Source organism: Streptomyces sp. NPDC001108 (genome assembly GCF_053598535.1).
Map to the genome: position 1 here is coordinate 57,672 of NZ_JBSFKL010000009.1, position 57,671 is coordinate 115,342.

Annotated in this window: 49 protein-coding genes and 1 tRNA gene (2 of these 50 cut by a window edge); 34 read left to right on the plus strand and 16 right to left on the minus strand. The window is 72.0% G+C overall.

Translation table 11 applies throughout. The annotated features are described in order from the left end of the window. Nucleotides 1-628: the 5' portion of a helix-turn-helix domain-containing protein gene (locus ACWC97_RS20815; protein WP_352273670.1), read on the minus strand. It extends 593 nt beyond the left edge of the window; the window shows 628 of its 1,221 coding nt (coding positions 1-628); the start codon lies at nt 626-628; its stop codon lies off the left edge, out of view. A gap of 858 nt (nt 629-1,486) precedes the next feature. Between ACWC97_RS20815 and ACWC97_RS20820 the strand changes: the two genes are divergently transcribed. Beyond that, a complete protein-coding gene (locus ACWC97_RS20820) occupies nt 1,487-1,948 on the plus strand; it encodes a replication/maintenance protein RepL (protein ID WP_450650799.1) in 462 nt (153 codons plus the stop codon). 30 nt (nt 1,949-1,978) lie between these two features. Beyond that, entirely contained in the window at nt 1,979-2,458 is a 480-nt protein-coding gene (locus ACWC97_RS20825; protein ID WP_450650801.1) for a TrmO family methyltransferase domain-containing protein, read from the plus strand. 88 nt (nt 2,459-2,546) lie between these two features. Here ACWC97_RS20825 and ACWC97_RS20830 read toward each other — a convergent pair whose 3' ends face one another. The 3 genes from ACWC97_RS20830 to ACWC97_RS20840 all read right to left on the minus strand — a co-directional run bounded on the left by ACWC97_RS20830 (nt 2,547) and on the right by ACWC97_RS20840 (nt 6,635). Beyond that, nucleotides 2,547-3,881, minus strand: a complete 1,335-nt coding sequence (locus ACWC97_RS20830; protein WP_385209728.1) for an NAD-dependent succinate-semialdehyde dehydrogenase — start codon at nt 3,879-3,881, stop codon at nt 2,547-2,549. 85 nt (nt 3,882-3,966) lie between these two features. Then, a complete protein-coding gene (locus ACWC97_RS20835; protein ID WP_352273674.1) occupies nt 3,967-5,067 on the minus strand; it encodes an alcohol dehydrogenase catalytic domain-containing protein in 1,101 nt (366 codons plus the stop codon). After that, nucleotides 5,067-6,635, minus strand: coding sequence for an APC family permease (locus ACWC97_RS20840; protein WP_352273675.1), 1,569 nt, complete (start codon nt 6,633-6,635; stop codon nt 5,067-5,069). Before ACWC97_RS20840 ends, ACWC97_RS20835 begins: the two co-directional genes overlap by 1 nt. A gap of 179 nt (nt 6,636-6,814) precedes the next feature. Here ACWC97_RS20840 and ACWC97_RS20845 point away from each other — a divergent pair, with 179 nt between their 5' ends. Then, on the plus strand, nt 6,815-7,498 hold the full coding sequence (locus ACWC97_RS20845) for a TetR/AcrR family transcriptional regulator (RefSeq protein ID WP_450650804.1): 684 nt from the start codon (nt 6,815-6,817) through the stop codon (nt 7,496-7,498). 159 nt (nt 7,499-7,657) lie between these two features. Continuing rightward, nucleotides 7,658-8,872, plus strand: coding sequence for a beta-ketoacyl-[acyl-carrier-protein] synthase family protein (locus ACWC97_RS20850; protein ID WP_450650806.1), 1,215 nt, complete (start codon nt 7,658-7,660; stop codon nt 8,870-8,872). A 22-nt stretch (nt 8,873-8,894) separates the two neighbouring features. Here ACWC97_RS20850 and ACWC97_RS20855 read toward each other — a convergent pair whose 3' ends face one another. After that, nucleotides 8,895-10,175, minus strand: coding sequence for an MFS transporter (locus ACWC97_RS20855; RefSeq protein ID WP_450650808.1), 1,281 nt, complete (start codon nt 10,173-10,175; stop codon nt 8,895-8,897). A gap of 105 nt (nt 10,176-10,280) precedes the next feature. Between ACWC97_RS20855 and ACWC97_RS20860 the strand changes: the two genes are divergently transcribed. The 8 genes from ACWC97_RS20860 (at nt 10,281) to ACWC97_RS20895 (ending at nt 19,504) form a co-directional block, all read left to right on the plus strand. Then, nucleotides 10,281-11,291, plus strand: coding sequence for a LysR family transcriptional regulator (locus tag ACWC97_RS20860; protein ID WP_352273679.1), 1,011 nt, complete (start codon nt 10,281-10,283; stop codon nt 11,289-11,291). Between the two features lie 180 nt (nt 11,292-11,471). After that, nucleotides 11,472-12,593, plus strand: coding sequence for a uroporphyrinogen-III synthase (locus tag ACWC97_RS20865; RefSeq protein ID WP_450650810.1), 1,122 nt, complete (start codon nt 11,472-11,474; stop codon nt 12,591-12,593). 79 nt (nt 12,594-12,672) lie between these two features. After that, nucleotides 12,673-13,044: a DUF4259 domain-containing protein gene (locus ACWC97_RS20870; protein WP_352273681.1), complete on the plus strand. Its 372-nt coding sequence runs from the start codon at nt 12,673-12,675 to the stop codon at nt 13,042-13,044. Between the two features lie 58 nt (nt 13,045-13,102). Beyond that, nucleotides 13,103-13,669, plus strand: a complete 567-nt coding sequence (locus ACWC97_RS20875; RefSeq protein WP_352273682.1) for a GNAT family N-acetyltransferase — start codon at nt 13,103-13,105, stop codon at nt 13,667-13,669. A gap of 111 nt (nt 13,670-13,780) precedes the next feature. Next, a complete protein-coding gene (locus ACWC97_RS20880) occupies nt 13,781-14,389 on the plus strand; it encodes a CGNR zinc finger domain-containing protein (protein WP_352273908.1) in 609 nt (202 codons plus the stop codon). Nucleotides 14,390-14,555: 166 nt separating this feature from the next. Then, nucleotides 14,556-16,943 carry a HelD family protein gene (locus tag ACWC97_RS20885; protein WP_450650812.1) on the plus strand — a complete coding sequence of 796 codons (2,388 nt, stop codon included), beginning with the start codon at nt 14,556-14,558 and terminating at the stop codon, nt 16,941-16,943. 498 nt (nt 16,944-17,441) lie between these two features. After that, entirely contained in the window at nt 17,442-18,878 is a 1,437-nt protein-coding gene (locus ACWC97_RS20890; RefSeq protein ID WP_352273684.1) for an NAD-dependent malic enzyme, read from the plus strand. 344 nt (nt 18,879-19,222) lie between these two features. Then, nucleotides 19,223-19,504: an HU family DNA-binding protein gene (locus ACWC97_RS20895; RefSeq protein ID WP_003968811.1), complete on the plus strand. Its 282-nt coding sequence runs from the start codon at nt 19,223-19,225 to the stop codon at nt 19,502-19,504. Nucleotides 19,505-19,727: 223 nt separating this feature from the next. Here ACWC97_RS20895 and murA read toward each other — a convergent pair whose 3' ends face one another. Continuing rightward, nucleotides 19,728-21,068 carry a UDP-N-acetylglucosamine 1-carboxyvinyltransferase gene (gene murA, locus ACWC97_RS20900; protein ID WP_352273685.1) on the minus strand — a complete coding sequence of 447 codons (1,341 nt, stop codon included), beginning with the start codon at nt 21,066-21,068 and terminating at the stop codon, nt 19,728-19,730. 276 nt (nt 21,069-21,344) lie between these two features. On the opposite strand from murA, the gene ACWC97_RS20905 reads away from it, so the two are divergent. The 15 genes from ACWC97_RS20905 to mycP all read left to right on the plus strand — a co-directional run bounded on the left by ACWC97_RS20905 (nt 21,345) and on the right by mycP (nt 39,631). Then, complete coding sequence (locus tag ACWC97_RS20905) at nt 21,345-21,905, plus strand: YqgE/AlgH family protein (RefSeq protein ID WP_352273686.1); 561 nt, start codon at nt 21,345-21,347, stop codon at nt 21,903-21,905. A gap of 30 nt (nt 21,906-21,935) precedes the next feature. Next, a complete protein-coding gene (locus tag ACWC97_RS20910; RefSeq protein WP_352273687.1) occupies nt 21,936-22,226 on the plus strand; it encodes a DUF3039 domain-containing protein in 291 nt (96 codons plus the stop codon). A gap of 251 nt (nt 22,227-22,477) precedes the next feature. Then, the gene (locus ACWC97_RS20915; protein WP_450650815.1) at nt 22,478-23,782 is read left to right on the plus strand and encodes an extracellular solute-binding protein; all 1,305 of its coding nucleotides are present in this window, start codon (nt 22,478-22,480) and stop codon (nt 23,780-23,782) included. 2 nt (nt 23,783-23,784) lie between these two features. Further along, nucleotides 23,785-24,732, plus strand: a complete 948-nt coding sequence (locus tag ACWC97_RS20920) for a carbohydrate ABC transporter permease (protein ID WP_352273689.1) — start codon at nt 23,785-23,787, stop codon at nt 24,730-24,732. Further along, nucleotides 24,729-25,577 (plus strand): carbohydrate ABC transporter permease, encoded by an 849-nt coding sequence (locus ACWC97_RS20925; protein WP_352273690.1) that lies wholly within the window; start codon nt 24,729-24,731, stop codon nt 25,575-25,577. Before ACWC97_RS20920 ends, ACWC97_RS20925 begins: the two co-directional genes overlap by 4 nt. A 3-nt stretch (nt 25,578-25,580) precedes the next feature. Then, entirely contained in the window at nt 25,581-27,245 is a 1,665-nt protein-coding gene (locus ACWC97_RS20930; RefSeq protein ID WP_450650816.1) for a beta-N-acetylhexosaminidase, read from the plus strand. Between the two features lie 345 nt (nt 27,246-27,590). After that, on the plus strand, nt 27,591-28,487 hold the full coding sequence (locus tag ACWC97_RS20935; protein ID WP_352273692.1) for an FAD binding domain-containing protein: 897 nt from the start codon (nt 27,591-27,593) through the stop codon (nt 28,485-28,487). Next, complete coding sequence (locus ACWC97_RS20940; RefSeq protein WP_450650818.1) at nt 28,484-30,352, plus strand: 2Fe-2S iron-sulfur cluster-binding protein; 1,869 nt, start codon at nt 28,484-28,486, stop codon at nt 30,350-30,352. Before ACWC97_RS20935 ends, ACWC97_RS20940 begins: the two co-directional genes overlap by 4 nt. Next, a complete protein-coding gene (locus tag ACWC97_RS20945) occupies nt 30,349-32,682 on the plus strand; it encodes a xanthine dehydrogenase family protein molybdopterin-binding subunit (RefSeq protein ID WP_450650820.1) in 2,334 nt (777 codons plus the stop codon). The genes ACWC97_RS20940 and ACWC97_RS20945 overlap by 4 nt, the downstream gene beginning before the upstream one ends. A gap of 260 nt (nt 32,683-32,942) precedes the next feature. Further along, entirely contained in the window at nt 32,943-33,401 is a 459-nt protein-coding gene (locus ACWC97_RS20950; RefSeq protein ID WP_450650822.1) for a hypothetical protein, read from the plus strand. A gap of 7 nt (nt 33,402-33,408) precedes the next feature. Beyond that, nucleotides 33,409-35,238, plus strand: coding sequence for an alpha/beta hydrolase (locus tag ACWC97_RS20955; protein WP_450650824.1), 1,830 nt, complete (start codon nt 33,409-33,411; stop codon nt 35,236-35,238). Between the two features lie 107 nt (nt 35,239-35,345). Beyond that, nucleotides 35,346-36,191: a hypothetical protein gene (locus ACWC97_RS20960; protein WP_450650826.1), complete on the plus strand. Its 846-nt coding sequence runs from the start codon at nt 35,346-35,348 to the stop codon at nt 36,189-36,191. A 260-nt stretch (nt 36,192-36,451) separates the two neighbouring features. Further along, the gene (locus ACWC97_RS20965) at nt 36,452-36,934 is read left to right on the plus strand and encodes a hypothetical protein (protein WP_450650828.1); all 483 of its coding nucleotides are present in this window, start codon (nt 36,452-36,454) and stop codon (nt 36,932-36,934) included. A gap of 39 nt (nt 36,935-36,973) precedes the next feature. Beyond that, on the plus strand, nt 36,974-38,341 hold the full coding sequence (locus ACWC97_RS20970) for a hypothetical protein (RefSeq protein ID WP_450650829.1): 1,368 nt from the start codon (nt 36,974-36,976) through the stop codon (nt 38,339-38,341). A 27-nt stretch (nt 38,342-38,368) separates the two neighbouring features. Beyond that, the gene (gene mycP / locus ACWC97_RS20975; protein WP_450650831.1) at nt 38,369-39,631 is read left to right on the plus strand and encodes a type VII secretion-associated serine protease mycosin; all 1,263 of its coding nucleotides are present in this window, start codon (nt 38,369-38,371) and stop codon (nt 39,629-39,631) included. A gap of 132 nt (nt 39,632-39,763) precedes the next feature. On the opposite strand, the gene ACWC97_RS20980 is transcribed toward mycP, so the two are convergent. Further along, a tRNA-Cys gene (locus tag ACWC97_RS20980) sits at nt 39,764-39,838 on the minus strand. A 186-nt stretch (nt 39,839-40,024) separates the two neighbouring features. Here ACWC97_RS20980 and ACWC97_RS20985 point away from each other — a divergent pair. After that, nucleotides 40,025-41,506, plus strand: coding sequence for an MFS transporter (locus tag ACWC97_RS20985; protein WP_450650833.1), 1,482 nt, complete (start codon nt 40,025-40,027; stop codon nt 41,504-41,506). Nucleotides 41,507-41,723: 217 nt separating this feature from the next. Next, nucleotides 41,724-43,505 carry a DEAD/DEAH box helicase gene (locus ACWC97_RS20990; protein WP_352273699.1) on the plus strand — a complete coding sequence of 594 codons (1,782 nt, stop codon included), beginning with the start codon at nt 41,724-41,726 and terminating at the stop codon, nt 43,503-43,505. A 94-nt stretch (nt 43,506-43,599) separates the two neighbouring features. On the opposite strand, the gene ACWC97_RS20995 is transcribed toward ACWC97_RS20990, so the two are convergent. Then, nucleotides 43,600-44,130: a hypothetical protein gene (locus tag ACWC97_RS20995; protein WP_352273700.1), complete on the minus strand. Its 531-nt coding sequence runs from the start codon at nt 44,128-44,130 to the stop codon at nt 43,600-43,602. 378 nt (nt 44,131-44,508) lie between these two features. On the opposite strand from ACWC97_RS20995, the gene ACWC97_RS21000 reads away from it, so the two are divergent. The 4 genes from ACWC97_RS21000 to ACWC97_RS21015 all read left to right on the plus strand — a co-directional run bounded on the left by ACWC97_RS21000 (nt 44,509) and on the right by ACWC97_RS21015 (nt 50,192). Further along, nucleotides 44,509-46,152 carry a WxL domain-containing protein gene (locus ACWC97_RS21000; RefSeq protein ID WP_352273701.1) on the plus strand — a complete coding sequence of 548 codons (1,644 nt, stop codon included), beginning with the start codon at nt 44,509-44,511 and terminating at the stop codon, nt 46,150-46,152. A gap of 112 nt (nt 46,153-46,264) precedes the next feature. Continuing rightward, nucleotides 46,265-48,289: a hypothetical protein gene (locus ACWC97_RS21005; protein ID WP_450650835.1), complete on the plus strand. Its 2,025-nt coding sequence runs from the start codon at nt 46,265-46,267 to the stop codon at nt 48,287-48,289. 344 nt (nt 48,290-48,633) lie between these two features. Then, nucleotides 48,634-49,275, plus strand: coding sequence for an IclR family transcriptional regulator (locus ACWC97_RS21010; RefSeq protein ID WP_352273703.1), 642 nt, complete (start codon nt 48,634-48,636; stop codon nt 49,273-49,275). A gap of 128 nt (nt 49,276-49,403) precedes the next feature. Beyond that, nucleotides 49,404-50,192: a S16 family serine protease gene (locus tag ACWC97_RS21015; RefSeq protein ID WP_385209788.1), complete on the plus strand. Its 789-nt coding sequence runs from the start codon at nt 49,404-49,406 to the stop codon at nt 50,190-50,192. Here ACWC97_RS21015 and ACWC97_RS21020 read toward each other — a convergent pair. From ACWC97_RS21020 to ACWC97_RS21055, 8 genes are all read right to left on the minus strand, one after another. Continuing rightward, nucleotides 50,148-51,485, minus strand: coding sequence for an MFS transporter (locus tag ACWC97_RS21020; RefSeq protein WP_450650838.1), 1,338 nt, complete (start codon nt 51,483-51,485; stop codon nt 50,148-50,150). The genes ACWC97_RS21015 and ACWC97_RS21020 overlap by 45 nt on opposite strands. Next, nucleotides 51,482-51,679, minus strand: coding sequence for a hypothetical protein (locus ACWC97_RS21025; protein WP_450650839.1), 198 nt, complete (start codon nt 51,677-51,679; stop codon nt 51,482-51,484). The genes ACWC97_RS21020 and ACWC97_RS21025 overlap by 4 nt, the downstream gene beginning before the upstream one ends. Before the next feature lie 39 nt (nt 51,680-51,718). Then, on the minus strand, nt 51,719-52,327 hold the full coding sequence (locus tag ACWC97_RS21030; protein WP_450650841.1) for a helix-turn-helix domain-containing protein: 609 nt from the start codon (nt 52,325-52,327) through the stop codon (nt 51,719-51,721). 115 nt (nt 52,328-52,442) lie between these two features. Next, a complete protein-coding gene (locus ACWC97_RS21035; RefSeq protein WP_450650843.1) occupies nt 52,443-53,438 on the minus strand; it encodes a glycine betaine ABC transporter substrate-binding protein in 996 nt (331 codons plus the stop codon). Then, nucleotides 53,435-54,340 carry an ABC transporter permease gene (locus ACWC97_RS21040; protein WP_450650845.1) on the minus strand — a complete coding sequence of 302 codons (906 nt, stop codon included), beginning with the start codon at nt 54,338-54,340 and terminating at the stop codon, nt 53,435-53,437. Before ACWC97_RS21040 ends, ACWC97_RS21035 begins: the two co-directional genes overlap by 4 nt. Then, entirely contained in the window at nt 54,337-55,536 is a 1,200-nt protein-coding gene (locus ACWC97_RS21045) for an ABC transporter ATP-binding protein (protein WP_352273909.1), read from the minus strand. Before ACWC97_RS21045 ends, ACWC97_RS21040 begins: the two co-directional genes overlap by 4 nt. A gap of 118 nt (nt 55,537-55,654) precedes the next feature. Beyond that, the gene (locus ACWC97_RS21050) at nt 55,655-56,302 is read right to left on the minus strand and encodes an ABC transporter permease (RefSeq protein ID WP_352273710.1); all 648 of its coding nucleotides are present in this window, start codon (nt 56,300-56,302) and stop codon (nt 55,655-55,657) included. Nucleotides 56,303-56,317: 15 nt separating this feature from the next. Then, the gene (locus ACWC97_RS21055; RefSeq protein WP_352273711.1) at nt 56,318-56,791 is read right to left on the minus strand and encodes an Lrp/AsnC family transcriptional regulator; all 474 of its coding nucleotides are present in this window, start codon (nt 56,789-56,791) and stop codon (nt 56,318-56,320) included. A gap of 135 nt (nt 56,792-56,926) precedes the next feature. Between ACWC97_RS21055 and hppD the strand changes: the two genes are divergently transcribed. Further along, nucleotides 56,927-57,671, plus strand: the 5' portion of a protein-coding gene (hppD, locus tag ACWC97_RS21060) for a 4-hydroxyphenylpyruvate dioxygenase (protein WP_352273712.1). Its footprint extends 401 nt past the window's final position; 745 of the gene's 1,146 nt are visible here — the first part of the coding sequence; it begins with the start codon at nt 56,927-56,929; its stop codon lies beyond the right edge, outside the window.

Genomic DNA, 57,671 nt, shown 5'->3' on the forward strand with positions numbered 1-57,671 from the left:
TCGAGTAGGCGCGCATGTAGCCGTACAGGCTCATCAGGTACGGGTCGCCCGCACGCTGGGCGGAGTAGTCCATGCGCGACAGCAGCAGCGCCACCAGGTCCGACAGGCCGAGCCCGTAGGCGACGTCGTAGGCGGACCGGTACACGTGCGCGAGCAGCCGGTGCGCCTCCTCGGCCGGTCGGCCCCGCGCGGTCTGGGAGGCCTGGACCAGTTCGTCGATGAGCGGGGGCGCCATGGCGACGATCCGCCCGAAGTTCGCCTTCCTGCGGGCAAGGAGCACCGCGTGAACGTCGGCGCCGATGTCCGGCAGGGATCGTACGGGGAGTTCGTCGAGCGGGAAGTCGTAGTTGTCGAGTGCGGCACGCAGGTCGGTCAGGGGGCCGTCGAGCCGGTCGTGCGCGTGGTCGGCCGCGTAGGGCTGGCCGGTGAAGGTGGTGACGGGCACACCCATGGCCCGTGCGACGGCCGCGATGAACGAGCCGCTGGCGGGGCGGCGGCCCTGTTCGACCTTGACCAGGAGCGAGTAGGAGACGGTTGCTTTGGTGGCGAGTTGCTTCTGCGTCAGGCGGTGCAGGCGCCGGTACGCGGCGATCCGTGCCCCTGTCCCGACGCCGGTGGGCGTGGACATACTGTGCTCCGTCCTCGTAGTCGCGTACTGGGACGGTACCCGTCGGCATGCGGCGGGGGATGCGGCTTCGCGCGCCGTCGACGGGGTGGACCGTGCGGTTCGGGCTCTCTCCCGGCCCTTGGTTCCCGTGGCCCGCCTCTGCGCGCTCGTTCCGGCCAAACCGCCCTGTACCCCAACGTTGTTGACCTGCCACGCGGTCGAACCCGGCTTCCGTGTCCTCGGCCCCGAGGGGCCTGCGGGCCGGGTCCGGGTGCGACGCTCCCGTTTCACCGGGGGATGCCCGGGGGTGGCTGACGTGGCTCCTGTCGCGCCGTCGTCGGCCGTGCGGAATCGGGGGTTGCCTTTCCCGGGTTGCTGTCGAAGAGGGGTGGGCGGGGAAGGTGTCGCCTTCGTGGGGCAGGGGTGACCGCAGGAGCGTGATCCGGTCCTTGGGGCGTGTTGCCGGGCTACTGTTTGTCTAAAGAAGAGGGCGCCTCCTTGACCTGCACCTATGCCGTCGATGTGTCAGGGAAACCCGAACACTACTAATGAGTAATGTCAGGAATCACATAACACTTCTCTCCTGAGGGGCGGGGGTGTGCGGAAGTTCCGGGTGGCTGGTCTGTCGCGAGATGCTTACGTTCGTGTATCACTGACGTAAGCGAGGGAAACGTCATGAAATCGATGACGTAACTTGTAGGCTGTGTGCATGGTCAGTGCGCGCCGGGACGCAGTACACCGACGTCGGGTACGAGTGCCGCAGAGCTTCGCGAAGCTCGCGGAAGAGGCCGGGAAGGCCATCCGTCCCGGCGAAGACGTGGACGTCACGATCAGGAAGAGGGGTCGTACAGAATGCTTGCGACTGATCCCATGGAAGACGTGTTCGAGAATCAGACCGAGCCCATGCATGTCGTGGTCTCGCTTGGCTTCATCGCCCGATTCCCCAGGTACAACCTGCCCAGCCTCTCCAAGGACCTTTTCTGGACGATCGTCGGGCTGCTGGCCGAGAAGGACGAGCAGGGGCAGTACGTCCACATCAACCGTCACGGTGAGATCGCGGTCACCCAGGACCAGTTGGCGCGGATGCTGGGTGTCAAGAGACCCACGGTCAACGTGGCCATAGGGCATTTGATGGCGCGGAACTTCCTGTGGAAGACCCGGCGGGGCAAGTACCAGCTTCACCCGCTCCTGCTGTACTTCGGCAGCGCCACCCGGCAGGACGAGGCGATCGGGTACGCCAAGGCTCACTTCGAGGACAAGAAGCTTCCCGTGGTGCCCGAGCCCGGGGCCGTGATCGCGCATGAGATCACTGCGGACGGTGTCGCCGACATCCGTGCCTGACCGCTACCGCCTGACAGCGAAAGGAACCTGATGGCAGAGAAGTTCGAGGTCGAGGCTCTGGGGTACGTCGTCGGGGGGCGGGGCGAGCCGACCGACGACTACTGGGGCGGTACGCGCGCGATCATCCGGTTGGACGGTTCCTTGCCGGTGGAGGCGACGAAGGGGCTGGAGGAGTTCTCCCACCTCGACGTGGTCTTCCGCTTCCATCTGACCGATCCGGCCGATCTTCCGCTCCGGGCCCGGCGGCCCCGGGACAATCCCGACTGGCCCGAGGTCGGGTTCGTGGGGCATCGCAACATGCGTCGCCTCAACTGGCTGGGCGTCTCGCGCTGTCGGCTGGTCGGGGTGGACGGGCTGGACCTTCATGTCGAGGATCTCGACGCGGTGGACGGCACCCCGGTGATCGAGGTGAAGCCGTGGTTCGAGGAGATGGGGCCCCGGGGCGAGGTCCGGCAGCCCCGGTGGGTCAGCGACATGCTGGGCGACTACTACGCCCCGGCCCGGGACTGACCCCCGGGTTCCTCGCGTACGACGTACGAAAGCCTCCGCCCCGCGAGACCGTTCGCGGGGCGGAGGCGTGTCGGGCCCGGTTGTCGCGTTACGCGACCGTGCGGATGAGCTTCTTGTTGACGAACTCCTCGATGCCGGGGCGGCCCAGCTCGCGGCCGAAGCCGGAGCGCTTGATGCCGCCGAAGGGCAGTTCGGCGCCCTCGGCGCCGACGCCGTTGACGAAGACCATGCCGGCCTCGATGCCGTCGGCGACGCGGGCGGCCTGCTCGGGGTCGGTGGTGAAGACGTACGAGCCGAGGCCGTACGGGGTGTCGTTGGCGATCCGCAGGGCGTCCTGCTCGTCGGCCGCCCGGAAGACCATGGCGACCGGGCCGAAGAGTTCCTGGCGGGCCGTGGCGTGCTCGGTGGTGAGGCCGGTGAGGACTCCGGCGGGGAAGTGGGCGCCCTTGCGCTCGCCCTCGGTGTGGAGGGTGGCGCCCTCCGCGACGGCGGCGGCCACCTGGCGCTCCAGGGTGTCGGCCGCGGCGACCGAGGAGAGCGGGGCGCCGGACTGGCGGGCGAGGAGCGCGGCGGTGAACTTCTCCACGAACGTGTCGTAGAGGTCGGACACGACGACGAACCGCTTGGCGGCGTTGCACGCCTGGCCGGTGTTGTCGAGGCGGGCGGCGACGGCGGAGTCCACGACGGCGTCGAGGTCGTCGGTGGAGAGCAGGATGAACGGGTCGGACCCGCCGAGTTCGAGGACGACCTTCTTCAGGTGCCGCCCGGCGATCTCGGCGACGGCGGCACCGGCGCGCTCCGAGCCGGTCAGGGAGACGCCGTGGACGCGCGGGTCGGCGATCACCTCGGCGATCTGCTCGTTGGTGGCGTACACGTTGACGTACGCGCCGACGGGGAAGCCGGCCTCGGCGACGAGCCGCTCCAGCAGCGCCGCGGTGGCCGGGCACTGCGGGGCGTGCTTGAGGACGATGGTGTTGCCCAGGGCGAGGTTCGGGGCGGCGAACCGGGCGACCTGGTAGGCGGGGAAGTTCCACGGCATGATGCCGAGCAGGACGCCCACCGGGCCGCGGCGCACGACGGCGCGGCCGGGGCCGGAGGTGACGGGAAGCTCCTCGTCGGCGAGGAAGCCCTCGGCGTGGTCGGCGTAGTAGTGGTAGATGTCGACGCAGAAGTCGATCTCGCCCTCCGCCTCTTCGAGCGGCTTGCCCATCTCGCGCACGATGCCCGCCGCCAGCTCGGCGCGGTGCTCGGCGTGCAGGTCCCCGAGCCGGCGCAGGAGCGCGGCCCGCTCGGCGACGGTGGTGGAGCGCCCCCAGGCGGTGGCGGCGTGGGCGGCGTCGACGGCCGCGGTCACCTCGGCGTCCGTGGCGGTCGGGTAGGTGTGGGCGGTCGTGCCGGTGGAGGGGTCGGTGACGGCGTACATCGGGTCTCCAGGAAGTGCGGGGGAGTGGTGCCGGTGCCGTGGCCGGTCCCGCGTCCGGGGGGCGCGGGGCCGGTACGGCGAAGTCCTACGGTTCGAGTATGGTCCGGGCGCCGACGGCGGACTTCAGGTCCTCGAACGCGGCGGCCGCCTCGTCGAGTGGACGGACGTTGCCGATCAGCTCGTCCAGCGGCAGCCTGCCGGCCAGGTACAGGCGGGCCAGCTTGGGGATGTCGATCGCGCCGACGCTGGAGCCGTAGTTGCAGCCGAGGATACGCTTGCCCTGGTCGGCGAGGTCGAAGAGGTTGAACGCGCCCGTCGCCTCGACGGGGGCCATGCCGACGAGGACGGCCGCCCCGCCGGAGGTGAGCATCGCCGGAAGGGTCTCGATGACCTTGGGGCTGCCGATGGCCTCGAAGGCGTAGTCGGCGCCGCCCAGCTCCTCCTGGCACCAGGCGGCCACGTCGGTGGTGGCGGCGTCGAGGGTGTGCGTCGCCCCGAAGCGTTCGGCCGCGGCCAGGCGCTCGGGCGAGAGGTCGACGGCGACGATCGGGTCGGCCCCGACCAGCCGCAGCCCCATCACCACGGACAGGCCCACCCCGCCGGCGCCGATGACGACCGCGGACTCGCCGGGGCGGACGCCCGCGGTGTTCATGGCGGCGCCGATGCCGGTGGAGATGGAGCAGCCCAGGAGGGCGCCGATGCCGAACGGCAGCTCGTCGGGGACCTTGACGGCGGCCGACTCGGGTACGACGACCCGGCTGGTGAACGCGCCGAGGCCGAGGTAGGGCCAGACCTCCTCGCCGTCGGCGTCGGTGATGGGGGTCGTGCCGTCGGGCAGGGTGTTCGCCACGGCCTGGGTGCCGGTGCAGAGCCAGGCCATCCCGGCCAGGCACTTGCGGCAGCGGCGGCAGGGCGCGAACCAGGAGAGGACGACGTGGTCGCCCGGCTTCACCGAGCTGACGCCGCCGCCGACGTTCGTGACCACACCGGCGGCCTCGTGGCCCAGGACGAGGGGGCGGTCGCTGGGCCAGTCGCCCGTCAGGATGTGCAGGTCGGAGTGGCAGACCCCGGCGGCGCGGACGTCGATCTCCACCTCGCCCGGTCCGGCGGGCCGGTGGGAGACCTGGCGGGTGTGCAGGCCCGCGACGGGGTCGTAGGCGATGGCGGGGGAGAGGTTCGCGGACATCAGAGAGCCTTGATTTCTTCGGACGGCGAGGTGTTCGACGACGGGGTGCTCGACGACGGGGTGTTTCCGGAGGCGCGGGTGTTTCGGGAGGTGGGGGTGTTCCCGGACGGGTGGGTGGGGGACACGAGGCGGGTGTGGGGCTTGGCGACGGCGATGTAGACCAGGCCGACGACCAGCAGCGCGGAGAAGACCACGATCACGGCCCAGACCTGGACCCAGCTGCCCGACGGCGGCGCGAGCTCGGCGCGGGGCCAGGCGATGTTGACCGCCTCGAAGAGCAGCCACACCACGGCCAGGACGTTCACCACCAGGCCGGCCCGGCCCAGGCGGAACTCGCCGTCGGCCGGGTTCCAGCGGCCACGCAGCCGTGCGTAGAGCGCGACGAGGGCGACGGTCAGGAAGATGAGGTAGAAGCCGCCGGAGCCGAAGGAGATCAGCGTGGCCGCCGCGTTTCCGTTGAGCCCGAGCAGCAGGCCGAGACCGGCCAGGACGGCCGTGACGGTGAGCGAGACCCAGGGGATCTGGCGCTCCCCGACCTTGGCGAGCTGGGTGGAGCAGGGCAGCTGCCGGTCGCGGGCGAAGGCGAAGACGGCCCGCCCGATGTACGTCTGGATCGAGATGGCGCAGGCGAAGAACGCGACCAGGACCACGACGACGAACGGCTTCTCGCTCCAGCCGCCCAGGCTCTGCGTCACCGCGTCGAAGACCGGGTCCACGGTCTTGCCGGAGACGGCGTCCTCGGGGCGGCGCAGCGAGAACGTCACCGCGACCGAGGTCAGCAGCACCGTGAACGCCACGAACACGTAGCTGCGCAGCAGCGCCCGGGGCACGCTGCGTCGCGGCTGCTCGGTCTCCTCGGCGACCTGCGTGGTCGCGTCGAATCCCAGGAAGGCCCAGCCGGCCACGGCCAGACACGTCACGAACCCGGCCACGGCGGACCCGCCCGAGGCGGATTCCGCCCCCAGGGTGTCGAAGAGGATGCCGAAGCCGTTGTTGCGGGCGAAGACCAGCAGGAACACGCTGATGGCGATGGAGGCGACGCCCTCCGCGACGATGCCCGCGTTGAGGAAGTGCTTGACCGGGTTGACGCCGAGCAGGTTGATGCCCAGGGCCACGACGATGAAGACCACGCCGAGCAGGACGTGGGTCGCGGGGGAGAGCTCCGCGTCGCTGAAGAGCATGTGCAGCCAGCTGGAACCGAGGTACGCCACGGTCGTCAGCGACGCGATGGCCGAGGCGAGGTAGATCCAGCCCACCAGCCAGCCCAGCCGGGGCCCGCCCAGCCGGCGGACCCATTGGTAGACGCCGCCGGTGATCGGGAACTGCGAGGAGAGCTCGGCGTAGACCGTGGCGACCAGCAGCTGTCCGAGGAAGGCGACGACGACCGCCCAGATCCAGGTGGGTCCGGCGAAGACGAACCCGAGCTGGACGACGGCGTAGATGCCGACCACCGGGGAGATCGTCGCGAAGCCGAGAGCGAATACGGCCCAGGGGGAGAGGGTGCGCTTCAGCTCTTGCTGGTAGCCGTACTCAGCCAGGTCGCCGGCATCGGCGCGGTTGTGGTCCACGTTGTACTCCTGGCATTGCTAGGGCCCGCGTCCGGCGGCGCCCACAGGTGGAGGCCGGTCGCCGACCTGCCGTTCCCACCGGTTACGAGGCCGGTGCCACGGTGGTCGTTCGAGGGGCGACCGTGTATTGGCTGTAGAGCCAATTGTTATTTGGCTGCACAGCCAATAGCATCTTCGCCATGGCGTCAAGGGGTACCGGGAAACAAGTGCGCAAATCGGCGGCGGAGCGGCGCCGCGAGATCGTGGCCGCGGCCGCGCTGGTCGGGCTGGAGGAGGGCCTGGAGTGCGTCACCCGGCAGCGGATCGCCGACGGCCTCGGGGTCCAGTCCGGACTCATCCACCACTACTTCCCGGTGGTCGAGGAGCTGGTGGCGGAGGCGTTCGCCCGGGCCACCACGGCGGAACTGGACGGCCTGCTGCCCGAGGCGGCGACCGGGGCCGAAGCCTCGGACGGAGCGGACGGAGCGGACGGAGTGGACGGGGGGGAGGGGGCAGGGCCCCTGGACGCCTTCCGGCGCTTCTTCACCCTGATATCGGGCGCCGAGTTCGACAACGTCAGCAAGCTCTGGCTCAACGCGCGGCACCTGTCCCGCTACCGTCCCGCGCTCCACGGCCAGGTCGTCAGCCAGGAGCTGCGCTGGTGCCACCGCATCGAGCAGATCATCGCGCGCGGGGTGCGGGAGGGGGAGTTCCGCTGCGAGGACCCGTGGGCGTCGGCCGTGCGCATCCTCGCCGTCGTCGACGGCGCCAGCGCGTACATCAACACCAGCGCGGACCGGCGTACGGAGCCCCTCGCCGACCTCGCGCGCAGGCTGGCGGAGGCCGAGCTGGGCCTGGCGGCCGGTGGTCTGCGGCTGCCCTGACGCGCCTCTCTCCATGGCGTCCAGGTTTGTGGAAGTCTCATAAAGTCCCGCCTCCGAATCCGTGGCTCGCGCTCCTGATTCCCCTTCTCCCTCGCTGAAATGATCGTTGTGGAGCGATTCGGGTGCTGTTGGGCATCCACATAATCCGAGGAGGCCCGTATGACCCGCGACGGACGTGTGCTGGTGACCGGCATCGGTGCGATGACACCGTTGGGGGACGACGCGGCGGCGCTGTGGGCGGGTCTGCTGGACGGCAGATCGGGGGTGCGGTCCCTGACGGAGGAGTGGGCTGAGGACCTGCCCGTGCACGTCGCGGCCGCCCTCCCCACGGACCCCGCCTCGCTGCTCCCGAGGACCGAGGCGAGGAAGCTGGACCGGGGCGAGCAGATGGCCCTGCTCACCGCCCGGGAGGCATGGCGGGACGCCGGGGCGCCGCAGGTGGAGCCGGAGCGGCTCGCCGTCGTCCTCGGTACGGGGACCGGGGGCGTCCTCACCACGCTGGGGCAGGACGACGTCTTCGAGCGCGCCGGGGCCCGCCGGCTCTCGCCGTTCGCGGTGCCCATGCTGATGCCCAACGGGCCCGCCGCCTGGGTGAGCATGGACCTGGGCGCGAAGGGCGGCGCCCGGACGGTGGTGAGCGCCTGCGCCTCCGGGGCGGAGGCCCTCGCCCTGGGGCAGGACCTGATCCGGAGCGGGCGGGCGGACGTGGTCGTCGCCGGTGGCGTGGAAGCCTGCCTGCACCCCTTCACCCTCGCGGCGTTCGCCCAGATGAAGGCGTTGTCGACGCGGTCCGAGGACCCGGAGGCGGTGTCCCGGCCGTTCGACGTCGGGCGGTCCGGCTTCGTGATGGGCGAGGGCGCGGGGATGATGGTGCTGGAACGCGAGGAGTTCGCCCGCGCCCGTTCCGTACGCGGCTACGGGGCGCTGGCGGGCGGCTCCGTCGGATCGAGCGCGGGCCACATCACGGCCTCCGACACGGCGGGCCAGGTCCGCGCGATCGAGCTGGCGCTGCGCGACGCCGGCCTGGCCCCTGCGGACATCGGCGTCGTCCACGCCCACGCCACCTCGACCGACTCCGGCGACCTGGCGGAGGCCGAGGCGGTCGCCCGTACGATCGGCGACCACGCCGCGGTGACGGCGACGAAGTCGATGACCGGCCACATGCTGGGCGCCTCCGGCACGGTCGGCGCCATGGTCGCCCTCCTCGCCCTCCGGCACGGCACGCTCCCGGCCGTCCGCAACCTCGACGAACCCGATCCGCGCGTGGAGCTGGACCTGGTACGCGGCGAACCCCGCACCGGCCGGTGGACCGCCGCCCTGGCCAACTCGTTCGGCTTCGGCGGCCACAACGTCAGCCTCGTCCTCACCGGCTGACCGTGGCGGGCGGCCGCGCGGCTCAGCGCTCCCGGGGGACCCGGACGCCCGCCAGGGCGAGGACCAGGGCCAGGGCCGCCGCGCAGATCGGTACGGCGTAGCCCTGGACGCCCCCGACATGCTCCACGAACCAGCCGCCGGTCGCCGAACCGGCCGCGATGCCGCCCAGCAGCGCGGTCACGGCCAGGGTCATCCCCTCGTTCAGCCGGCCCTCGGGGGTGAGGCGCTGGATCAGGGTCATCCCGGTGACCATGGTCGGTGCCGTCGCCGCGCCCGCCAGCAGCAATGCGGCCGCCAGGACGAGGACGGAAGGGGTCGAGGCGGCGGCGATCAGGGGCAGGGACATCAGGGCCGTCATCCCGGTCAGGCAGACCAGCAGGCGCCGCCGGATGCTCGCGGCCGGGCGGAGCGAGCCGTACAGCAGCCCCGCGACGCAGGAACCGGCCGCCTGGAGCGCCAGGACCGCACCGCCCGCGTGGGCGATCGTGACGACCTCCATCGAACCGAAGACCGCCCCGGTGGCCAGGAACGCGGCGAGCAGCGGCGGCATGCCCCGGGTGCGGAGCGGTGAGCCGGTGCGGGTGCGGGGGGCGACGGGGGGTTCGGTGGCGCGCTGGGCGGCGAAGACCAGTACGCCGGTCATCAGCAGGACGGCGGAGACCAGGGTCCCCGCCTCCGGGAAGAGCGCCCCGCACAACAGCGCGGCCAGTGCCGGGCCGAGCATGAAGCAGAGCTCGTCGGCGGCCTGCTCGAAGGAGTTCGCGGTGTGCAGCGCGGCCGGGTCGCCCCGGTGCAGATGGGCCCAGCGGGCCCGGGACATCCCGCCGGTGTTGGGGGTGGTGGCGGTCGCGGCGTAGGCGGCGAAGAGGGTCCAGGCCGGGGCGTCGTAGTGCACGCAGAGCAGCAGCGCCAACGAGCCGAGCACGGCGATCGCGGTGGAGGGCACCGCGATCCGGGCCTGCCCGTACCGGTCGACGAGCCGGGCCGTCCAGGGGGCGACCACCGCCGTGGCGGCGAGCCCGGTCGCGGTGACGGCCCCGGCCAGGGCGTACGAGCCGCGCGTCCCGGCGATCATGATGACCGCGCTGACGCTGAACATCCCGCTGGGCAGCCGTGCGATGAGGTTGCCCGCGGTGAAGGCGCGGGCGCCCGGGGTGGCGAGCAGCCGGACGTACGGATTGCTGGACGCCCGCCGGACGGGGGCGGTGCGCGGGGCGATGACCAGCTGGCCGCCGGAGACGGCGAGCAGGGGGGAGGACGAGGAGGGGGACGAGGAGGGGGCTGGAGCGGTCTCGTACGGCATGGAGCAAGCCTCCGGGCGGGCGGCCCCCGGGGTCCAACACCTTCTCCGTACCGATTCACGCATCTGTGATGTGAATATTGACGCACCTGTGTTGTAGGTTCCGGTGTGGTCTCCTCCGCCGCCGGATCCGGCGCCCCGACGCAGCACCCCCGCCCCCACACCGACCCGCGCCTCCTCCGCGTCTTCGTCGCGGTCGCCGAGGAGCTGCACTTCACCCGCGCCGCCGCCCGCCTCTACGTCGCCCAGCAGGCGCTCAGCCGCGACGTCCGCCGCCTGGAACGCGAGCTGGGCGTGGAGCTGTTCGTACGGACCACCCGGCAGGTCGCCCTCACCGCGGACGGGGAACGGCTCCTGCCGTACGCGCGACGGGTGCTGGAGGCCCACGCCGAGCTGGCCGCCGCCTTCACCGACCGGGCGGACCTGCCCCTCTTCGTCGACCTCAACACCGACGGCATGACGGCCGCCCGGGTCCTCGCCCGCGCCCGCGAACTGGCCCCCCGGTGCGAGCTGATGGCGCGCTTCGAGAGCGGGCTGACCTGGGCTGCCGACGAGATCCTGGCCGGCCGGCTCGACGTCTCCTTCGGCCGCGCGGCCGGACTCGCCCCGGCGGTACGGGCCCGGCTGGGCATGCGGCCGGTGCGGTACGAGCCGATGGCCGTGCTGCTCCCCGACGACCACCGGCTCGCCGCGCGCGAGACCGTCCCCCTCGGTGATCTGGCCGGGGAGACCGTCTACGCGGGCGCCGGCAATCCGCGCACGGTGGAGTGGACGGAGTTCGCCCGGCTGCTCTTCACCGCATGGGGCATCGAGCTGGCGCCGCCCGTCCCGCTCGCGATCGGTGTCGCCGAGTTCCAGCGGGTCATGGCGAAGTCCCGGAACCCGGTGCTGGTGGTCGACGAGTTCCCGCCGATGCCGGGCACCGTGGTGCGCCCGCTGGTCGACCCCGTACCCCTCTCGCCGCTGCTGCTGGTCTGGCGCAAGGGGCTGCGCCATCCCGGCCTCGACGCGCTGTGCGAGGCCGCCGCGCTGCTCGGGGCCGAGGAGGGGTGGCTGGTGCGCCCGCCCGGCAGCTGGCTGCCCGAACCCGACGCGACCCTGATGCTCGGCGGGCGGTGACGCGGCCCTGACGCTCGGCGGGCGGGAACCGGTACGTATACCGTCGCCGGACACGGCCGCGAGATGAACCCATGGCGTAACCGGCGGGAAACACGGGTGAACCGGCCCCGTCATGTGCCCCGCGCATCATGGGCGGCCGCAGGAACGCCAACGGGAGCGGGACGGGAGTCGGCCGACCACATGTACCAGGACGACGAGGAGTACGGACCCCTCACGGGCTTCACCGTCGGGGTCACCGCCGCGCGCCGCGCGGAGGAGTTCGGGGCGCTGCTGGAACGGCGGGGCGCCTCGGTCGTGCACGCCCCCGCCCTGCGGACCGTGCCGCTCGCCGACGACGGCCAACTGCGGGCCGCCACCCGGGAGGTCATCGCCTCCCCACCGGACGTGGTGGTCGCCACCACCGCGGTCGGCTTCCGGGGCTGGATCGGCGCCGCCGGGGAGTGGGGCCTCGCCGACGCGCTGCTGACGGCGCTGGACGGGGCCGAACTGCTGGCCCGCGGCCCCAAGGCCAAGGGCGCCGTCCGGGGAGCCGGGCTCACCGAGACGTGGTCGGCCGCCTCCGAAGCCATGGCCGAGGTGCTGGAACGGCTTCTGGCCGAGGGCGTCGCGGGCCGTCGCATCGCCGTCCAGCTGCACGGCGACTCGCTCGCCGAGTTCATCGGGCCGTTGCGCGCGGCGGGCGCCGAGGTCCGCCCCGTCCCCGTCTACCGCTGGACGGAACCCGAGGACATCGCCCCGCTCGACCGGCTGCTCGACCTCACCGTCGCCCGCGGCCTGGACGCCCTCACCTTCACCAGCGCCCCGGCCGCCACGGCGCTGCTCGGGCGGGCCGAGCGCCGCGGGCTGCTCCCGGAACTGCTGGGCGCGCTGCGCGAAAACGTACTCGTGGCCTGCGTCGGACCGGTCACGGCCCGGCCGTTGGAGGAGCGCGGGATCGGCACCGTACAGCCGGAACGCTTCCGGCTCGCGCCGCTCGTCCAGCTCCTCTGCGCCGAACTGCCCGCCCGCGAAACGGAGTGGGAGATCGCCGGGCACCGGGTGGCGGTCCGTGGGCGGGCGGTGCTCGTGGACGGCGGGCCCCGCCGGGTGACGCCCGCCGGAATGGCGCTGCTGCACGCCCTGGCCCGGCACCCCGGCCGGGTGGTGTCCCGCGCCGAACTGCTGCGCGCGCTGCCCGGCGGCGGCCTCGACGAGCACGCGGTGGAGACGGCCGTCGCCCGGTTGCGCACGGCACTGGGCGACCCCGGTCTCATCCGTACGGTGGTCAAACGCGGCTACCGGCTGGCGCTGGACCCGCGCTGAGGAGCTGACGGGGCCGCGTTGTCAGTGCCCGCTGCTACAACGGACCCAGAGGCAACGGGCGAGAGGGCAGGGGGACTCCATGGGCACCTGGGGCAGTGGCAACTTCGACAGCGACGCGGCGGCGGACCATCTCTCGGGTATCACCGGGCGGCTCGTCGAGCGGATCGCGGAGGCGATGGCCGGTGATCCGGTCCGCCTGGAGCCCGACGAGTACGAGGGCGTCACCGTGCCGTGCGACATCGAGCTGCTCTGCCTGATCGCGGAGCAGGGGTACGTCGGCGCGGGCGTGCCGGAGCCGGCGGTGGTCGCGGGCTGGCGGGAGACGTTCATGCCCGTGTGGGAGCGGACCATCGACGATCTGGAGCCCACCCCGGAGTACAAGGAGGACAGACGGGCCGAGCTGGTCCGCACCTTCGACCGGCTGGCCGCCCTCGCGGAACGGGCGCACTGACCGGGCCGCGCCCGGGAAAGGACGGGGCTGCCGTGGCCTGCCGGGATACCTTGCGGGGATGGACGACAACGACATCTACCAGCTCGACGCGGAGATACGGCTCCGCCCCGTCGAGCTGCGGGACGCGGCCTCCCTCGCCGACTCGCTGACCCGTAGCCGGGCCTACATGCAGCCGTGGGAGCCCATCCGGCCCGACCACTTCTACACCGAGCAGGGGCAGCGCGAGCGGCTGACCGGGCTGCTCGTGGAGTGCGAGGCCGGCCGGGCGAAGGGCTGGGTGCTGGCCGACGCGGAGGACCGCGCGGTCGGCGGGTTCAACCTGAACGGCATCGTGCTCGGCCCGCTGCGCAGCGGCGCGCTCGGCTACTGGGTGGACGTCGAGTGCGCGGGGCGCGGGCTGGCCACGGCCGCCGTGCGCCGGATCTGCGAGCTGGCCAGGGACGGGCTGGGGCTGCACCGGATCGAGGCGGGGACGATGGTGGACAACGTCGCCTCGCAGCGGGTGCTGGCCAAGTGCGGCTTCGAGCAGTACGGATTGGCGCCCCGCTTCCTCCACATCAACGGGGACTGGCGCGACCACCGCGTCTTCCAGCGGATCCTGCACGACGGCCCGCCGCGCGACTGAACCGTCCGCGGCGCGTCCGCACCCCCGGCGCGGGGGCAGGGGTTCCGGGCGGGCCGTCGGCGGGGCACCCTGGGGGAGACCCGACCGGTGACCCGAGGCGGTGGCATGCCCATGATGACCGGCAAGAGCGCGTACGAGTGGCGGTTCGACGCGGGCCGGCCCTGTCTCGACCTGGTGGCGACGGGCATCGGGACCACCGGTTCGTGCGAGCTGCTGGACGGCGCCGAGCGGCTCGCCGACTGGCTGGTCGCCACCGGGCTCGTACCGGACGGCACCCGGCTGGACGCCGTGGACGAGAGCTGGGTGCTCCGCTTCCGGCAGTTACGGGCCGGCGTCGACCGGCTGCTGACGGCGGAGCTGGGCGGCCGGGGCGACCGGTACGCCCTGGAGCGGGTCAACGCGCTCGCCGCCGGGGCACCGCCCGGGGTACGGGCGGTACGCGGCCGGGGCGGCAAGCTGGTCCGCACGCTCAGCGGAGATCCCGAGTGCGGGGAGCTGCTGACCGCCGTCGCCCGCGACGTGGTGGACCTCCTCACCGACCCGGTGGCGCGGGCCGGGCTGCGCCGCTGCGAGGCCGTGGGCTGCCGACGCTTCTATCTCGACACCTCGCGGGGCCGCCGCAGGCGCTGGTGCTCCAGCGAGGTGTGCGGCAACCGCGAACGGGTGGCCAGGCACCGGCGCCGCGCGGCGGCCCGGGCCGCGGGCGCGGGCGTGTCCTGAACCGGGGGTTCCGGACCGGATGCGAGGTGGGCCGGCGCGGGTGCCGTCCCGTCCCCGGGGCCCGGACCCGCTGCGCACCATTTTCGGCATGCGCGGCAGGTGCGCGGCGGGCATCCCTTCGCCTAAGGTTGACGGCTGCCCAAATGCACATCAGAAAGGGGCCTCGGTGGCCGCGCAGGATGCCGCTGTCGATTCGTTGCGGGACCGGGAGATCGGGGTCGAGCAGAAACACCTCGACCGGGTGTACCACCGCCTCGAGGAGAAGATCCACGAGGCGGAATTTCTCATGGACGACGCCGTCAAGCGCGGCCAGGTCGGAACGCCCGGGGCGCTCGCCGAGCGCGACGCCCAGGTGTTCCGCGCCGGGATCCACCTCAACCGGCTGAACAGCGAGTTCGAGGACTTCCTCTTCGGCCGGATCGATCTGCTGCTCGGCAAGGACGGCGAACGCGGTCCCGACGGCGCGTACACCTCCGTCGAGCCCGCCGACGACGCGGTGCGCGACGACGCCACGGCCGACATCGCGGAGACGCTGCACATCGGCCGGATCGGGGTTCTCGACGCCGACTACGCCCCGCTGGTCATCGACTGGCGCGCCCCGGCCGCCGCCCCGTTCTACCGTTCGACGCCGAAGGACCCCGGCCGGGTCGTACGCCGCCGGGTCATCCGCTCCAAGGGCCGCAAGGTCCTCGGCGTCGAGGACGACCTGATGCGCCCCGAACTCACCGCGTACCTCGACGGCGGAAAGCTGCCGGTGATCGGCGACGGCGCCCTGATGGCGGCGCTCGGCCAGGCCCGCAGCCACACCATGCGGGACATCGTCTCCTCCATCCAGGCCGAGCAGGACCTGGTGATCCGGGCCCCCGCCGCCTCCGTCACCGAGGTCTCCGGCGGCCCCGGCACCGGCAAGACCGCCGTGGCGCTGCACCGCGCCGCCTACCTCCTCTACCAGGACCGGCGGCGGTACGCGGGCGGCATCCTCATCGTCTCGCCGACCCCGCTCCTGGTCGCGTACACCGAGGGCGTGCTGCCCTCGCTCGGCGAGGAGGGGCAGGTCGCGATCCGCGCGGTCGGCTCGCTCTCCGACGACGCGGCCGGCGTCGAGGGCGCCACCACCTACGACGAGCCCGCCGTCGCCCGGATCAAGGGCTCCTCGCGGATGCTCGCCGTCCTGCGCAAGGCCGCCCGCGGCGCCCTGGAACAGCCCGGCACCCCGCGCCCGCGCCACGACACCGGCGGCCAGCTCGCCCTCGGCGAGGAGGAGCCGGCGCGGACCACCGCCCCGGCCACCCCGGCCCGGCTGCGGGTCGTCGCGTTCGGCGCCCGGATCGAGCTGGAGGCCGACGAGCTGCGCCGCATCCGGCAGTCCGTGCTCGGCGGCACCGCCCCGGTCAACCTGCTGCGCCCGCGCGCCCGCCGGATGCTGCTGGACGCCCTGTGGAACAAGTCCTCCGGCCGGGGCCGCTACACCGACCCCGAACTCGCCGCCGAGCTGCGCTCCTCGTTCGACGAGGACGTCTCCACCGAGACGGACTTCCTCGACTTCCTGAACGCCTGGTGGCCCGAACTGACCCCGCGCGGGGTGCTCGCCGCGATGGCCGACGAGAAGCGGCTCGGCCGCTGGGCCCGCCGGGTCCTCAACCAGGGCGAGACGCGCCGCCTCGCCCGCTCCCTGAAGCGGCTCGGCCCCGACGGCAAGGGCCCCCTCTCCGTCCACGACGTGGCGCTCCTCGACGAGCTCCAGACCCTGCTCGGCGCCCCGCCCCGCCCGAAGAGGAAGCGCGATGCCGACCCGCTGGACCAGCTCACCGGTCTGGAGGAGCTGATGCCGCAGCGCGAGGAGACCCAGCGCGAGCGGGCCGAGCGGCTGGCCGCCGAGCGCACCGAGTACGCGCACGTCATCGTCGACGAGGCGCAGGACCTCACGCCCATGCAGTGGCGGATGGTCGGCCGCCGGGGCCGCCACGCCACCTGGACGATCGTCGGCGACCCGGCCCAGTCGTCCTGGTCGGACCCGGACGAGGCGGCCCGCGCCCGTGACGAGGCGCTCGGCAACCGGCCGCGCCGCCGCTTCACCCTCACGGTGAACTACCGCAACCCCGCCGAGATCGCCGAGCTGGCCGCCAAGGTGCTGGCGCTGGCGATGCCCGGGATGGAGTCGCCCGCCGCGGTCCGCTCCACCGGCGTACGCCCCCGCTTCGCGGCCGTGGGCGACGGCGACCTGGCGGCGGCGGTGCGCGAGGAGGCCCGGCGGCTGCTCGCCGAGGTCGACGGCACGGTGGGCGTGGTCGTCGCGATGAACCGGCGCGCGCAGGCCCGGGAGTGGCTCGCCGAGCTGGGCGAACGGGTGGTCGCGCTGGGCAGCCTGGAGGCCAAGGGCCTGGAGTACGACGCCACGGTGGTGGTCTCGCCCGCCGAGATCGCGGACGAGTCCCCGGCCGGTCTGCGGGTGCTGTACGTGGCGCTGACGCGGGCGACGCAGCAGCTCACGGTGGTGTCGGGGGCGCGGGACCTGCCCGACGGGGACGGGGTCCCGGACCTGCTGAGGGACTGAGCGCCGGCCGGTCCGCCCGGGGAGCGTCCCCGGGCGGACGGATCGTTCCGCCGGCCGGTCCGCGCCGTGGGGAATCGCTTCTGCGCGGTCTTTGTTAGCCTGGTGTCGGCACCGGCTCGATCCAAGCCCCCGGGCCCAACCTTCGTCGCTTCGAGCGACCACTTGCCGCGAGGCGAGCATGGCGGGCCGGTGTCGTACAGCTCGACGACAGACCCGCGTCACCTTTCGGTGGCGCGGGTCTGTTCTCGTTTGCGGGACGCACCCGGGGCGGGCGCGCGGGGCGCGTCGGCGGGTGCGGGGGCGGGCCTGTTCTCGCGGGTCCGTTTCCGGTCGGGGCTTCCGCTGAAGCCATGACTTCTCGTATGGTGGAAAAAGGTTTCCGAAGTGCGGCAGTCGATTACCGGCTACCCGCCAGTAGGTGCGACGATCGGAAAGCGTGTCCGAGGTGAGCGCCCCGGCCGCGCAGCAATGAAGCTAAGGAAAGCGAAGGTCTCGGCCATGGCAACGGCGCCCAGCGTCTCGTACTCGATGACGGTCAGGCTGGAGGTGCCCGCGAGCGGTACCGCGGTCTCCCAGCTCACCACGGCCGTGGAGTCCTCCGGCGGGTCGGTCACCGGTCTCGACGTGACCGCCTCCGGCCACGAGAAGCTGCGGATCGACGTCACCATCGCGGCCACCTCCACCGCGCACGCCGACGAGATCGTCGAGGGGCTGCGCGGCATCGACGGCGTCGTCCTGGGCAAGGTCTCCGACCGTACGTTCCTGATGCACCTCGGCGGCAAGATCGAGATGGCGTCCAAGCACCCCATCCGCAACCGTGACGACCTCTCGATGATCTACACCCCCGGTGTGGCCCGGGTCTGCATGGCGATCGCCGAGAACCCCGAGGACGCCCGCCGCCTGACCATCAAGCGCAACACGGTTGCGGTCGTGACGGACGGCTCCGCCGTCCTCGGCCTCGGCAACATCGGCCCGATGGCCGCCATGCCGGTGATGGAGGGCAAGGCGGCCCTCTTCAAGCGCTTCGCCGACATCGACGCCTGGCCGATCTGCCTGGACACCCAGGACACCGACGCCATCGTCGAGATCGTCAAGGCGATCGCCCCCGGCTTCGCGGGCATCAACCTGGAGGACATCTCAGCCCCCCGCTGCTTCGAGATCGAGGCGCGGCTGCGCGAGGCCCTGGACATCCCGGTCTTCCACGACGACCAGCACGGCACCGCGATCGTCGTCCTGGCCGCGCTGACCAACGCGCTGCGCGTGGTCGGCAAGGGCATCGGGGACGTGCGGGTCGTCATGTCCGGCGCCGGAGCCGCCGGTACGGCCATCCTGAAGCTCCTGCTGGCCGCGGGCGTCAAGCACGCCGTCGTCGCCGACATCCACGGCGTGGTGCACGCCGGCCGCGAGGACCTGGTCTCCGCCGCGCCCGACTCGCCGCTGCGCTGGATCGCCGACAACACCAACCCGGAGTCCGTCACCGGCACGCTCAAGCAGGCCGTGGTCGACGCCGACGTCTTCATCGGCGTCTCCGCGCCGAACGTGCTGGACGGCGCGGACGTCGCCGCCATGGCCGAGGGTGCCATCGTGTTCGCGCTCGCGAACCCGGACCCCGAGGTGGACCCGGCAATCGCCCGCGAGACGGCCGCAGTTGTCGCCACCGGCCGCTCCGACTTCCCGAACCAGATCAACAACGTGCTGGTCTTCCCGGGTGTCTTCCGCGGCCTGCTGGACGCCCAGTCCCGGACGGTCAACACGGAGATGATGCTCGCCGCCGCGGGCGCCCTGGCCGACGTCGTCGCCGAGAACGAGCTGAACGCCAACTACATCATCCCGTCGGTCTTCAACGACCGGGTCGCCGGTGCCGTCGCCGGTGCCGTCCGGGACGCCGCGCGGGCGGCCGCCGGTGGTACGAAGGGCGCGGGCGACCGCGTCTGACCCGCGCCGCCCCGACCCGGCGGGCCGCCGACTACGGCGCGTCGCGGGACGCGCCGCCCCAAACGCCCCTTTAGGGTGGGCGGGCGGCGCGAACCGGTGAGTCCCGCACCCACTGCGGAACGCTTCCGGAGAGTCGACGGAACGTCACCACGGCGAGGCCCTGGCGCTTTTCGTGTGACTCCGGAGGGTGCCGGATTGGCGTTACCGCCGCAGGTGGGGGCAGGATGCGTAATCGGGCGCGAGGGTCTGACGACAGACCCGGGTCCGGGGACTGTCCGAGGGCCCTGGCAGCATCGGCTTCGATCTCACGCCTCACAGGCAAGAAGAACACGGGAGTAACAAACATGAACCGCAGTGAGCTGGTGGCCGCCCTGGCCGACCGCGCCGAGGTGACTCGCAAGGACGCCGACGCCGTGCTGGCCGCGCTCGCCGAGACCGTCGGTGAGATCGTCGCCAAGGGCGACGAGAAGGTCACCATCCCCGGCTTCCTGACCTTCGAGCGCACCCACCGTGCCGCTCGCACCGCTCGTAACCCGCAGACCGGCGACCCGATCAACATCCCGGCCGGCTACAGCGTGAAGGTCTCCGCGGGCTCGAAGCTCAAGGAAGCCGCCAAGGGCAAGTAAGGCTTCACAGCCTCATCGCCCCACAGGCGCGACGAAGGGCGGTCACCCATCCCGGGTGACCGCCCTTCGGTGTACCGGCCGCCAGGGCCCCGTTCTGTGCCTCTGCGAAGGCCCGCCCGGCGGCGCGTCCGGTCCGCCCCGGCCCGCACGGGCCCCGGAACGCGGGAACGGGGGCCCGGGACAGTGTCCCGGACCCCCGTCGGTAGTCCTCCGGCGCCCGCGCTCAGACCAGCGGGCCGCCCGGCAGCTCGACCTTCGCGCCGAGCTTCTCCAGCTTCTCCATGAAGTTCTCGTAGCCGCGGTTGATCAGGTCGATCCCGTGCACCCGCGAGGTGCCCTGCGCCGCCAGCGCGGCGATCAGGTACGAGAAACCGCCCCGCAGGTCCGGGATGACCAGGTCCGCGCCCTGCAGCCGGGTCGGGCCGGAGACGACCGCCGAGTGCAGGAAGTTGCGCTGGCCGAAGCGGCAGTCCGAGCCGCCCAGGCACTCCCGGTAGAGCTGGATGTGCGCACCCATCTGGTTGAGCGCGGAGGTGAAGCCGAGCCGGGACTCGTACACCGTCTCGTGGACGATGGACAGGCCCGTGGCCTGCGTCAGGGCCACCACCAGCGGCTGCTGCCAGTCGGTCTGGAAGCCGGGGTGCACGTCCGTCTCCAGGGCGATGGCGTTCAGCGGGCCGCCCGGGTGCCAGAAGCGGATGCCCTCGTCGTCGATCTCGAAGGCGCCGCCGACCTTGCGGAAGGTGTTGAGGAAGGTCATCATCGAGCGCTGCTGCGCGCCCCGTACGTAGATGTTCCCCTCGGTGGCCAGCGCCGCGGACGCCCAGGAGGCCGCCTCCAGGCGGTCCGGGATCGCCCGGTGCGTGTAGCCGTCCAGCCGGTCCACACCGGTGATCCGGATGGTCCGGTCGGTGTCCATCGAGATGATCGCGCCCATCTTCTGCAGTACGCAGATGAGGTCCTCGATCTCCGGCTCCACGGCCGCGTTGGACAGCTCGGTGACGCCCTCGGCGAGCACCGCCGTCAGCAGCACCTGCTCGGTCGAGCCCACCGACGGGTACGGCAGCCGGATCTTGGTGCCGCGCAGCCGCTGCGGGGCCTCCAGGTACTGGCCGTCCGCCCGCTTCTCGATGACCGCGCCGAACTGCCGCAGCACGTCGAAGTGGAAGTCGATCGGCCGGCCGCCGATGTCGCAGCCGCCCAGCCCGGGGATGAAGGCGTGGCCGAGCCGGTGCAGCAGCGGGCCGCAGAAGAGGATCGGGATGCGCGACGAGCCCGCGTGGGCGTCGATGTCGGCGACGTTCGCGCTCTCCACATGGGTCGGGTCCAGGATCAGCTCGCCCGGTTCGTCACCCGGACGGACCGTCACACCGTGCAGCTGCAGCAGCCCCCGGACCACCCGCACGTCCCGGATGTCGGGCACGTTGCGCAGCCGGCTGGGCCCGCTGCCGAGCAGCGCGGCGACCATCGCCTTCGGCACCAGGTTCTTGGCGCCTCTGACGCGGATCTCGCCCTCCAGCGGGGTTCCGCCGTGGACAAGCAGGACATCGTCTGTGCCGGTCATGAATCTCGCGTTCCGGAGTGGTCGGGCAGGGGGCCAAACGAAAGAGTAATGGGCCGCCACCCCCTCCCCGTAAGAGAACGGGGGGTGTACGAACGTCATGAATCCGCCACAACACGCTCTGCTCCCCGGGTCTTGCGGAGCGTCACCGTCCGCATGGCCCTCCGCAGGGCGCGCTCCCCGTGCACCCGTGCGCCCTGAGCTGCGCCGCGTCCTGCCGGGTGGCGGGGCGCCCCGCCCGGTGCCCGCGCGGGGCGAAGATGCGGGATCATTTCTGCCATGACCGAGGTGTCCTCGCTCACAGGGCGACTGCTCGTGGCCACACCCGCGCTCGCGGATCCGAATTTCGACCGCGCCGTGGTGCTCCTCCTCGACCACGACGAGGAGGGCTCCCTCGGCGTGGTCCTGAACCGGCCGACCCCGGTGGGCGTCCGCGACATCCTGACGCCCTGGGCGGGCCTGGCCGGCGAGCCGGACGTGATCTTCCAGGGCGGTCCGGTCTCGCTGGACTCGGCGCTCGGCGTGGCGGTCATCCCGGGCGACGAGGGTCCGCTCGGCTGGCGCCGGGTGTACGGGGCGATCGGCCTGGTGGACCTGGAGGCGCCGCCGGAACTGCTGGCGGCGGCCCTCGGTTCGCTGCGGATCTTCGCGGGTTACGCGGGCTGGGGCCCGGGGCAGCTGGAGGCCGAACTGACCGAGGGTGCCTGGTACGTGGTCGAGTCGGAACCCGGTGACGTCTCCTCCCCGCGCCCCGAGCGCCTGTGGCGTGCGGTCCTGCGCCGTCAGCGCAGCGAGCTGGCGATGATCGCCACCTACCCGGACGACCCGTCGCTGAACTGAAGGTCCTGACGATCGGTACCCTTGGCGGTTATGAGCACTCTTGACGAGCCCGAGCGCGGGGCAGGTACCGGAACCCTCGTGGAGCCGACGCCGCAGGTGTCGAACGGCGACGGCGACCACGAGCGCTACGCCCATTACGTCCAGAAGGACAAGATCATGGCGAGTGCCCTGGAGGGCACCCCCGTGGTCGCACTGTGCGGGAAGGTCTGGGTGCCGGGGCGCGACCCCAAGAAGTACCCCGTCTGCCCCATGTGCAAGGAGATCTACGAGTCCATGGGCGCCGGCGGCGACAAGGACAAGGGCGGCAAGGACAAGAAGTAGCGGTCCTTCCGGCCGTTCGGCCGTATCGCTCGGGGCCCCCGGGGCGCGTTTCCACACGCACCCCGGGGGCCTTCGCGTTGCCCGGGGCGGCCCCGTCCGCAGGTCCGCCGCGTTGCACGGGCTGCTCCACCGGGTCACAGAGTGGTTGAGACCACTTGTCGGCATCTGCGTGCGCACCTACTCTCCTGCCAGTTGTGCAGTACGAAACGCCCGTTGCGTATGTTGCAACACCTACCGGTAGGGGTTCCCGGATGAAACTGTCTGCCCGAATTGCCGCCCCGGTCGCGGCGCTCGTCCTGGCGGGGCTCACCGCCACCGCCTGCGCGCCGCAGACGTCCGACAACAAGGCCGAGGGGGACGCGAAGTCCGGCACCCTGCGGGTCTGGCTGTTCCAGGAGGTCGGCAACAAGCCCAAGGAGAAGGTCGTCGACGCGGCGGTCGCCGAGTTCGAGAAGGCCCACAAGGGCGCCAAGGCCGAGATCGAGTACATCCCCGTCGACACCCGCGCCCAGCGCATCAAGGCGGCCTTCAACGATCCGAAGAGCGCCCCGGACCTGATCGAGTACGGCAACACCGACACCGCCGGATACGTCAAGGACGGCGGACTCGCCGACATCAGCGAGGAGTTCGCCGCCTGGGGCGAGGCCGCGGACACCGACCCCGTCGCCCGCCAGTCGGTGACGGTCGGCGGCAAGGTCTACGGCGCCCCGCTCTTCGTCGGCGTACGGGCGCTGTACTACCGCACCGACGTCTTCCGGGAGCTGGGCATCGAGGCCCCGAAGACCCAGGCCGAGCTGATCTCCACCGCGAAGAAGATCCACAAGAAGAAGCCGGACCTGTACGGGCTGGCGGTCGGCGGCGCGTACACCTACGGCGCGATGCCGTTCATCTGGGCGGCCGGCGGCGAACTCGCCGAGGAGAACGGCGGCACGTACCAGGCCGCCATCAACAGCGACAAGGCCCGCAAGGGCATCGAGGCGTACACCTCGCTCTTCGGCGACGACAACTGTCCGGCCGCCAAGTGCGCCGCGATGGGCGGCAACGCGACCGTCACCGCCTTCGCCTCCGGCAAGGCCGCCATGGCGATCGGCGGCGACTTCAGCCACGCCGCCGTGGAGGCGGGCTCGGTGAAGGGCAAGTACGCCGTCGTCCCGCTGCCCGGTACCACGGAGGGCTCCGTCGCCCCCGCGTTCGCGGGCGGGAACAACATCGGCGTACTGAAGAGCAGCGCGCACCGGAGCCTGGCCGTCGACCTGATGAAGTCGCTGACCGGCAAGCGGACGCAGGAGAAGATGTTCGACGCGATGGGCTTCCTGCCGACCTACACCGACGTGCGGAACACCGTCGCGAAGAAGGAGCCGTTCGTCGAACCGTTCGTCCGGACGCTCGACGCGGGCGCCAAGTTCGTCCCGGCCTCGCCGGGCTGGGGGCAGATAGACGCCTCGCTGGTGCTGCCGACGATGTTCCAGGAGATCGTCAGCGGCCGTAAGGACGTGGCGAAGGCGTCGGACGACGCGGCGAAGAAGATGGACGCCGCGTTCGCCGACGCGGGCTGACGATGACCACGACCAGCACCGCACCCCGCACCACCGCCAAGGCGAAGGCCGGGGCCGGGGCCGCGCACCGGGCGCGCGGCTCCGGCTGGACCCCCTGGCTCTATCTGCTGCCCGCGCTCGTCCTGCTGGGCGGGCTGCTCGTCTACCCGATCTACCAACTCGGCCTGATCTCCTTCCTGGAGTACACCCAGGCCCAGGTCAGCGGCGGCGAACCGACCACCTTCCGGGGCCTGGGCAACTACGCCGAACTCTTCGGCGACGGCCAGTTCTGGCAGGTCCTCCTGGCCACCGTGCTCTTCGCCGCCGCCTGCGTCGTCTCCACCCTGCTCGTCGGCTGCGCGCTCGCCGTCCTGCTGACCCGGATCAGGGCCGTGCCCCGGCTCGTCCTGATGGTGGCCGCGCTCGGCGCCTGGGCGACGCCCGCGATCACCGGGTCCACCGTCTGGGTGTTTCTCTTCGACCCCGACTTCGGCCCGGTCAACCGGGTGCTGGGGCTCGGCGACTTCTCCTGGACGTACGGGCGCTACAGCGCCTTCGCCCTGGTGCTCCTGGAAGTCCTGTGGTGCTCGTTCCCGTTCGTGATGGTGACGGTGTACGCGGGCATCCGGGCGATCCCCACCGAGGTGCTGGAGGCGGCGGCGCTGGACGGCGCCTCGCAGTGGCGGATCTGGCGCTCGGTCATGGCCCCGATGCTGCGGCCGATCCTCGTCGTCGTCACCATCCAGTCGATCATCTGGGACTTCAAGGTCTTCACCCAGATCTACGTCATGACCAACGGCGGCGGCATCGCGGGCCAGAACCTGGTGCTCAACGTGTACGCGTACCAGAAGGCGTTCGCCTCCTCGCAGTACAGCCTCGGCTCCGCCATCGGCGTCGTCATGCTGCTGATCCTGCTGGCCGTCACGCTGGTCTACCTGCGCCTGGTACGGCGCCAGGGGGAGGAACTGTGAGCGCCCGGAGCACACCGCTCATCCGCCGGCCCGGCCGGCTGGCCGCCGAGGCGGCGGCCCTGCTGATCGCCGCCGCCGTCGCCTTCCCGCTGTACTGGATGGTGCTCTCCGCCCTCAAACCGGCCGGGGAGATCCAGTCCACCAGCCCCCGACCCTGGACGTTCGCGCCGTCCCTGGACTCCTTCCGCCGGGTCTTCGAGCAGCAGGACTTCGGGCGGTACTTCCTCAACAGCCTGATCGTCGCCGGCACGGTCGTCCTCGCCTCCGCGCTGGTCGCCTTCCTCGCGGCGACGGCGGTCACCCGGTTCAGATTCCGCTTCCGCACCACCCTGCTGATCATGTTCCTGATCGCGCAGATGGTGCCGGTCGAGGCTCTGACCATCCCGCTGTTCTTCCTGATGCGGGACTTCGGCCAGCTCAACACCCTCGGCGCGCTGATCCTGCCGCACCTCGCGTTCTCGCTGCCGTTCGCGATCTGGATGCTGCGCGGATTCGTCCGGGCGGTGCCCGAGGCGCTGGAGGAGGCCGCGTACCTCGACGGGGCGAGCCGCACCCGCTTCCTCTGGCAGATCCTCTTCCCGCTGGTCCTCCCCGGCCTCGTCGCCACCAGCGTCTTCTCGTTCATCTCCACCTGGAACGACTTCCTGTTCGCGAAGTCGTTCATCATCAGCGACACCTCCCAGTCGACCCTGCCGATGGCGTTGCTGGTCTTCTTCAAACCCGATGAGAACGACTGGGGAGGGATCATGGCGGCATCGACCGTGATGACCGTCCCCGTACTGGTCTTCTTCGTACTCGTACAGCGCCGCCTGGTCTCCGGACTCGGCGGAGCGACAAAGGACTGACTCATGGACCTGGACAAGGGCCTGATCCCCGCCCCCGTGCACACCGGTGACGACGGGCGGCGCGGCTTCCAGTTCGACCCGTCGACCACCATCTCCGCCGCCCCCGGCACCGAGGGCACCGAACGCTGGCTGCGCTCCACGCTCGGCGCCGCCTTCGGACTGGCCCTCGCCCCCGGCGGCTCCGGGGACGAGGAGGACGCGGGGGACGCGGGGGACAACTCCGTACGGCTGCGCCTGGACCCGGCGCTGGAGCCCGAGGGCTACCGCCTGACCACCGGGACCGGGCAGTACGTCGAGATCACCGGCGGCAGCCCCGCGGGCGTCTTCTGGGGCGCCCAGACGCTCCGCCAGCTCCTGGGCCCGGAGGCGTTCCGCCGGGCCCCCGTCACCCCCGGGGCGCCGCGCTCCGTCCCCGCCGCACGGATCGAGGACCACCCCCGCTTCCCCTGGCGCGGCATGATGCTCGACGTGGCACGGCACTTCCTGCCCAAGGACGACGTCCTGCGCTACCTCGACCTCCTCGCCGCCCACAAGCTCAACGTCTTCCACTTCCACCTCACCGACGACCAGGGCTGGCGCATCGAGATCAAGCGCCACCCCCGGCTCACCGAGATCGGCTCCTGGCGGCCTCGCACCAAGCACGGTCACCGGGCCTCCGAGCTGTGGGACGAGACCCCGCACGGCGGCTACTACACCCAGGACGACATTCGCGAGATCGTCGCGTACGCCGCCGAGCGGCACATCCGGGTCGTCCCCGAGATCGACATCCCGGGCCACTCGCAGGCCGCCATCGCCGCCTACCCCGAGCTCGGCAACGCGGACGTCGTCGACACCGCCGCCCTCTCCGTCTGGGACACCTGGGGCATCAACGCCAACGTGCTCGCCCCGACCGACACCACCCTGCACTTCTTCGAAGGCGTCCTCGAAGAGGTCCTCGACCTCTTCCCCGCCGCCACCTCGCCGTTCATCCACATCGGCGGCGACGAGTGCCGCAAGGAGCAGTGGAAGGACTCGCCCGCCGCCCAGGCCCGGATCGAGGAGTTCGGCCTGGCCAACGAGGACGAGCTCCAGTCCTGGATCATCCGTCACTTCGACGCCTGGCTCACCGCCCGGGGCCGCCGGCTGATCGGTTGGGACGAGATCCTGGAGGGCGGCCTCCCGGCGGGCGCCGCCGTCTCCTCCTGGCGCGGCTACCGAGGGGGCGTCGCCGCCGCCGAGGCGGGCCACGACGTCGTCATGTGCCCGGAGCAGCACGTCTACCTGGACCACCGTCAGGACGGCGGCCCCGACGAGCCGATGCCCATCGGCTTCATCCGCACCCTGGAGGACGTCTACCGCTTCGAGCCCGTACCGCCCGGCCTCTCCGAGGAGGCGGCCCGGCACATCCTGGGCACCCAGGCCAACGTCTGGACCGAGGTGATGCAGAACCGGGCCCGCGTCGACTACCAGGTCTTCCCGCGCCTCGCCGCCTTCGCCGAGGTCGCCTGGTCCCCGCTGCCCGCCCCCGCCGAACGGGACTACGCGGACTTCGAGCGCCGCATGACCGCCCACTACCCCCGGCTCGACGCCCTCGGCGTCGACTACCGGCGCCCGGAGGGACCGCTGCCCCGGCAGATGCGACCCGGAGTGCTGGGCCGCCCTCTCGACGGACCACCCCCGAACGTGTGATCCCGGCCGCCGGCCCGACCGGCCCCGGCCCCGGCCGACGCACCCTGGGCGGGTGCGTCGGCCGGCGGTTTTTTGTCCGGAACTCGCCCTGCCGCGCGGGCGTGGCGCGAGGGGACACCGCCCCGTTCCAACCGCGACAAGCGGCGACGAACAGCGGCAATTCACACTCCACACCGAATCAGTCCGAAACGGGAACATTCCCTCGATCGAGGAGGGATGTGCCCTTCGCGGACCCTCGCGCCGGTCCGATCCGAAGATGTGCCAGAGTTGCCACGTCCGGGCTTCGAGCACGTACCGTACGGCCAAACAGCCGGACAGCCGGGACACCGGGAAGGGGCAGCTGGGTTGACCACGCACGCACCGCAGGCGCCGCAGTCGGTGACGCTGCCGGCCTCGCTCGACGAGGCCGTGGCGGCGCTCGACGCCATGCCCGCCGCCGTTCCCGTGGCCGGTGGAACGGACCTGATGGCGGCCGTCAACAAGGGGCTGCTGCGCCCCTCCGGCCTGGTCGGCCTCGGCCGGATCAGCGAGCTGCGCGGCTGGCACTACCAGGACGGCCACGCCCTGCTCGGCGCCGGACTCACCCACGCGCGCATGGGGCGGCCCGACTTCGCCGCCCTCATCCCCGCCCTGGCCGCCGCGGCCCGCGCCGCAGGGCCGCCCCAGATCCGCAACGCCGGGACGCTCGGCGGCAACATCGCCACCGCGGCACCGACCGGTGACGCGCTGCCGGTGCTCGCCGCGCTGGAGGCCGAGCTGGTCGTCGCCGGGCCGGGCGGCACCCGCCGCGAGATCCCCGTCTCGCACCTGCTGGCCGGCCGCGCGATGCTCGAACCGGCCGAGCTGATCGGCTTCGTCCGGGTCCCGCTGCTGCACGCCCCCCAGGTCTTCCTGAAGGCCACCGGCCGCACCGGCCCCGGCCGGGCCACCGCCTCCGTCGCGATCGTCCTCGACCCGGCCCGGCGCGGGGTGCGCTGCGCGGTCGGCGCCATCGCGCCGATGCCGCTGCGCCCGCTGGAGGCCGAGCACTGGATCGCCTCGCTGATCGACTGGGACGGGGAGCGGGGACTGGCCCCCGACGCGCTGGCCGCCTTCGGCGAGTACGTCGCCGCGGCCTGCGTCCCGGACCATGAACCGCCCGCCGACGGGGGAGAGGCGCCGGCGCTGCCCCCCGCCGTACTGCACCTGCGGCGGACCGTCGCCGCGCTGGCCCGACGCGCGCTGGGGAGGGCACTGTCGTGACCACCGAGGACCGCAACGACGAACACGGCCGCCAGGACGACCACCTGCGCCACGGCAGCTGGCAGCCGACGCCGCAGGGCGGCGAGTACGACGACGGCGCGACCGCCTTCGTCCAGCTGTCGCCGGAGGACCTGGCGAACATTCCGCTGGCCGCCCCCGGCCACGGCTACGTCCCGCCGATGATCGTGCCGCTGACGCCCGCCGCCGGGCTGGACCCGACGGCCACCGGCACCTGGGCGCAGCCGGACCACCAGCCGGAGACGGGCACCGCGGAGCAGCCGTCCCAGGGCGGCGCGGTGCACTGGCCGGACCCGAACCAGCAGCAGGGGCCGTACGACTACGGCTACGAGTACCCGCAGGCCGTCGCCCCGCACACCGCCCAGCACCCCCAGCAGGCCTCGCACGCACCGCAGGCCCCGCACGACCCGCGGACCCCGCACGCACCCCAGCCTCCGCACGACCCGTTCGCACAGCTTCCTCCGGAGCAGTACGGGGAGGGGCAACAGGCGACCGGACAGTGGAACTTCACCGAGTCGGCGGAGTACGGCCTCCCCGCCGGGCAGGCGCCGCACGCCGCTCCGGCCGGTGAGCACCCGGGCCACGGCGGGCACACCGGGCAGTGGACGATCCCGGTCGCCGAGGGCGAACTCCCCGAGGAGTCGGGCGAGTTCGCCGCCTCGGCGCTGGCCGCGCAGTGGTACGGGAACGAGAGCCCCTCGGCCACGCTGCCCGGCGGCGCCCCCGCCCCGTGGGCGACGCAGCCGGAACCGGCCGTACGGCAGGAGCCCGTCGCCCAGCCGCAACCGACCGTGCAGCCGGAACCGGCCGCGGTCGTGGAGCCGGAACCCGCACCCGTAGCCGCGCCCGTGCCCGTCGTGGAACCAGAACCGGAACCGGAACCGGAACCGGAACCTGTTCAGGAGCCCGGACCGGCCTCCGTGGCGGAGGCGGTCGCTCAGGCGGCGCCCGTGGCAGAGCCGGTCGCGGACGCCGTGCCGGAGGCCGCTTCCGGGCCTGCTCCGGAGCCCGTTCCGGAACCTGCGGCGGAGCCCATGGCCGGGCCCGTTCCGGCCGTGGACGAGGCCCCCGCCGAGCGGGCACCGGAAGTGGCGCCGGAGCCCGAGGCGGAGGCCGAACCCGCCACGCTCCCGGAGGACGCCCCGTCCCCGGGGGACACACGGACCCCGGCGGACACGGAGGCCCCCGAGGCCGAGGCCGCCGACAGCCCGGAGGACGCCGACCCCCAGGTGCAGCCGGGCCTCCCCGACGAGCACCCCGCCGTCTCCTACGTCCTGCACGTGAACGGCGCCGACCGCCCGGTCAGCGACGCCTGGATCGGCGAATCGCTCCTCTACGTGCTCCGCGAGCGCCTCGGCCTGGCCGGGGCCAAGGACGGCTGCTCGCAGGGCGAGTGCGGCGCCTGCAACGTCCAGGTGGACGGCCGGCTCGTCGCCTCCTGCCTGGTCCCGGCGGCGACCACGGCCGGCAGCGAGGTCCGTACCGTCGAGGGCCTCGCCGTGGACGGTGAACCCTCCGACGTCCAGCGGGCCCTGGCCAAGTGCGGGGCCGTCCAGTGCGGCTTCTGCATCCCCGGCATGGCCATGACCGTGCACGATCTGCTGGAGGGCAACCACGCCCCCAGCGAACTGGAGACGCGCCAGGCGCTCTGCGGGAACCTCTGCCGCTGTTCCGGCTACCGCGGCGTCCTCGACGCCGTCAACGAGGTCATCGCGGGCCGCGAGGCGCTCCACGCCGCCGCCTCGTCGGACTCCACGTCCCCGGAGCCCGACGAGGCCGGTATCCCGCATCAGGCGGCCCCCGGGGCCGGTAGCGAGACGCACGCCCAGGACGGAGGCATGGCGTGAGCAACGACGCAGCCACCGCTGCCAACGCCGCCAGCACACGGATCACCACCCCGGCGTTCGACGGCCCCGCCGAACCGCCCGCGCTCGGCATCGGCGTCTCCCTGCCGCCCGCCGACGCCCGCGCGAAGACCGAGGGCACCTTCCCGTATGCCGCCGACCTGTGGGCCGAGGGCCTGCTCTGGGCGGCCGTGCTGCGCTCCCCGCACCCGCACGCCCGCATCCGGTCCGTCGACACCTCGGCCGCCGCCGCGATGCCCGGCGTACGGGCCGTCATCACGCATACGGACATCCCCGGCGAGAGCCTGTACGGGCGCCGGGTCGTCGACCGCCCGGTCTTCGCCTCCGACCTGGTCCGCCACCACGGCGAGCCGATCGCCGCCGTCGCCGCCGACCACCCCGACACGGCCCGGCTCGCCGCCGCGGCCATCGCCGTCGAGTACGAGGTCCTGGAACCGGTCACCGACCCCGAGCAGGCGTTCGCCGCCGAACCGCTGCACCCCGACGGCAACCTGATCCGCCACATTCCGCTCCAGTACGGCGACCCCGAGGTCACCGGCGAGGTCGTCGTCGAGGGCCTGTACCGCATCGGCCGCCAGGACCCGGCCCCGATCGGCGCCGAGGCCGGGCTCGCCGTGCCCCGCCCGGACGGCGGCGTGGAGATCTACACCGCCTCCACCGACCCGCACGCCGACCGCGACCTCGCCGCCGCCTGCTTCGGCCTCGAAGCCGAGCGGGTGAAGATCGTCGTCACCGGCGTCCCCGGCGCCACCGGCGACCGCGAGGAGCCCGGCTTCCAGCTCCCGCTCGGCCTGCTCGCCCTGCGCACCGGCTGCCCGGTCAAGCTGGCCGCCACCCGCGAGGAGTCCTTCCTCGGCCACTCCCACCGTCACCCCACCCTGCTCCGTTACCGCCACCACGCGGACGCCGACGGACGGCTGGTCAAGGTCGAGGCGCAGATCCTGCTCGACGCGGGCCCGTACGCCGAGTCCTCCTCGGAGTCGCTGGCCGCCGCCGTCGCCTTCGCCTGTGGCCCGTACGTCGTCCCGCACGCCTTCATCGAGGGCTGGGCGGTCCGCACCAACAACCCGCCGTCGGGCCATGTCCGCGGCGAGGGCGCGATGCAGGTCTGCGCCGCGTACGAGGGCCAGATGGACAAGCTGGCCGCCAAGCTCGGCATCGACCCGGCCGAACTGCGGCTGCGCAACGCCCTGTCCACCGGTGACATCCTGCCCACCGGCCAGACGGTGACCTGCCCCGCCCCGGTCGCCGAACTCCTCACCGCCGTACGGGACTTCCCGCTCCCCGCGCTGCCCAAGGACACCCCCGAGGGCGACTGGCTGCTGCCCGGCGGCCTGGAGGGCGCGGGCGAGCCCGGTGCGGTCCGCCGGGGCGTCGGCTACGCGCTGGGCATGGTCCACATGCTGGGCGCGGAGGGCGCCGACGAGGTCTCCACGGCCACGGTCCGGGTCCACGACGGCATCGCCACCGTCATCTGCGCCGCCGTCGAGACCGGGCAGGGCTTCTCGACCCTGGCCCGCCAGGTCGTCCAGGAGACCCTGGGCATCGAGGAGGTCCACGTGGCCTCCGTCGACACCGACCAGCCTCCGGCCGGACCGGCGACGCACGGCCGCCACACCTGGGTGTCGGCCGGGGCGGTGGAGCGCGCCGCGAAGATGGTCCGCACCCAGCTCCTCCAGCCGCTGGCCCACAAGTTCGGCATGTCCACGGAGCTGCTCCAGATCGCCGACGGCAAGATCACCTCCTACGACGGGGTGCTCTCCACCACGGTCACCGAGGCGATGGACGGCAAGGAGCTGTGGGCCACCGCCCAGTGCCGCCCCCACCCGACCGAGCCGCTGGACGCCTCCGGCCAGGGCGACGCCTTCGTCGGCCTCGCCTTCTGCGCGATCCGCGCGGTGGTGGACGTCGACATCGAGATCGGCTCCGTCCGGGTCGTCGAGATGGCGGTCGCCCAGGACGTCGGCCGGATCCTCAACCCGGCGCAGCTCGCGACCCGGATCGAGGCCGGGGTCACCCAGGGCATCGGCGCCGCGCTCACCGAGAACCTCCGCACCGCCCGCGGCCTGGTCCGCCACCCGGACCTCACCGGGTACGCGCTCCCGACCACGCTGGACGCCCCGGACATCCGGATCGTCGAACTCGTCGAGGAACGCGACGTGGTGGCCCCCTTCGGCGCCAAGCCCGCCTCCGCGGTCCCCGTGGTGACCTCCCCCGCGGCGGTGGCGGCCGCCGTCCGCGCGGCCACCGGCCGCCCGGTCAACCGCCTCCCGATCCGCCCCCAGGCGGCCGTCGCCGCACCCAACTCCTGAGCTCCGCGCGCGTGGCGTTGCACCCGTGACCTCTGACGGCTGGGAGCGGTGGCTCGGAGTTCGGGCGTGACGGAGGCAAGGGAGCGCCTGCGGCAGACGGCTTCGCCACGCTGCGGGGGACCCACGAGATCGCGAAAGACGTGAGGGCGCCCCCGTCAACTCGCCCTGAAAGTAGACGCGGACAGGAATGGCTTGCGTACTGACGGTGAGATGTAGTGTTCCTGGTCGGAGAGATCCGCAGGGGGAACGGAGGGCTGCGCATGGCGTGGGACGAGTGGGAGCAGATCAAAGCCGAGGTGACCGATCGGCAGTCCGTGGCGATGCAGATCAACCACGTTCCGTCGGATCCTCCACCCGTCGGCCCCGGTGCCGTGACAGGTGCTCTGAAGTCCAGCAGGAAGGCGTGGGTCACGGCCGGGGAAGAGGTGGGCTCGCTCCGCCGCAGCATCGGCACCGCGCTGACCCGACTGGAGAACGGCCAGGCGGGGCTCGGCGCACCCACGGGTTGTCTGAGTGCGGCCGCGCAGAAAGAGGTGTACGACTCCTGGAAGAAGTACGCCGAGGGAGTCAGCGAGCGGTGCGGCGCACTTCAGAAGATTCTGGAGCAGGTGGGCCATGACCTGTTGTCGACCGATGACGCCGTCAAGGGCGAGATGCGGAAGCTGAACCTCAAGTACGCGGACACGGGCGCCGTCGGCGGCCACGCGAAGAGTCAGTGACATCGGGATGGACTACGCCACACTCAAGGCCTTGAAGCCGACCGAGTTCGAGGACGCCGCCGACGGGTACCGCTCCGCGGGCAAAGCTGCTCAGGAAGCCAAGGAGCACTTGGAGAACGCCGTCGCAGCGGGCATGCGCGAGACGTTGGAGGGCGAGGCCGCGGAGGCGGCGCAGAAGCAGTTCCGGGCCCTGGCGCAGAACTTGCACTACACCTTGACCGAATGCGGTGTGATCAGCACGGCGCTCAACGGCTTCGCCCACGACATGGCGGCTGCCCAGCGCAAGCTGGACGCGGCGACCGAGGACGCCCGGGCGGACGGCTGCACGGTGAACGTGGACGGATCGGTCACATATCCGGCGGGTCGGAGGCCGGGCGAGGAGAAGGCCGCTGACGGCGGAACGGTGACGGGAAGCGCCGGAGGCGGGCCCGCCTCCGATGCCCTGGAGCGCCAGGCGGCGAGCATCCACCCGAACCCGAACTACGGAAAGGCGGCGGGATACGCGAACCGGATCGCCGACGCGCTCGAGGAAGCCACGGACGCGGACAAGAAGTGGGCGCCGAGGTTACGGGACCTCAAGGCTGATGATGACTTGACCGTGTCCGCCCGGGACTGGGCGGATGTCACGTCGGACGCGACGGGTGTGCGCGGGGCGGCCGATGCTTACCTCGACACGATCGAGCCACCACCCAGGAGCGACTGGCCACAGGACAACGCCAACTGGTGGAAGGGCCTGTCCGAGGAGCAGCGCGCAGCCTATGTCTCCATGTACCCCGCAAGTGTCGGAGCGCTCGACGGCCTCCCCTCCGACGTGCGCGACGAAGCGAATCGCACGGTGTTTGCGGAACAACGCGGCGCCAAGCAGGTGGAGTACGACGCCTGGCTCAAGAAGGAGCCGGAGCAGTACAAGCCCTACATCAGCCCCCTCACGGGTCGCGAGGTAAAGGGTGCGATGGTCCCCACCGAGGAGTGGAAGGAGTGGAACGAGAAGAAACAGAAGCTTGAGGGCGGCTTCAAGGGCATGGACGACATCCAGAAGCGTTTCGACAGCTACACGAGCGAGAGTAATCGCCCCTATTTACTCGGATTCGACGGCAACGACATGGGGCGAGCCATCGTTTCCATCGGAAATCCGGACACTGCCGATAATGTGGTGACGTATGTGCCCGGAACGTTCGCCAAGTTGGAGTCCATCGACGGAGACCTTGCCAGGGCCCAGCTTCTCCAGGCACAGGCAGAGGCCACCGACGGCTCCCGGAAGACGGCATCGATCGTGTGGCTCGGTTACGACGCCCCTCAGGCCATCGCGACCGACGCGGCGGAGACCAAATGGGCCGACAAGGCAGAGGAGCCGCTGGGCAACTTCCTGCAGGGCATTGAGGAAGCCAACCATCGCGATGCGCATCAGACGCTGCTGGGTCACAGCTACGGGTCTTTGGTGGCAGGCCGGACGATGAGCACCCACATCGACTTGCCGGTCGACAACGCGATCATGGTGGGCAGCCCAGGCGTGGGCGTGGATCACGCGAAGGACCTGAACATTTCGGCGGACCATGTCTTCGCGGCCACGGCCAAGAACGACCTCATCAACCTCGCCCCGCCACCGGCCGGCCCCTTGGCCCCACTCAATCCGAAGGCGTACACGGAGCTTTTCGATGACCACTCGATCGTCCATGGAACCGACCCGGTCTCCGGCAACTTCGGCGGTGTGGTCTTCGATGTCCCCGCCGGGAAGCTCCCGGGCTCTGGCGGCGACATGATGCCCGCACACTCCCAGTACTGGGACGACAAGCCACTCAACAAGATGGCGCGGATTGTCACCGGAGGACAGCCGTGACTCTGCGGAGGGCGCTTCCAGCCGCTGCGCTACTGGCGACCACGGCGGTCGTGGTGACCGCATGCGGGGTACAGCAAGACGGCGAAGAAACACTGAAGCAGGTCACGATGAACGAGCAGCAAGCGATCGACCGCGCAGAAGAGATCGTTCACCAGGCGGTGGACAGGATGTCGCCCAATCCCACGCTGGAGCGCACGGGTCCCGAGGCTGTCGGCCCCTGCACCGCCAGAGATGACCACGGCCCCGACGACCGATTGCAGGTCACCCTCTTCTACAAGCTGACCGGGGTTCCGGGGAGCGAGGCCAAGAACCTCGTGTTGCAGGCGCGGGATGCCTGGCTGAAGCAGGGATACAAGTACAACTCGTCGAGCGAGGAGGACATGTCCGGCCCCTTCCCCTGGGTCAGTATGCGCACGGAGCCTGATGACTACTGGATGGAAGGCATCACGGGAGTCCTGGACCGCGCCAAGGGTGAGGGCATCGCCACCCTCAAGGTGAGGTCGCCCTGCTTCCTCCCGCCGGAGAAGTCCTCAGCGTCGACCGAGGCCGACCCTGCCGCACTGGAGGAGCCACAGGCCGACGACCCCGCCCGGCATCGGGTCCTCGGCCACTCCAGCCGTGTCTACGATGCCCTGCGGGTCGGGTCGGCGCCCACGCAGCCAGGGGAAGGCCTCAGCGTGGTCCGGGGCGAGTCCGGGGTCTCGGTTCATCACGCCTGGTCGACGCAGCCGTTGCCGGAGGACGTGAGGGTACGCGCCCTGGCACGCGCGCAGACGTACTTTCGGAGCGAGGGATGGACCGTGCGTCACGTTCCGACGCGCGAGGGCACCCCCGCCGTCGTCGCCCGCCATCCCGAAGAAGGCACGATCGCCCAGGTCGCAGCCTCGACCACCGGTGTGGTGCGCGTCGCGGTCACCACGCCCGCCGACGGACCGGCGTCCTCGGATGTGTGACAGGTGTCCTTCGAGCCCGTGGGGGCGGACGCCAGGCCTGCTTACCCGGCGCTCCCCTCATGGAGAACCTCCGCAGCGCCTGAGGCCCGATCCGCCCCCGGGCGGCCGTCGCCGCGCCCAACTCCTGAGCCGCGTGCGCGTGGCGTGATCCGGGTTGCATCTGCAACCCGGAAATGCGCTCCGTCACCGTCCCTCACTAGGGTGGCCCCGAAGTCGGGAGCCGACCGTCGGCCGGCTGCCGTCCAACGGGGGAGGGCACTGTGGGATCGAACGAACCGGGGACGGGTTTACCGTCGTACCCCTGGGGCGTCATCGGCGCCGCGGGAGCCGTCGGCGCGGTCTCCCCGAGCGCCGCGAGCGAACTGGTCACCGAAGTATCGTCGTTCACGAAGTTCCGCGACCGCGTCGACCACCTCCTCCAGGACCTCGCGGCCTCCCCGGCCGCCCCGGGCCGGGTCGGCGCGGACACGGTGGGCCGCGACCGGTTCGGCGGCGGCAGGGGCGAGTGGACGGAGGCGGACGCCCTGCACAGCGCGTACGCCAAGGTCGTCGACGAGCTGGAGGGCCTGTCCCGGCTGCTTTCCGATTGCATCGAGGGCATGAGTATCGCCGTACTCGGCGCCCACCAGGGCTATCAGAACGTCGACCTGGAGATCCGGGAACGCATGAGCGCGATCCAGGACAGCGTGAACGGCCAGCGCGGTTTCAAGCGGGAGCACACCCCCGACAGCACCACTTTCTGAGGTCCGGGGCTGGTCACAGACAAGCGGAGAGGCGGTGCCATGGGCACGGATTTCGACGGGATGACGCACGAGCGGATGCTGGAGTGGCTGGACCGCGCCAGCAGTGGTGAGATGCAGGCCGCGTCGGACCGCCTCGTGGGAGCGGCTTCCGAAATCCGCCGGATCGCCGAGGATCTGAAAGTCCGCCCGCAGTGGGTGGAATGGAAGGGACAGGGGGCCGACGCGTTCCGTACCTGGAGTGCAGATCTGGCCAATGCGACGCTGCGCCTGGGGGACTACAGCGAGGGCGTGTCCAAGTGGCTCGGCGAGGCGTCGAACGCGGTCGCGTCGGCACAGGCGTCCATTCCCCGGACGGAGGCGGGCGCCCGGGCCAACCTGGAGGCGGCCCTCGCCGCGCGGAACGACCCCGATGCCTCGGACGTGGCGCGGAAGTCCGCGGCGGAACTGATCGAGACGGGGAAGCGGAACCGCGAAGAGGCAGCCGCGCAGATGAGGAAGCTGTCGCAGACGTACGCCATGTCGTCGTCGCAGCTCGCGGCCCTGGAGAAACCGGTGTTTCCGGCGATCCCGCAGGCGATGGTCTCGCACAGAGCGCTGGGGCGTGACGGGCAACAGCACCAGAGGGGTATTTCATCGGAAGAAGGGGGCGCGCCGGCCCCCGGGGGAGTCGGGCACCCTGGCGTATCGGAGAGCCGCAGGGAAGCGGTCCCCGGCGAGGTCGGGCATGCGGGGAGCGTGGCGGGCGCAGGCGCGGCTCCGTACGGGGCGCGGTCTTCCGCCCCGGGGGCGGTGAGCATGGAGATTGACGGGGTGGCCGCACTGTCGGACGCCTCGTCCCCACCGGCCACGAATCCGGTGGCGCTGTCGGCCGGTCCGAGGGCCGACGGTATCCCCTCCCCGGTACAGGGTGCCGTTCCGCCGGTGCCTCCTTCCCGTACCGGTCCCGCCGGGCCGCGCGGTACGAACGGAGCGGGTGGCTCGACGGGCCTGCCACGTCCGCCGGTGTCGGCCCCCGGGCCGACCGCTCCGGGGGCCGGACCGGTGGGGCGGCCGCCGGGGGCCAACGGGATCGTCGGGGGCCACGCTGTACCTCCTGGACCGGCACGCCCCGCCGTGGGCATCCCGCGCGGAACGGTCATCGGCGGCGAGAGCGCTCGTGGCGCGGCGCCCTTGGGACGAACGCCGGGCACGAGCGGCGGCGTTTCCCGGGTGCCTCCGATCACGGGTGGTGCGGTGGGCAACCATCAGCAGCAAGGGCGTGGACCGGTGCGTGGACCGGCGGGTGTGGGTTCCGGGGCGAAAAGGGCGGGACGGGACGAGCGGCGCGACCGGCCGGACTACCTGCTCGAGGACGAAGAGACATGGCAGCAGGGCGTTCGCCGTGTCGTCCCACCGGTCATCGACTGATCAGCAATGGACTCACGAGGGACTGGGATGCGCATCAGAGGCGAAGGACCGAAGCGCTGGCGACCCGCAGCGGCGGCCGTCCTGGGCATGCTCTTGGTGGTCGGTTCAGCGGCGTCCGCATCCGCTGGTTCCGTGCGGTCCAAGCAGTGGCATCTCGATGCCATGAAGGCGGACGAGATGTGGCGGACGAGCACCGGCGAAGGTGTGGTCGTCGCCGTGATCGACAGCGGCGTGGACGAGAAGAATCCGGATCTGGTGGGGCAGATTGTCAAGGGGAAGGATCTGGAACCGGACGTCCTGGGTGACGAGCGCGCCGACTACGACGGCCACGGCACGGGCGTGGCGGGTCTGATCGCGGGCACGGGCCGGGGCCACGGAGGGGACGGGGCCTTCGGGCTCGCACCGGGCTCGAAGATCCTTCCGATCCGCATGCCGGAAACGGGAGTCGGGGAAACCCAGGATGTGGGGGAGGCCGAGTTCAACCGAGTCGTCTCCGTGGCCATTCGCTACGCGGCGGATCGCGGCGCAAAGGTGATCAACATTTCCATGGGGTCGCAGAGCGGCTCGCAGGCGCTCACCGACGCGGTGAAGTACGCCCTCGCCAAGGGCTCGTTGATCTTCGCGGCAGCAGGAAACAGCGGAGGCGGGGCCAACATGCCCGAGTACCCGGCGGAAACGCGCGGCGTCGTCGGAGTGGGTGCCGTCGGTCACGACGGGAAGAGGACCGAAGAGTCCCAGTACGGGCCGCAGATCGACTTCACTGCCCCGGGAATCGACATGGTCCATCCCTGCAAGGGAGGGACCCAGCTGTGCGAGACGAGCGGAACCAGCGCCGCCTCCGCCATCGCCTCCGCCTCTGCCGCGCTCATCTGGTCGAAGCATCCCGACTGGACCAACAACCAGGTCCTCCGAGTCTTGCTGAACACTGCTGGCAAGCCGAAGAGCGGCGCCAAGCGCAGCGATGACGTCGGCTACGGCGCGGTCCGCCCACGCGTCGCCCTCAAGGCCCCGGGCGACCCCGGTCCGGCAGGCGTGTACCCGCTCCCGGACCTCGCGGCCGCCGAGAGCCCGAGCCCCAGCCCGGCCGGTGCCTCCGCCGAGAAGCCTTCCGGCGCGGCGGCCGCCGACGCACCGGCCACGGCCGCCCCCACCGCCGACGCCTCGGGCAGCGGTGGCGGCACGGGCCTCTGGATCGGCCTGGCGGTCGGCGTCGTCGTACTCGCCGGTGCGGTGGCCGTGGCCCTGGCCGCACGTTCCCGTCGGCACTCCGTTCGGAGGGGGACCGGCTGACCGGCGAGCAGGCCGGAGCCGCGACAACCGCCCCGTCTCGCTGCCCCTCGCTCCGGTGGCAGCGGTGCTGGTGGCTCGGGCAGGAAGAACGGCCGCCCGCGTCGTGCGGGCGGCCGTACCGGCTCTGCTCCGTGGAGGCCGTGACCGGATTCGAACCGGTGTAACTCGAGTTGCAGTCGAGCCCCTGAACCACTCGGGCACACGGCCGGGTCGCCCTCGGCGTGCTTCGACGGTAGGTCCGGGCACCCCGGGGCCTCAAGGGAGCGGCCCGGTGCGCAACGCGACTGCCATGCCCCGTTCACGTTCGGGCGGGTGGTCCTACGCCCAACGGACGAGCACGGGCCCGCCCCACGACAGGGGCCGAGCGGCTTTCCGGCCCTTACTCTTGGGTCCATGAGTGCCCTGGAACCGCGTGACGACACCGACCTTCCCCCGCTCGCCGCGCAGTCCCCGGCCACCGTCGTGCCCGAGGCCCCGGCCGGCGGGGTGCTCGGCCGTGGGTACCGGGCGCTCAGCATCGGCATCGTCTCCGTCGTCTTCCTGATCGCCTTCGAGGCGACCGCCGTGGGCACAGCGATGCCGGTCGCCGCCCGCGACCTGCATGGCATCGGGCTGTACGCGTTCGCGTTCTCGGCGTACTTCACGACCAGCCTCTTCGCCATGGTGCTCTCCGGGCAGTGGGCGGACCGGCGCGGTCCGCTGGGGCCGCTCGCCGCCGGGATGAGCGCCTTCGTGTTGGGGCTGCTGCTCTGCGGGACCGCCGGGAGCATGTGGGTCTTCGTCGCGGGGCGGGCCGTCCAGGGACTGGGCGGCGGCCTGGTGATCGTGGCCCTGTACGTGGTGATCGGCCGGGCCTACCCGGAGCGGCTGCAGCCCTCGATCCTGGCCGCGTTCGCCGCGAGCTGGGTGGTCCCTTCAGTGGTCGGGCCGCTCGCGGCCGGGACCGTCACCGAGCACCTGGGCTGGCGCTGGGTCTTCGTCGGCATCCCCGTCCTCGTCGTCTTCCCCCTGGCCCTCGCGCTGCCGCAGATCCGGCAGCGGGCCTCCGGGTCGGCCGACCCGGAGGCGGCCGCCGCACCGTACGACCGGCGGCGCATCCGGCTGGCCCTCGGGATCTCGCTGGGCGCGGCGCTGCTCCAGTACGCCGGGCAGGAGCTGGACTGGTTCGCGCTGATCCCGGCGGTGGCCGGCTTCGCGCTGCTCGTCCCCGCGGTGCGCGGACTGCTGCCCCCGGGCACGGTGCGGGCGGCGCGCGGGCTGCCCGCGGTGGTGCTGCTGCGCGGGGTCGCGGCCGGTTCGTTCATCGCCGCCGAATCGTTCGTTCCGCTGATGCTGGTGACCCAGCGCGGGCTCAGCCCGACGATGGCCGGCTTCTCGCTCGCCGCCGGGGGCGGGACCTGGGCGCTCGGCTCGTACATCCAGTCCCGGCCACGTCTGGAGCCGTACCGGGGGCGGCTGATGGTGGGCGGCATGGTGCTGGTCGCCGCGGCGATCGCGGCCGCGCCGTCCGTGCTGATCGAGGCAGTGCCGGTCTGGACCGTGGCGGTGGCCTGGGCCTTCGGCTGCCTGGGCATGGGCGTGGTGATCGCCTCGACGAGCGTGCTGCTGCTGAAGCTGTCGGCGCCGGAGGAGGCCGGGGCGAACTCGGCGGCCCTCCAGATCTCCGACGGGCTCTCGAACGTCCTGCTCCTCGCGGCGGGCGGGGCCGCCTTCGCGGCCCTGGGCGGCGGCACGCTGGGCGCCGTCCACGACGTGGCGGCCTCGTCGGACGCCACCGGATCGCACCCGGCGGCCTTCGCGGCGGTCTTCCTCCCGATGGCGCTGGTGGCCCTGGTGGGGGCATGGGTGTCGTCGAGGGTGCGGGCCAAGTCCTGAGGGCTGTCCCTCGACGAGCCCCTTTCCGGTCCTGCCGGGCTCGCGGCGTCCGGAGCCGATCTGTGAAGAGGGTCTCAGGTGGCCCGAACCACCGCTCGTCCGTACGGGGTTCCGTCCGGCCCCCCGGTAAGGTGGCCCGGTTGTCGTATCGCGTGCGCGTCCGAGCCGTACGCCCCGGCAGCCAACCCACGTACCCGAGTGCCCCGAACCGGAGACCGTGACTACTACCGCCTCCCACCACCTCTCACCCGCCTTCCCCGGCCGCGCCCCCTGGGGCACGGCCGGCAAGCTGCGAGCCTGGCAGCAGGGCGCCATGGAGAAGTACATCCAGGAGCAGCCGCGCGACTTCCTCGCGGTCGCCACCCCCGGCGCGGGGAAGACCACCTTCGCGCTGACCCTCGCGTCATGGCTGCTGCACCACCACGTCGTGCAGCAGGTCACCGTGGTCGCGCCGACCGAGCACCTGAAGAAGCAGTGGGCCGAAGCGGCGGCCCGGATAGGGATCAAGCTCGACCCCGAGTACAGCGCGGGCCCGCTGAGCAGGGAGTACGACGGCGTCGCGATCACCTACGCGGGTGTCGGCGTCCGCCCGATGCTGCACCGCAACCGCTGCGAGCAGCGCAAGACCCTGGTGATCCTCGACGAGATCCACCACGCCGGTGACTCGAAGTCCTGGGGCGAGGCGTGCCTGGAGGCGTTCGACCCGGCCACCCGGCGGCTCGCGCTCACCGGCACCCCGTTCCGCTCCGACACCAACCCGATCCCCTTCGTCACGTACGAGGAGGGCAACGACGGCATCCGGCGCTCCTCGGCCGACTACACGTACGGCTACGGCAACGCCCTCGCCGACGGCGTCGTCCGACCCGTGATCTTCCTCAGCTACAGCGGCAACATGCGCTGGCGCACCAAGGCCGGGGACGAGATCGCCGCCCGGCTCGGCGAGCCGATGACCAAGGACGCCATCGGGCAGGCCTGGCGCACCGCGCTGGCCCCCACCGGCGAGTGGATCCCCAATGTGCTGGCCGCCGCCGACAAGCGGCTGACCGAGGTCCGCAAGGGCATTCCGGACGCGGGTGCGCTGGTCATCGCCACCGACCAGGACTCGGCGCGCGAGTACGCCAAGATCCTCAAGAAGGTCACGGGGGAGAAGGCCACCGTGGTCCTCTCCGACGAGAAGGCCGCCTCGAAGAAGATCGACCAGTTCAGCCAGGACGGCTCCCGCTGGATGGTCGCGGTCCGCATGGTGTCGGAAGGCGTCGACGTCCCGCGCCTCGCCGTGGGCGTCTACGCCACCACCATCTCCACGCCGCTGTTCTTCGCCCAGGCCGTCGGACGCTTCGTGCGCTCCCGCAGGCGCGGCGAGACCGCCTCGGTCTTCGTGCCGACCATCCCGATGCTGCTGGACTTCGCCAACGAGATGGAGGTCGAGCGGGACCACGTCCTCGACAAGCCCAAGAAGGGCAGCGACGAGGAGAACCCGTTCGCGGAGGAGGACAAGCTCCTCGCCGACGCCGAGAGGCTGGAGGACGAGGAGACCGAGGACCAGCTGCCCTTCGAGGCCCTGGAGTCCGACGCGGTCTTCGACCGGGTGCTGTACGACGGTGCCGAGTTCGGCATGCAGGCGCACCCCGGCAGCGAGGAGGAGCAGGACTACCTGGGGATTCCCGGGCTGCTGGAGCCCGACCAGGTGCAGTTGCTGCTCCAGAAGCGGCAGTCCCGGCAGATCGCGCACAGCCGCCAGCGGCCGGCCGAGGAGGCCGACCTGCTGGAGAAGCCGGCCGAGGCGCGGCCGGTCGTCACGCACAAGCAGCTGCTGGGCCTGCGCAAGCAGCTCAACACGATGGTGTCGGCATACACCCACCAGAGCGGCAAGCCGCACGGCGTGATCCACACCGAGCTGCGGCGGGTGTGCGGCGGCCCGCCGAGCGCGGAGGCCACGGCCGGGCAGATCCAGCAGCGGATCAAGAAGGTCCAGGAGTGGGCCACCCGCATGAAGTAGGCACCATCCGGTACGGGCCCGGGTCGGGGACAGCGGTCCCCGACCCGGGCCCGTGGCGTTCCCGGGGAGTCCGGTCGGCCACCGGCCGCCGGAGTTACCAGACGTGCGGTGCGGACTGGACGACCGTGGCGACGCACGGCACCGTGGCCGACGTCGGGGACGACGCCACGATCTGCAGCGACCAGTTGGTGGCGCTCGGGGGCGAGGACAGCACCTTGGAGTTCGTGCTGTCGCCCGCCGCCAGGGTGCCGGAGGTGAGCTTCAGCGGGCCCAGGGTGATCGGGTTGCCGCCGCTCATGCCGGGGTTGGTCTTGCCGGAGAACTGCACCTCGCTGGTGGCGCCGCCCGAGGTCTTGGTGAGCTTGAGCGTCGTCGTGATGCTGTTCGGGTCGGCGGTGGTGCCGGCCGGCATGGTGATCGCGCTGGACGTGATCTTGATGGTCTTGGCGGTGCCCGAGTCGGCGGCGGTCAGGGTGGCCAGACCGCTGCCCCAGGTGCCGCAGTCGTACGTGGCCGTCGCCATCAGCGGGGTCACGGCGTTGGCGGTCGGGGCCAGGGCGAGGGCGCCGGCCACGGCACAGGCCGCGGTCAGGACGAGTGGGAGGCGTCTGCGATTCGAAGGCATGACGGAGACCCTTTCGGCGATGAATTGCGTGGATGCGCTGGTGGCGCGCGGCTGATGCGAGGTCGATCCGCTGCTCATTCATTTCGCTGCTGATGCGCCGCGGGTGTGCCGAGGATTCGCTGCGGGCTGATCGGAGCGGACCGGATCTTTCCTCCGGGACCGGCATGTCGGTGCAGTGAAACGGCGGCCCTCGGAGAAGTCAAGAGAGGCCGACAGGCGCACTTGAATTTCTCCGGGAAATGCTTTTCGGGCATTTCAGATCTGGATCAATCGGCTTCCCAAGGATCAATCGGTTCGCTCTTGACTTCTCTGCACCCGGCCCCCTCAATGTGCGCAATCAATGGGCCATGCGGCCGTGCGGCCATGGAGGGGTGTCTGGTGATACGACGACGAAGACCCGGTGCGACCGGTCTGCTCGCGGCCTGCTTCGCGCTGACGCTGGGCTGCGCCGGGGCCACCGCCCAGGCCGTCCCGCTCGCGGACGGGCCCGCCGCCGCCACGATCGCCCCGACCGTCCACTGCGTCCTGCCCGCCGGCCAGGGAGAGGCGACCGGGCCGCAGGACATGACCGTCGAGCTGTCGCCCGCCGTCGTCGCGCCCGGCGGCAAGGTGCACGCGAAGGTGACCCTCGGCCCGTCCCCGGCGACCAGCGCCCTCCCGCTGAAGGACGTACCGACCATCCCGAGCATCGACCTCACGATGTCCGGCGGGGCGAGCGGCACGGTCACGGTGCGGGGCGCCGAGATCACCATGGACATCCCGTCCGGGGTGCCCATCGAGATCCCGCCGTACGAGGGCGACTTCCTCGTGCCCGCGACCGCCTCCGGGCCGGTCTCGTTCGCCGTCGCCCGCACCCTGACCCAGACCAAGGTGCTCGGCTCGGTCTTCGAGACCCCGTGCGACGTCGTCGACGGCGGGGCGGACGTCGCCACCGTCACCGTGGAGGGCACCGGCTCCACGCCCGCCACCCTGACAGCGCCCGCCGACCCCGTACGCCCCAGCACCGCCGTCCCGTTGGGCGGTTCGGGCTGGACGGCGGGGGCCACCCCGGTGCCCTCGCTCTGCGCGGAGGGCGGGGGCGGCTGCGACCCGCTGAAGTTCAAGTCCAACGACCTGGGCATCGACGGGGACGGCACCCTGCACGGCACGGCCACCCTCGCGGAGTCCGGCGCGGTGCCGGACGGCCGTTACGTGGTGAAGGTCAACGACGGTACGAAGGAGGCGACCGCCCCCCTCACCGTCAAGGCCGTCGCGGCCGGCGAGCGGGAGATCTCCCTCTCGAAGAGCCGGGGCCCGGTCGGCAGCGTGATCATCGTCAGCGGCCGGAACTACAACCCGGACCGCTGGATCAACGTCATCGGCCTCGACGCGAGCGGCACCGGGCTCGACGACAGCGCGGTCTACGCCAAGAGCGCCCCGGACGGCACCTTCTCCGTCGAGTTCACGGTGATCTCCGACGCCGTCGTCGCCGTCCAGGCCGACGAGGGCAACGACCCCGAGACCGTGCGCACCGCCCCGTTCACCGTCGCGGACGACGGCGGCGGGGAGGAAGGGTCCAGCGCCGACCAGAAGCTGACCACCTCGGTCCGGGCCGGGACCCTGTCCATGGTCCAGGACGGCGACACGGTCGACTTCGGCACCACCGTCCTGGGCACCGGCAGCGGGGTGCAGCGCTCCCGGCTCAACCGGGTCGAGGTGGAGGACGCCCGCGGCGTCGACAGCGGATGGTCGCTGACCGCCACCCTCACCGGCTTCACCGCCGCGGGCGGCGCCACCATCCCGGCCGACGCCGTGCGGTGGACGCCCAGGTGCACGGCGCAGCCGGGCAGCGTGGGCGTGCCGGTCGCCGGATCGCCCACCGCGCTCGGCTCCACGGCGGCGAGCCTGTGCCGGATGGACCCGGACGGCAGCCGCCCGTTCACCGCCGGCCGGTTCGACGCCGACGCCAATCTCACCCTCACCGTTCCCGGGACCACCCGGCCCGGGGACTACAGCGCCACCCTCACCCTCACCCTTCTCTGACCCGGGGCGAGGGGCACGACAGGAAGTCCCGGAGGCGCCCGCCCGCTCCGCATCGCGTCGGAGCGGGCGGGCGCCTTCGTTCCGAACGCAGGAATCCCCCTGGAGGAGCCGTATGTCCGTCAGACCGTCCACCCCGCCACCGGAAAGAAGGCCACGGCCGGGCGGAGCGCTGCGCCGCGCCGTCGCCCTCACCGCCGGGGCCGTACTCGTCTGGACCGGGGGCACCGTGGCCCTCGCACCGGCCGCCGCGGCCGGCACCGTCACCCCCACCGTCCACTGCTCCCTGCCCGCCGGCCAGGGCGAGGCGACCGGGCCGCAGCAGATGAGCGTCGACCTGTCGCCCTCGATCGTCGACCCGGGCGGCAAGGTGCACGCCAAGGTGTCCCTCGGCCCGTCCCCCGCCACCAGCGGGCTCAGCCTGAACGACGTGCCGACCACCCCCAGCATCGACCTCGCCATGTCCGGCGGCGCCACCGGCACGGTCACCGTCACCGGCCCCCAGATCAACCTGAACATCCCGTCCGGCAAACCCATCGAGATCCCGCCGTACGAGGGCGACTTCCTGCTTCCCGCCAACGCGAGCGGCCCGATCACCTTCACCCCGGTGCGCAACCTGACCCGTACGAAGGTGCTCGGCTCCACCTACGAGACCCCCTGCGACGTGGTGAGCGGCGGCGGCTCCGTCGGCACGGTCACCGCCGAGGGCACGGCGGGCCACCCGGCCACCCTGAACGCGCCCGCCACCGCCGTCCGCCCGTCCACCGCCGTCGCCCTGACCGGCAGCCTGTGGACCGTGGGGGCCACCCCCGTACCCTCGCTCTGCGCGGCGGACGGCGGCGGCTGCGACCCCGGCAAGTTCGCCTCCAGCACGCTCGCCATCAGCTCCTCGGGGGAGCTGACCGGAGCCGCGGTGCTGGCCGCCGCCGGGACCGTCCCGGACGGCTCGTACCTGGTCAAGGTCGGCGACGGTACGAAGGAGGCGACCGCGCCGCTCACCGTGAAGGCGTTCGTCCCGGCCGGCCCCCGGTCCGTCGTGCTCTCCCGGGCCGCGGCACCGCTCGGCAGCGTCATCCAGGTCACCGGCAGCAACTACTTCCAGGACCGGTGGGTCAACACCGTGGCCCTGGACGCCAGTGGGGCCACCCTCGACGACACCGCCGTCTACACGAAGAGCACCTCGGACGGCACGTTCCGCGCCGAGTTCACCGTCTCCGACCCGGCCATAGCCGCGATCCAGGTCGACGAGGGCAATGATCCGGCCACCGTGCTGACGACGCCGTTCACCGTCACCGACGCCTCCGCGACGCTCGACGCCGGCGCGGCGAAGGTCCGGCCGGGCGGCACGATCGCCGTCTCCGGCGGCGACTGGCCCAGCGGCACCACCCCCACCGCCGCGCTCTGCGGGGCCGACGGCGGAAGCTGCGACAGCGCGCGGATCACCGGCTCCACGCTCCGGATCGGCGCCGACGGCACGCTCTCCGGCACGGTCACCGTCGCCTCCTCCACCCCGCGGGGCGACTACTCCCTCCAGGTCACCGCCGGGGTGGCGCAGACCCGTACCGCGCTGACCGTCGCCCCGTCCTTCATCGTGCTGACCCCCTCGGCCGGGCCGCGCGGCACCTCCGTCACCGTGGTCGGGCAGGGCTTCGCGAAGGTGGCGACCGTCTCCATCGTCGGGCTGCGGGCCGACGGGTCGCAGACCTCCGACGCGGCGAAGACCAAGGTGGTCGGCCTGGACGGGGCCTTCTCGCAGACCTTCAAGGTCAACGCGGCCGACACCGTCGCCCTCCGGGTCCGTGAGGTGCTCGTCAACCCGCGTACCGAGACGGCGGCGTTCACCGTCCAGGACGGGACCGTGCCCGCCGGGCCGGCCTTCGCCCTCTCACCGCCCGAGGGGCCGCCCGGCATGGCGGTCCAGGTGACCGGCCGGGGCTTCGCCCCGGTCGCCACCGTCTCGGTGACCGGCCGGACCGCCGACGGCAAGCAGACCTCCGACGGATACGTCACCCGGATCGTCGGACTCGACGGCACCTTCGCCCTCGTCTTCACCGTCCGCGACCCGGCGACCCGGTCGATCCGGGCCTGCGAGGTGCTCGTCAACGGAAAAATCGTGCAGCAGTCCTTCGCCGTGACCTGAGGACCGTTCACCCCCGGCACGGGAAGTGCCGCGAAGGCGTCGGCCGACCTGGACGCGCGTAGATCGTCCCGGGTCGGCCGATGCGCCGCTGACCGGCGCTTATGCGGCTTCAAGCCAACCTTGTTCCGGACAACGCCCGGATTCTGGACGAGGTCTTCCGCTGAGCGGACTCGCTCGCTACTGTCCCCGAAACAAACGCCCCAACGCCCCGTGGCAGAGCCGCTCCGGGGCGCAGCCGTTGCCTGGCCAGGCGGGCGGCCTCTCCGTGCGTCGCCGCTGGGACCGGCGGCTCACATTCCGTGGGGACCAGCCGCCGCCGCTCATCTAAAGAGGGAGAGGGCGTCGTGACCGCGGAGACCTCCCAGACGCTCGACCGGGGCCTCAGGGTCCTCAAACTGCTGGCCGACACCGACCACGGCCTGACCGTCACCGAGCTGTCCAACCGGCTCGGGGTCAACCGGACCGTGGTCTACCGTCTGCTCGCCACGCTGGAGCAACACGCCCTGGTCCGACGGGATCTGGGCGGCCGGGCCCGGGTCGGGCTGGGGGTGCTGCGGCTGGGCCGGCAGGTGCACCCGCTCGTCCGGGAGGCCGCGCTGCCCGCGCTGCGCTCGCTGGCCGAGGACATCGGGGCCACCGCCCACCTCACCCTGGTCGACGGGAGCGACGCGCTGGCCGTGGCGGTCGTCGAGCCGACCTGGACCGACTACCACGTGGCTTACCGGGCGGGTTTCCGCCATCCGCTGGACCGGGGCGCGGCGGGCCGGGCGATCCTCGCCGCCCGCCAGAAGCCGGTCGGCGAGACCGCCTTCACCCTGACCCACGGCGAGCTGGAGACCGGGGCGAGCGGGGCCGCCGCCGCGCTGATGGGGGTGACCGGGGTGGAGGGCAGCGTGGGCGTGGTGATGCTCGCCGACTCGGTGCCCGAGCGGGTCGGCCCCCGGGTGGTGGACGCCGCGCGCGAGGTGGCCGAGGCGCTGCGGTAGCTCCCGGGCGCGGCGGTGGCCCGCGTACGGGGCCGCGTACGAGAGTGGTCCGCGCACGCGGGGTCCTCGTGCGCGGACCCCGGCGCCGGGATGTCCGGGTCGTGACGGGGGCCGGTTAGATTGGGCGGGTGCTCACTCGTCTCTCGCGCCCCCGTGCCCTCGCCCTGTGCGCCGTGCCCGTCCTCGCCCTGTTCGGGGTGGCCGCCTTCGCGCCGCTGCCCTTCACCCTGGCGCAGCCCGGCACGACCGCGAACGTGCTCGGCAGCGACCACGGCACGCCCGTGATCAGCATCGAGGGCGCGCCGACCCGCCCCACCAAGGGCGAGCTGCGGATGACGACGATCGTCGCGACCGGCCCCACGGCCGAGGTCGGGATCGGGGACGTGGTCGACAGCTGGTTCCGTACGGACCGGGCGGTCCTGCCCCGTGACTCCGTCTACCCGACCGGCGGCTCCGAGAAGGAGATCGAGAAGCACAACCTCGACGACATGGTGAAGTCGCAGGACGACGCGGTCTCCGCCGCCCTGAACTACCTGGGCAGGAAGCCCGGTTCGGTGGACGTGACCCTGCACCTCGCCGACGTGGGCGGCCCCAGCGCCGGACTGTTCTTCGCCCTCGGCATCGTCGACAAGCTCGACGGCGACGGCCACGGCGGCGACCTCACCGGCGGCCGCACCATCGCGGGCACCGGCACGATCCAGCCGGACGGCGAGGTCGGCGCGGTCGGCGGAGTCTCGCTGAAGACCCAGGCCGCGCGCCGCGACGGGGCGACCGTCTTCCTCGTACCGAAGGCGGAGTGCCGGGAGGCGAAGGCCGAACTCCCCGGGGGGCTGCGCCTGGTCCCGGTCACCACCCTGAAGGACGCGGTGGGTTCACTGCGGGCCCTGTCCGGGAACGGGAAGGTCCCGAGCTGCTGAACTCCTCGGGGGCGGGGCGGCGCCGCCCCCGTCGCCCTCCTCGGCCTTCCCCCGCCCCGCGCCGTCCATGTCGCGCCACGCCGGGAACACCAGGGGCCCCAGCGCCGCCAGCAGATACACCCCGCCCATCGCCAGCAGCGCGCCGTCCGCACCGGCGGCCTCGACCAGGAGCCCGGCCGCGAGTCCGCCCACCGGCATGGCCAGCTCGCCGCCCGCGGTGAGCACCCCGGAGACCCGGCTGCGCAGCGCGTCGGGGACGGCCGTGTAGATCACCGTCGTGAGGATCGGGTTCAGCATCCCGCCCGCGATCCCGCTCAGCGCCATGGTCACGGCGAGCGGCGTGGTCGTCCCGGTCAGCGCCGCGACCGTGTACCGGGGCGCGCCGCACAGCAGCAGGCACAGCGTGAACACGGTCCGCCGGGAGAAGCGGTGCCCGACCGCCCCGTACAGCAGTGCGCCGGCCAGGCCGCCCGCGCCGTACAGCGCGGCGAGCAGCCCGATGTCCGTGGCGCCGCCGAGTTCGGCCGAGGCGTGCACCGGCAGCAGGACCGCGTTCCAGCCCTGGTCGGCGCCGTTGACGAACAGGACCGTCACCACGACCGCGAGCAGCAGCCGGTGGCCCGTCAAGTAGCTGAATCCTTCGCGGAGTTCGGTGCCGTAGGCGCGCGCCGACACGGGTGTGGCGGTCCTGCCCGGCGCGGCGGCGGCCACTCCGCGCAGCCCCACCGAGATGAGCAGCGCGGAGGTCAGGAACGTCCCCGCGTCCAGCAGCAGCACGTTCTCCGCGCCGGCCACCGCGATCAGTACGCCGGCCAGCGCCGCCCCGGCCATCCTGGCCCCGCGCGAGACGGCGTCGAAGAGGCTGGCGGCCCGGGCGAGGGTGGTCCCGGCGTGCGCGGCGATGTCCGGCACCAGGACGTAGCGCGCGGTGGAGCCGGGGGTGTGCAGCAGCCCGACGGTCGCCATCAGCGCGCACAGCATCCAGAAGGCGAGGGCGCCCGCGTGGTACAGCAACGGAACGGCGGCGACGGCGAGGCCGCACGCCAGGTCGGAGCCGACGGAGACCCGGCGCCGCCCGATCCGGTCGATGACCGGCCCGCCGATCAGGGCGGAGAGCGCGATCGGCAGGGTCGCGCAGAAGGCGACGATCCCGGCCCGGCCGGCGCTCCCGGTGGTCTCCAGGACGAACCACGGCACCCCGATCGCGGTGAGCGAGGTGCCGGCGGTGGAGATGGAGTTGGCGGTCAGTACGGCGACGAGCGGTACGCGGGTGCGGTGCCCCGGTACGGTCACGCCGGGCTGTGGACGGTGAACGGGCGGGCCGCCTGCCGGGGCAGGACGCGCAGGCCCAGCTCGACGAGGGCCCAGCCCAGCCGGGTGCGCAGCCCGGGGCGGGGCGCGGGGGCCGGGAGGGTGAACTCCGGTTTGTGGCAGTGCGGTTCGGCGGTGCGCAGGTGGTGCAGCAGCAGATGCGTGTCGGAGTGCATGGCGGTGTCCTTCTGGTCGGGCGGAGGGCTGGTCGGGCCCTACTCCGCCGGGCGTGGGAAGAGATGCACATGGCTGCGGACGGTGGCCGCCCCCTCGGTGCCCTCCGGGACCCGGTCCCGGTAGCTCTCGACGAGCGCGTGGACCTTGCCGATGAGTTCCTCGGTGAGCTCCGGGGTCAGCAGCATCTTGAAGTTGCTGATGTCCCAGCCGTTGCGCCATTCCTCGGGCCATTCGTGCATGGTGCCGATCCAGGTGTTCAGCTCCCGGGCGTGGGAGTCCGCCGTCTCGTGGAGCACGACGCCGACGGCGCCGCGCACCTCGGGGTCCGGATGGTCCAGGAACCGGCCGCTGTCGAAGACGGTGCCCCGGTGCACGGCCCGCCACCAGCGCTCGCGCCCCTTGCCGCGCTCCGGGTCGTCCTCGACGAATCCGTACGCCGCCAGTTGCCGCAGGTGGTAGCTGGTGGAACCGCTGGATTCGCCGAGCCGGGCGGCGAGGGCGGAGGCGGTGGCGGAACCGTACTCCCGCAGTGCGGCCAGCAGCCGCAGCCGCAGGGGGTGGGCGAGCCCGCGCAGGCTGCGGGCGTCGACCTTGTGGAGGTCCGGGGCTTCGGTGGGGGACGCGGCGTCGTCCGGTGTTTCGGGCACGGTGGAACCATAGCGTGCAAAGCCTTCTTTGCAACAGGTTTTTTGCAACGTCTTCTTTGCATGTGGTCCGCCGCGCGGCACCGCCCGGCCCGGTCGGCCTCCGTCCCCGGCCCGGTCAGCGCTGCTTGATGAAGCCCTCCTGGATCAGCCAGTCCTTCGCCACCTCGTGCGGGTCCTGGCCGTCCACGTCCACCTTGGCGTTGAGGGTCTGGGCGACCGAGGTGGTCAGCTTCCTGCTGACCGGGTCGAGGAGCGCGGCGATCTGCGGGTACTTGTCGAAGGTCTTGGTGTGGACGACCGGCGCCGCGTTGTAGTTGGGGAAGAAGTGCTTGTCGTCGACCAGCACCTCCAGATCCATGGCCTTGATCCGGCCGTCCGTGGTGAACACCTCGCCCAGCAGGCAGGAGCCGGACTTGGAGACCTGGGTGTAGATGATCCCGGCGTCCATCTTCCTGATGCTGGAGGCCGGCAGGGACATCCTGTACGCCTTCTCCATGCCGGGCAGTCCGTCGTCGCGGGAGGCGAACTCGTTCTCCACGCAGACCGTCACCGCCGACGGGTCCTTCTTCGACAGCGCCGCGACGTCGGAGAGCGTCCGCAGGTGGTACTTGGCGTTCTTCGCACGGCTGATGGCGAGCGCGTAGGTGTTGTTGAGGGTGGACGGGGCGAGCCAGGTCACCCCGTTGCGCCGGTCCGCGTCCCGGACCGCCACCCACTGCTGGTGCGGGTCGGGGATCGGCTTCGCGTGGCCGAGGTAGGTGATCCAGGCGGTGCCGGTGTACTCGTACATCGCGTCGGCGTCGCCCTTGACGATCGCCTCGCGGGCGCTGATCGAGCCCGGCAGGTTCGTCCGGTCCAGGACCTCGGCACCGGCGGCCTTGAAGACCAGCCCGACCATCTGGCCCAGGACGATGTTCTCGCTGAAGTTCTTCGAGGTGACGGTCAGCGTGGCGCCACGCAGCGGCTGACCCCGCCCCACCGAGCCCGGCACCACGTCGTCCACCATCGGCGAGCCGCTCTTCAGCCCGCACCCGGAGACCACCGCCGCCAGCGCCAGCACGCCCAGCAGCCCCGTACGCGCCTTCCACCCGCCCGCGGCCCCGGCCGTCATCGCTCCACCTCCAGTCCGCGCGGTGTCAGCGCCACCTCGGCCAGCGAGGCCAGCCAGTCCACCAGCAGCGCCAGCACCACCGTCAGCACCGAACCGAGGACCAGCACCGGCATCCGCTGTGTCTGGATGCCCGAGGTGATCAGGTCGCCCAGCCCGCCGCCGCCGACGAACGTGGCCAGGGTCGCGGTGCCCACGTTGAGCACCAGCGCGGTCCGCACCCCGGCGAGGATCAGCGGGACGGCGAGCGGCAGCTCGACCCTCGTCAGCGTCCCCATCCCCGACATCCCGATGCCGCGCGAGGCCTCGACCAGATTCGGCTCGATCGCCCGGAGCCCGGCCACGGTGTTGGAGAAGACCGGCAGCACCGCGTAGATCACCATGCCGATGATCGCCGTGGTCGGTCCGATGCCCAGCCAGATCACCAGCAGCGCCAGCAGACCGATCGCCGGGGTCGCCTGCCCGATGTTGGCGACCGCCGTGACCACCGGGGCCCCCTTGCTCAGCCCGCGCCGGGTCAGCGCGATCCCCAGCGGAATGGCGATGATCAGCACCCAGAACGTCGAGATCGCGGTCAGCCGCACATGCTGCCACCAGCGCAGTTGCACGTTCCCGCCGGTGAGCGAGTTCCGTGCGATCGAGTCGAGATGGATATTGCTGATCCACAGATACGTGACCACCAGCACGAGCACCAGCACCAGCGGCATCACCAGCAGCTTGCGCCAGGTGAACCGGCGTGGCGGCCCGGTCTGCGGCGGCGCGGGCTCCTCCTCCTCCTCGTCCCGGAAGGCATGGCCCTTGACGTCGTGCTCACCGGGCGGACGGTCCTTGTCGGAGGACGGCTCCGGCGGCGCCGAGCGGCCCCGCCGGGGGGATCCGGAGTCCAGCGGCGCGCCGCGGGTCATGCGCCCGCACCGCCTTCCAGCTCCGTCGACGTCTGGTGGCTGCGCAGCTCCTCCAGGTCGTGCTGGTGCTCGATGGCGGCGAGCCGGTCCGCCTCCAGCAGCTCGTGGACGGAGTTCATCAGCGTCTGCATGTCGACGACCCCGATGAACTCCCCGCGCCGCCCGGTCACCGCGACCCGCCCGCCGCTGTCGGTGAGCACCGCCTCCAGCGCGTCGTGCAGCGTCGCGTCGCGCGTCACCGTGTCGTGCACCAGCTGCCCGGCCCGGGCCAGCGAACCCCGGGCCCGCATCAGGTCGCCACGGCGCAGCCACTTGTACGGGCGGTTCCTGCGGTCCAGCATCAGCAGTTCGTTGTGCGGGCCGCTGCGCAGCTTGTTGAAGATCGACTGGAGCGGGTCGTCGACCGTCACCGTCGGGAACTCGGCCATCTCCACGTCCCGGACCCGGGTGAGGTTGAGCCGCTTCAGCGCCGCACCGGCCCCGACGAAGCCCGAGACGAAGTCGTCCGTCGGGTTGGTGAGGATCGCCTCCGGGGTGTCGAACTGGGCGATGTGCGAACGCTCCCGCAGCACCGCGATCCGGTCGCCCAGCTTGATCGCCTCGTCGAAGTCGTGGGTGACGAAGACGATCGTCTTGTGCAGCTCGTGCTGGAGCCGGATCAGCTCGTCCTGGAGGTGGTCGCGGGTGATCGGGTCGACCGCGCCGAACGGTTCGTCCATCAGCAGCACCGGCGGGTCGGCCGCCAACGCCCGTGCCACGCCCACCCGTTGCTGCTGCCCGCCGGAGAGTGCCCGGGGGTAGCGCCCGTGGAACTCGCGCGGATCGAGCCCCACCAGGTCGAGCATCTCCTCGACCCGGTCCTTCACCCGCGACTTGGACCAGCCGACCATCTTCGGTACGAGCGCGATGTTCTCCGCCACCGTCATGTGCGGGAAGAGCCCGGAGGACTGGATCGCGTACCCGATCTTCCGGCGCAGCTTCACCGGGTCCATGTCGGTGACGTCCTCGTCGTCGATCCTGATCCGCCCGGACGACGGCTCGATCAACCGGTTGATCATCTTCAGCGTGGTGGACTTCCCGCAGCCGGACGGGCCGACGAAGATCACTGTCTCGCCGGCCTTGATGTCCATCGAGACGCTGTCCACGGCGGGGTTCGGATTGCCCGGGTACCGCTTGGTCAGGTTCTCCAGCTGGATGGTGGCGCCGGAAGCCGTCTTCCCGGAACCGGAGTCAGAACCTGAGCCGGAGCCGGAGGCGCCGGCGGCGGTGCTCCCCGCGGCGGTGCTTCCGCCGGGGGCGTTCCCGTTGGCGGTCTCAGACACGAATCCCCCTCGGAATGGTGAGCCGCCCCAGCAGGACGTACGCGGCGTCGAAGAGCAGGGCGAGGACGACGATGCCGAGCGTGCCGGCGAGGACCTGGTTGAGCGCGTTGGCGCTGCCCAGTGAGGCGATGCCGCGGAAGATCTCGTTGCCGAGGCCCGGGCCCGAGGCGTAGGCGGCGATGGCGGCGATGCCCATCAGCATCTGGGTGGCGACCCGGATGCCGGTGAGGATCGGCGGCCAGGCGAGCGGCAGCTCCACCCGGCACAGCCGGGCCAGCCGCGACATGCCGATGCCCTTCGCCGCGTCGACCAGCGCGGGATCGACGCCGCGCAGCCCCACGATGGAGTTGCGGACGATGGGCAGCAGCCCGTACAGCGTCAGGGTGATCACCGTGGGGGCGACCCCGAGGCCGACCAGCGGGATGAGCAGGCCGATCGCGGCGAGGGACGGGATGGTGAGCACCGCCGCCGTCGAGGTGATGGCCAGTGAGCCCGCCCAGCCGCTGCGATAGGTGACGACCCCGATCAGGATGCCCAGCACGGTGGCGATCACCATGCACTGGAAGACCGCGCTGACGTGCTGGTACGCGTCGACGAGCAGCTGTTGGTGCCGGTTGCCCAGGTACTCCCAGAAGCTCACGCGCCCCTCCTCGGCTCAGTCGTGGTCCTCCGCGGCCTGCTCGACGAGCGGGATGATCCGCAGCGGCACCGGGTTCTCCATGACGATCGCCGTGGAGGCCCGGACGATGCCATCAAAACCGACAACCCGGTCGATCACCCGTTGAAGATCGGCGTTGGAACGCGCCACGAGGCGGCAGAACATGTCGCCGTGCCCGGTCGTGGTGTGCAGCTCCAGCACCTCCGGAACGCCCGCCAAGTGGGCCCGTACGTCGGCTCCTTGACCCTGCTTGATCTCCAGCGTGGCGAAGGCGGTGACCGGGTATCCGAGCGCCGCCGGATCGACGGTCGGACCGAAGCCCCGGATGACTCCGTTCGACTGAAGCCGGTCGAGCCGGGCCTGCACCGTCCCCCGGGCGACCCCGAGTCTGCGCGATGCTTCCAGCACACCGATCCGGGGTTCGTGGGCCAGCAGCACGATGAGCCGGCCGTCCAGCCGATCGATCGCCATGAGTCATCTCCCGGAACGTCGACGTGATGGTCATCATGTACAGATAGTCCGGCCATCATGCTCATTCGCTGTACAGATTGACCAGTGAAAACGCAAACTATTGCGCACCTTGCGAAGCGAGGAGAGCCTTCGGACATGACTGAGACTCTGCACACCACCCCCGAATCCGCCCGGCAGGCCGACCCCTTCCCGGTCAAGGGAATGGACGCGGTCGTCTTCGCCGTCGGCAACGCCAAGCAGGCCGCGCACTACTACTCGACGGCCTTCGGAATGAAGCTGGTCGCCTACTCCGGACCGGAGAACGGCAGCCGCGAGACGGCGAGTTACGTGCTGACCAACGGTTCGGCGCGCTTTGTCTTCACCTCCGTCATCAAGGCGGTCACCGACCGCGGCCGCTTCCTCGCCGACCATGTCGCCGAGCACGGCGACGGCGTCGTCGACCTGGCCATCGAGGTCCCGGACGCCCGCGCGGCCTACGCCTACGCCGTCGAGCACGGCGCCCGCGGCATCGACGAGCCGTACGAGGTCAAGGACGAGCACGGCACCGTCGTGCTCGCCGCGATCGCCACGTACGGCAAGACCCGCCACACCCTGGTCGAGCGCTCCGGCTACAGCGGCCCGTACCTGCCCGGGTTCGACGCCGCCGACCCGATGGTCGAGCCGCCCGCCAAGCGCTTCTTCCAGGCCATCGACCACTGTGTCGGCAACGTGGAACTCGGCCGGATGAACGAGTGGGTCGAGTTCTACAACAAGGTCATGGGCTTCACCAACATGAAGGAGTTCGTGGGCGACGACATCGCCACCGAGTACTCCGCGCTCATGTCGAAGGTCGTCGCCGACGGCACCCTCAAGGTGAAGTTCCCGATCAACGAGCCGGCGA

Excerpts from the sequence above, each read along its gene's own strand:
- ACWC97_RS20890 (WP_352273684.1), top strand. The coding sequence starts at position 17,442 with ATGGCAACGGCGCCCAGCGTCTCGTACTCGATGACGGTCAGGCTGGAG.
- ACWC97_RS21055 (WP_352273711.1), bottom strand. The coding sequence starts at position 56,791 with ATGGCGATCGATCGGCTGGACGGCCGGCTCATCGTGCTGCTGGCCCAC.
- ACWC97_RS20855 (WP_450650808.1), bottom strand. The coding sequence starts at position 10,175 with ATGCCGTACGAGACCGCTCCAGCCCCCTCCTCGTCCCCCTCCTCGTCC.
- ACWC97_RS21040 (WP_450650845.1), bottom strand. The coding sequence starts at position 54,340 with ATGACCCGCGGCGCGCCGCTGGACTCCGGATCCCCCCGGCGGGGCCGC.
- ACWC97_RS20905 (WP_352273686.1), top strand. The coding sequence starts at position 21,345 with ATGACCGAGGTGTCCTCGCTCACAGGGCGACTGCTCGTGGCCACACCC.
- ACWC97_RS20960 (WP_450650826.1), top strand. The coding sequence starts at position 35,346 with ATGAACGAGCAGCAAGCGATCGACCGCGCAGAAGAGATCGTTCACCAG.
- ACWC97_RS20895 (WP_003968811.1), top strand. The coding sequence starts at position 19,223 with ATGAACCGCAGTGAGCTGGTGGCCGCCCTGGCCGACCGCGCCGAGGTG.
- ACWC97_RS20910 (WP_352273687.1), top strand. The coding sequence starts at position 21,936 with ATGAGCACTCTTGACGAGCCCGAGCGCGGGGCAGGTACCGGAACCCTC.
- ACWC97_RS21025 (WP_450650839.1), bottom strand. The coding sequence starts at position 51,679 with ATGCACTCCGACACGCATCTGCTGCTGCACCACCTGCGCACCGCCGAA.
- ACWC97_RS20850 (WP_450650806.1), top strand. The coding sequence starts at position 7,658 with ATGACCCGCGACGGACGTGTGCTGGTGACCGGCATCGGTGCGATGACA.
- ACWC97_RS20835 (WP_352273674.1), bottom strand. The coding sequence starts at position 5,067 with ATGTCCGCGAACCTCTCCCCCGCCATCGCCTACGACCCCGTCGCGGGC.
- ACWC97_RS21035 (WP_450650843.1), bottom strand. The coding sequence starts at position 53,438 with ATGACGGCCGGGGCCGCGGGCGGGTGGAAGGCGCGTACGGGGCTGCTG.
- ACWC97_RS20865 (WP_450650810.1), top strand. The coding sequence starts at position 11,472 with ATGTACCAGGACGACGAGGAGTACGGACCCCTCACGGGCTTCACCGTC.
- ACWC97_RS20955 (WP_450650824.1), top strand. The coding sequence starts at position 33,409 with ATGGACTACGCCACACTCAAGGCCTTGAAGCCGACCGAGTTCGAGGAC.
- ACWC97_RS20880 (WP_352273908.1), top strand. The coding sequence starts at position 13,781 with ATGATGACCGGCAAGAGCGCGTACGAGTGGCGGTTCGACGCGGGCCGG.
- ACWC97_RS20830 (WP_385209728.1), bottom strand. The coding sequence starts at position 3,881 with ATGTACGCCGTCACCGACCCCTCCACCGGCACGACCGCCCACACCTAC.
- ACWC97_RS20845 (WP_450650804.1), top strand. The coding sequence starts at position 6,815 with ATGGCGTCAAGGGGTACCGGGAAACAAGTGCGCAAATCGGCGGCGGAG.
- ACWC97_RS21005 (WP_450650835.1), top strand. The coding sequence starts at position 46,265 with ATGTCCGTCAGACCGTCCACCCCGCCACCGGAAAGAAGGCCACGGCCG.
- murA (WP_352273685.1), bottom strand. The coding sequence starts at position 21,068 with ATGACCGGCACAGACGATGTCCTGCTTGTCCACGGCGGAACCCCGCTG.
- mycP (WP_450650831.1), top strand. The coding sequence starts at position 38,369 with ATGCGCATCAGAGGCGAAGGACCGAAGCGCTGGCGACCCGCAGCGGCG.
- ACWC97_RS20875 (WP_352273682.1), top strand. The coding sequence starts at position 13,103 with ATGGACGACAACGACATCTACCAGCTCGACGCGGAGATACGGCTCCGC.
- ACWC97_RS20870 (WP_352273681.1), top strand. The coding sequence starts at position 12,673 with ATGGGCACCTGGGGCAGTGGCAACTTCGACAGCGACGCGGCGGCGGAC.
- ACWC97_RS20995 (WP_352273700.1), bottom strand. The coding sequence starts at position 44,130 with ATGCCTTCGAATCGCAGACGCCTCCCACTCGTCCTGACCGCGGCCTGT.
- ACWC97_RS20920 (WP_352273689.1), top strand. The coding sequence starts at position 23,785 with ATGACCACGACCAGCACCGCACCCCGCACCACCGCCAAGGCGAAGGCC.
- ACWC97_RS20970 (WP_450650829.1), top strand. The coding sequence starts at position 36,974 with ATGGGCACGGATTTCGACGGGATGACGCACGAGCGGATGCTGGAGTGG.
- ACWC97_RS20950 (WP_450650822.1), top strand. The coding sequence starts at position 32,943 with ATGGCGTGGGACGAGTGGGAGCAGATCAAAGCCGAGGTGACCGATCGG.
- ACWC97_RS20930 (WP_450650816.1), top strand. The coding sequence starts at position 25,581 with ATGGACCTGGACAAGGGCCTGATCCCCGCCCCCGTGCACACCGGTGAC.
- ACWC97_RS20985 (WP_450650833.1), top strand. The coding sequence starts at position 40,025 with ATGAGTGCCCTGGAACCGCGTGACGACACCGACCTTCCCCCGCTCGCC.
- ACWC97_RS20915 (WP_450650815.1), top strand. The coding sequence starts at position 22,478 with ATGAAACTGTCTGCCCGAATTGCCGCCCCGGTCGCGGCGCTCGTCCTG.
- ACWC97_RS20825 (WP_450650801.1), top strand. The coding sequence starts at position 1,979 with ATGGCAGAGAAGTTCGAGGTCGAGGCTCTGGGGTACGTCGTCGGGGGG.